Annotated in this window: 66 protein-coding genes, 1 pseudogene and 2 riboswitches (2 of these 69 running past the window's edge); of the genes and pseudogenes, 59 read left to right on the top strand and 8 right to left on the bottom strand. The window is 43.6% G+C overall.

The features are described 5' to 3' along the window. Positions 1-301: the start of an aldo/keto reductase gene (locus tag MOB98_RS18025; protein WP_268367089.1), read on the bottom strand. 620 nt of this gene lie to the left of the window's left edge; only the first 301 of its 921 coding nucleotides appear in the window; the start codon lies at positions 299-301; its stop codon lies off the left edge, out of view. A 62-nt stretch (positions 302-363) separates the two neighbouring features. Then, positions 364-486 carry a Z-ring formation inhibitor MciZ gene (gene mciZ, locus MOB98_RS18020; RefSeq protein ID WP_268367088.1) on the bottom strand — a complete coding sequence of 41 codons (123 nt, stop codon included), beginning with the start codon at positions 484-486 and terminating at the stop codon, positions 364-366. Between the two features lie 74 nt (positions 487-560). On the opposite strand from mciZ, the gene nudF reads away from it, so the two are divergent. Continuing rightward, complete coding sequence (gene nudF, locus MOB98_RS18015) at positions 561-1118, top strand: ADP-ribose pyrophosphatase (RefSeq protein WP_268367087.1); 558 nt, start codon at positions 561-563, stop codon at positions 1116-1118. Further along, positions 1115-2278: a TIGR00375 family protein gene (locus tag MOB98_RS18010; protein WP_268367086.1), complete on the top strand. Its 1164-nt coding sequence runs from the start codon at positions 1115-1117 to the stop codon at positions 2276-2278. The genes nudF and MOB98_RS18010 overlap by 4 nt, the downstream gene beginning before the upstream one ends. Before the next feature lie 8 nt (positions 2279-2286). On the opposite strand, the gene ansR is transcribed toward MOB98_RS18010, so the two are convergent. Further along, positions 2287-2637, bottom strand: a complete 351-nt coding sequence (ansR, locus tag MOB98_RS18005) for an HTH-type transcriptional regulator AnsR (RefSeq protein WP_268367085.1) — start codon at positions 2635-2637, stop codon at positions 2287-2289. A gap of 181 nt (positions 2638-2818) precedes the next feature. Here ansR and ansA point away from each other — a divergent pair, with 181 nt between their 5' ends. The 23 genes from ansA to lysA all read left to right on the top strand — a co-directional run bounded on the left by ansA (position 2819) and on the right by lysA (position 22682). Next, positions 2819-3808, top strand: a complete 990-nt coding sequence (gene ansA, locus MOB98_RS18000; protein ID WP_268289372.1) for an asparaginase — start codon at positions 2819-2821, stop codon at positions 3806-3808. A gap of 45 nt (positions 3809-3853) precedes the next feature. Beyond that, positions 3854-5281 carry an aspartate ammonia-lyase gene (gene aspA / locus MOB98_RS17995; protein WP_268289373.1) on the top strand — a complete coding sequence of 476 codons (1428 nt, stop codon included), beginning with the start codon at positions 3854-3856 and terminating at the stop codon, positions 5279-5281. A 141-nt stretch (positions 5282-5422) separates the two neighbouring features. Further along, a complete protein-coding gene (mleN, locus tag MOB98_RS17990) occupies positions 5423-6829 on the top strand; it encodes a malate-H+/Na+-lactate antiporter MleN (protein WP_268289374.1) in 1407 nt (468 codons plus the stop codon). A 17-nt stretch (positions 6830-6846) separates the two neighbouring features. After that, on the top strand, positions 6847-8166 hold the full coding sequence (locus MOB98_RS17985; protein WP_268289375.1) for an NAD-dependent malic enzyme: 1320 nt from the start codon (positions 6847-6849) through the stop codon (positions 8164-8166). A 94-nt stretch (positions 8167-8260) separates the two neighbouring features. Beyond that, positions 8261-8476 (top strand): hypothetical protein, encoded by a 216-nt coding sequence (locus tag MOB98_RS17980; RefSeq protein WP_268289376.1) that lies wholly within the window; start codon positions 8261-8263, stop codon positions 8474-8476. 100 nt (positions 8477-8576) lie between these two features. Beyond that, on the top strand, positions 8577-9221 hold the full coding sequence (spoIIM, locus tag MOB98_RS17975) for a stage II sporulation protein M (protein WP_268361769.1): 645 nt from the start codon (positions 8577-8579) through the stop codon (positions 9219-9221). A gap of 112 nt (positions 9222-9333) precedes the next feature. Next, positions 9334-9783 carry a ferric iron uptake transcriptional regulator gene (fur, locus tag MOB98_RS17970; protein WP_003223972.1) on the top strand — a complete coding sequence of 150 codons (450 nt, stop codon included), beginning with the start codon at positions 9334-9336 and terminating at the stop codon, positions 9781-9783. A gap of 124 nt (positions 9784-9907) precedes the next feature. Further along, positions 9908-10135, top strand: coding sequence for a YqzK family protein (locus tag MOB98_RS17965; protein WP_268361768.1), 228 nt, complete (start codon positions 9908-9910; stop codon positions 10133-10135). Between the two features lie 7 nt (positions 10136-10142). Continuing rightward, positions 10143-11033 carry a site-specific tyrosine recombinase XerD gene (gene xerD, locus MOB98_RS17960; protein WP_268361766.1) on the top strand — a complete coding sequence of 297 codons (891 nt, stop codon included), beginning with the start codon at positions 10143-10145 and terminating at the stop codon, positions 11031-11033. Positions 11034-11193: 160 nt separating this feature from the next. Then, positions 11194-12378 (top strand): phosphopentomutase, encoded by a 1185-nt coding sequence (deoB, locus tag MOB98_RS17955; RefSeq protein WP_268361763.1) that lies wholly within the window; start codon positions 11194-11196, stop codon positions 12376-12378. 12 nt (positions 12379-12390) lie between these two features. Further along, positions 12391-13206: a purine nucleoside phosphorylase I, inosine and guanosine-specific gene (locus tag MOB98_RS17950; RefSeq protein WP_268361761.1), complete on the top strand. Its 816-nt coding sequence runs from the start codon at positions 12391-12393 to the stop codon at positions 13204-13206. A gap of 156 nt (positions 13207-13362) precedes the next feature. After that, the gene (dacF, locus tag MOB98_RS17945; protein ID WP_268361758.1) at positions 13363-14532 is read left to right on the top strand and encodes a D-alanyl-D-alanine carboxypeptidase DacF; all 1170 of its coding nucleotides are present in this window, start codon (positions 13363-13365) and stop codon (positions 14530-14532) included. A gap of 95 nt (positions 14533-14627) precedes the next feature. Further along, on the top strand, positions 14628-14981 hold the full coding sequence (gene spoIIAA / locus MOB98_RS17940; RefSeq protein WP_003223957.1) for an anti-sigma F factor antagonist: 354 nt from the start codon (positions 14628-14630) through the stop codon (positions 14979-14981). After that, a complete protein-coding gene (spoIIAB, locus tag MOB98_RS17935; RefSeq protein WP_069149810.1) occupies positions 14978-15418 on the top strand; it encodes an anti-sigma F factor in 441 nt (146 codons plus the stop codon). Before spoIIAA ends, spoIIAB begins: the two co-directional genes overlap by 4 nt. 11 nt (positions 15419-15429) lie before the next feature. Continuing rightward, positions 15430-16197 carry an RNA polymerase sporulation sigma factor SigF gene (sigF, locus tag MOB98_RS17930; protein ID WP_268361755.1) on the top strand — a complete coding sequence of 256 codons (768 nt, stop codon included), beginning with the start codon at positions 15430-15432 and terminating at the stop codon, positions 16195-16197. Positions 16198-16323: 126 nt separating this feature from the next. Next, positions 16324-16944: a stage V sporulation protein SpoVAA gene (gene spoVAA, locus MOB98_RS17925; RefSeq protein ID WP_268361752.1), complete on the top strand. Its 621-nt coding sequence runs from the start codon at positions 16324-16326 to the stop codon at positions 16942-16944. Then, on the top strand, positions 16934-17359 hold the full coding sequence (gene spoVAB / locus MOB98_RS17920) for a stage V sporulation protein SpoVAB (protein WP_003223948.1): 426 nt from the start codon (positions 16934-16936) through the stop codon (positions 17357-17359). The genes spoVAA and spoVAB overlap by 11 nt, the downstream gene beginning before the upstream one ends. A gap of 12 nt (positions 17360-17371) precedes the next feature. Beyond that, positions 17372-17824 (top strand): stage V sporulation protein AC, encoded by a 453-nt coding sequence (gene spoVAC / locus MOB98_RS17915; protein ID WP_268361749.1) that lies wholly within the window; start codon positions 17372-17374, stop codon positions 17822-17824. Positions 17825-17836: 12 nt separating this feature from the next. Further along, positions 17837-18853, top strand: coding sequence for a stage V sporulation protein AD (gene spoVAD / locus MOB98_RS17910; RefSeq protein WP_268361746.1), 1017 nt, complete (start codon positions 17837-17839; stop codon positions 18851-18853). 1 nt (position 18854) lies between these two features. Further along, positions 18855-19205 (top strand): stage V sporulation protein AE, encoded by a 351-nt coding sequence (gene spoVAE, locus MOB98_RS17905; RefSeq protein WP_003223941.1) that lies wholly within the window; start codon positions 18855-18857, stop codon positions 19203-19205. A gap of 7 nt (positions 19206-19212) precedes the next feature. Then, complete coding sequence (spoVAEA, locus tag MOB98_RS17900; RefSeq protein ID WP_268361745.1) at positions 19213-19830, top strand: stage V sporulation protein SpoVABEA; 618 nt, start codon at positions 19213-19215, stop codon at positions 19828-19830. Further along, a complete protein-coding gene (locus MOB98_RS17895) occupies positions 19775-21256 on the top strand; it encodes a spore germination protein (protein ID WP_268361743.1) in 1482 nt (493 codons plus the stop codon). The genes spoVAEA and MOB98_RS17895 overlap by 56 nt, the downstream gene beginning before the upstream one ends. Before the next feature lie 106 nt (positions 21257-21362). Next, a complete protein-coding gene (gene lysA / locus MOB98_RS17890) occupies positions 21363-22682 on the top strand; it encodes a diaminopimelate decarboxylase (RefSeq protein ID WP_268361771.1) in 1320 nt (439 codons plus the stop codon). A gap of 28 nt (positions 22683-22710) precedes the next feature. Here the strand turns inward: lysA and MOB98_RS17885 are convergent, their stop codons facing one another. Next, entirely contained in the window at positions 22711-23583 is an 873-nt protein-coding gene (locus tag MOB98_RS17885) for a DUF1002 domain-containing protein (protein WP_268361740.1), read from the bottom strand. A gap of 256 nt (positions 23584-23839) precedes the next feature. On the opposite strand from MOB98_RS17885, the gene MOB98_RS17880 reads away from it, so the two are divergent. Further along, entirely contained in the window at positions 23840-24271 is a 432-nt protein-coding gene (locus tag MOB98_RS17880) for a peptidylprolyl isomerase (RefSeq protein ID WP_003223931.1), read from the top strand. 280 nt (positions 24272-24551) lie between these two features. Continuing rightward, on the top strand, positions 24552-24758 hold the full coding sequence (locus MOB98_RS17875) for a zinc ribbon domain-containing protein (RefSeq protein WP_003236703.1): 207 nt from the start codon (positions 24552-24554) through the stop codon (positions 24756-24758). Here the strand turns inward: MOB98_RS17875 and MOB98_RS17870 are convergent. Next, positions 24701-24851: pseudogene (locus tag MOB98_RS17870) on the bottom strand (hypothetical protein). The gene MOB98_RS17875 and the pseudogene MOB98_RS17870 overlap by 58 nt on opposite strands. Before the next feature lie 348 nt (positions 24852-25199). Between MOB98_RS17870 and sipS the strand changes: the two are divergent. The 7 genes from sipS to ribT all read left to right on the top strand — a co-directional run bounded on the left by sipS (position 25200) and on the right by ribT (position 30674). Further along, on the top strand, positions 25200-25754 hold the full coding sequence (gene sipS / locus MOB98_RS17865; RefSeq protein ID WP_268370010.1) for a signal peptidase I sipS: 555 nt from the start codon (positions 25200-25202) through the stop codon (positions 25752-25754). A 236-nt stretch (positions 25755-25990) separates the two neighbouring features. After that, positions 25991-26335 (top strand): hypothetical protein, encoded by a 345-nt coding sequence (locus MOB98_RS17860; protein WP_268359779.1) that lies wholly within the window; start codon positions 25991-25993, stop codon positions 26333-26335. A gap of 120 nt (positions 26336-26455) precedes the next feature. After that, positions 26456-26600, top strand: a riboswitch (FMN riboswitch). A gap of 135 nt (positions 26601-26735) precedes the next feature. Further along, positions 26736-27821, top strand: coding sequence for a bifunctional diaminohydroxyphosphoribosylaminopyrimidine deaminase/5-amino-6-(5-phosphoribosylamino)uracil reductase RibD (gene ribD / locus MOB98_RS17855; RefSeq protein ID WP_268359781.1), 1086 nt, complete (start codon positions 26736-26738; stop codon positions 27819-27821). A gap of 10 nt (positions 27822-27831) precedes the next feature. Then, positions 27832-28479: a riboflavin synthase subunit alpha gene (gene ribE, locus MOB98_RS17850; protein ID WP_268359782.1), complete on the top strand. Its 648-nt coding sequence runs from the start codon at positions 27832-27834 to the stop codon at positions 28477-28479. Positions 28480-28493: 14 nt separating this feature from the next. Beyond that, on the top strand, positions 28494-29690 hold the full coding sequence (locus tag MOB98_RS17845; protein ID WP_268359784.1) for a bifunctional 3,4-dihydroxy-2-butanone-4-phosphate synthase/GTP cyclohydrolase II: 1197 nt from the start codon (positions 28494-28496) through the stop codon (positions 29688-29690). Positions 29691-29722: 32 nt separating this feature from the next. Continuing rightward, a complete protein-coding gene (gene ribH / locus MOB98_RS17840) occupies positions 29723-30187 on the top strand; it encodes a 6,7-dimethyl-8-ribityllumazine synthase (protein WP_024121911.1) in 465 nt (154 codons plus the stop codon). A gap of 112 nt (positions 30188-30299) precedes the next feature. Further along, the gene (gene ribT, locus MOB98_RS17835; RefSeq protein ID WP_003223910.1) at positions 30300-30674 is read left to right on the top strand and encodes a GNAT family N-acetyltransferase RibT; all 375 of its coding nucleotides are present in this window, start codon (positions 30300-30302) and stop codon (positions 30672-30674) included. A 13-nt stretch (positions 30675-30687) separates the two neighbouring features. On the opposite strand, the gene MOB98_RS17830 is transcribed toward ribT, so the two are convergent. Continuing rightward, positions 30688-31212 carry a DUF309 domain-containing protein gene (locus MOB98_RS17830; RefSeq protein WP_268359785.1) on the bottom strand — a complete coding sequence of 175 codons (525 nt, stop codon included), beginning with the start codon at positions 31210-31212 and terminating at the stop codon, positions 30688-30690. A gap of 215 nt (positions 31213-31427) precedes the next feature. Between MOB98_RS17830 and scpA the strand changes: the two genes are divergently transcribed. The 15 genes from scpA to aroD all read left to right on the top strand — a co-directional run bounded on the left by scpA (position 31428) and on the right by aroD (position 45305). Continuing rightward, complete coding sequence (scpA, locus tag MOB98_RS17825) at positions 31428-32183, top strand: segregation/condensation protein A (protein WP_268359786.1); 756 nt, start codon at positions 31428-31430, stop codon at positions 32181-32183. After that, positions 32173-32766, top strand: coding sequence for an SMC-Scp complex subunit ScpB (scpB, locus tag MOB98_RS17820; protein ID WP_003223904.1), 594 nt, complete (start codon positions 32173-32175; stop codon positions 32764-32766). The genes scpA and scpB overlap by 11 nt, the downstream gene beginning before the upstream one ends. A 54-nt stretch (positions 32767-32820) precedes the next feature. Further along, entirely contained in the window at positions 32821-33366 is a 546-nt protein-coding gene (locus tag MOB98_RS17815; RefSeq protein ID WP_268359788.1) for a YpuI family protein, read from the top strand. Between the two features lie 116 nt (positions 33367-33482). Next, positions 33483-34631 carry a D-alanyl-D-alanine carboxypeptidase family protein gene (locus MOB98_RS17810; RefSeq protein ID WP_268359790.1) on the top strand — a complete coding sequence of 383 codons (1149 nt, stop codon included), beginning with the start codon at positions 33483-33485 and terminating at the stop codon, positions 34629-34631. Next, positions 34619-35209, top strand: a complete 591-nt coding sequence (gene spmA, locus MOB98_RS17805; RefSeq protein WP_024715204.1) for a spore maturation protein SpmA — start codon at positions 34619-34621, stop codon at positions 35207-35209. The genes MOB98_RS17810 and spmA overlap by 13 nt, the downstream gene beginning before the upstream one ends. A 4-nt stretch (positions 35210-35213) precedes the next feature. Then, positions 35214-35750 carry a spore maturation protein SpmB gene (gene spmB / locus MOB98_RS17800; RefSeq protein ID WP_003223896.1) on the top strand — a complete coding sequence of 179 codons (537 nt, stop codon included), beginning with the start codon at positions 35214-35216 and terminating at the stop codon, positions 35748-35750. Positions 35751-35841: 91 nt separating this feature from the next. Continuing rightward, positions 35842-36576 (top strand): 23S rRNA pseudouridine(2605) synthase RluB, encoded by a 735-nt coding sequence (rluB, locus tag MOB98_RS17795; RefSeq protein WP_268359791.1) that lies wholly within the window; start codon positions 35842-35844, stop codon positions 36574-36576. Positions 36577-36670: 94 nt separating this feature from the next. Beyond that, a complete protein-coding gene (resA, locus tag MOB98_RS17790; RefSeq protein WP_268359792.1) occupies positions 36671-37210 on the top strand; it encodes a thiol-disulfide oxidoreductase ResA in 540 nt (179 codons plus the stop codon). After that, a complete protein-coding gene (gene resB / locus MOB98_RS17785; protein ID WP_268359793.1) occupies positions 37207-38835 on the top strand; it encodes a cytochrome c biogenesis protein ResB in 1629 nt (542 codons plus the stop codon). Before resA ends, resB begins: the two co-directional genes overlap by 4 nt. Positions 38836-38853: 18 nt before the next feature. Then, the gene (gene resC / locus MOB98_RS17780) at positions 38854-40029 is read left to right on the top strand and encodes a cytochrome c biogenesis protein ResC (RefSeq protein ID WP_268359794.1); all 1176 of its coding nucleotides are present in this window, start codon (positions 38854-38856) and stop codon (positions 40027-40029) included. A gap of 81 nt (positions 40030-40110) precedes the next feature. Beyond that, on the top strand, positions 40111-40833 hold the full coding sequence (resD, locus tag MOB98_RS17775; RefSeq protein ID WP_268359795.1) for a DNA-binding response regulator ResD: 723 nt from the start codon (positions 40111-40113) through the stop codon (positions 40831-40833). Then, entirely contained in the window at positions 40830-42599 is a 1770-nt protein-coding gene (gene resE, locus MOB98_RS17770; RefSeq protein ID WP_268367083.1) for a sensor histidine kinase ResE, read from the top strand. The genes resD and resE overlap by 4 nt, the downstream gene beginning before the upstream one ends. A gap of 203 nt (positions 42600-42802) precedes the next feature. Further along, entirely contained in the window at positions 42803-43387 is a 585-nt protein-coding gene (gene sigX, locus MOB98_RS17765; protein WP_268362974.1) for an RNA polymerase sigma factor SigX, read from the top strand. After that, complete coding sequence (locus tag MOB98_RS17760; RefSeq protein ID WP_268362975.1) at positions 43323-44426, top strand: GerMN domain-containing protein; 1104 nt, start codon at positions 43323-43325, stop codon at positions 44424-44426. The genes sigX and MOB98_RS17760 overlap by 65 nt, the downstream gene beginning before the upstream one ends. A gap of 111 nt (positions 44427-44537) precedes the next feature. Next, a complete protein-coding gene (gene aroD / locus MOB98_RS17755; RefSeq protein ID WP_268362976.1) occupies positions 44538-45305 on the top strand; it encodes a type I 3-dehydroquinate dehydratase in 768 nt (255 codons plus the stop codon). Between the two features lie 39 nt (positions 45306-45344). Here the strand turns inward: aroD and serA are convergent, their stop codons facing one another. Further along, positions 45345-46922: a phosphoglycerate dehydrogenase gene (gene serA, locus MOB98_RS17750; protein WP_268362978.1), complete on the bottom strand. Its 1578-nt coding sequence runs from the start codon at positions 46920-46922 to the stop codon at positions 45345-45347. Positions 46923-47128: 206 nt separating this feature from the next. Then, positions 47129-47262: riboswitch (FMN riboswitch) on the top strand. 152 nt (positions 47263-47414) lie between these two features. Here serA and fmnP point away from each other — a divergent pair. After that, positions 47415-47987, top strand: coding sequence for a riboflavin transporter FmnP (gene fmnP, locus MOB98_RS17745; protein ID WP_268362979.1), 573 nt, complete (start codon positions 47415-47417; stop codon positions 47985-47987). 37 nt (positions 47988-48024) lie between these two features. Here fmnP and MOB98_RS17740 read toward each other — a convergent pair whose 3' ends face one another. Next, positions 48025-48273, bottom strand: a complete 249-nt coding sequence (locus MOB98_RS17740; RefSeq protein ID WP_003225461.1) for a ferredoxin — start codon at positions 48271-48273, stop codon at positions 48025-48027. Positions 48274-48538: 265 nt separating this feature from the next. Here MOB98_RS17740 and MOB98_RS17735 point away from each other — a divergent pair, with 265 nt between their 5' ends. The 9 genes from MOB98_RS17735 to MOB98_RS17695 form a co-directional block, all read left to right on the top strand. Further along, positions 48539-49597 carry a helix-turn-helix domain-containing protein gene (locus MOB98_RS17735; RefSeq protein ID WP_268359866.1) on the top strand — a complete coding sequence of 353 codons (1059 nt, stop codon included), beginning with the start codon at positions 48539-48541 and terminating at the stop codon, positions 49595-49597. Then, positions 49590-51080, top strand: coding sequence for a RecQ family ATP-dependent DNA helicase (locus tag MOB98_RS17730; RefSeq protein ID WP_268359834.1), 1491 nt, complete (start codon positions 49590-49592; stop codon positions 51078-51080). Before MOB98_RS17735 ends, MOB98_RS17730 begins: the two co-directional genes overlap by 8 nt. A gap of 26 nt (positions 51081-51106) precedes the next feature. After that, the gene (locus MOB98_RS17725) at positions 51107-51709 is read left to right on the top strand and encodes a CPBP family intramembrane glutamic endopeptidase (protein ID WP_268359836.1); all 603 of its coding nucleotides are present in this window, start codon (positions 51107-51109) and stop codon (positions 51707-51709) included. After that, entirely contained in the window at positions 51660-52388 is a 729-nt protein-coding gene (locus MOB98_RS17720; RefSeq protein ID WP_268359837.1) for a LysM peptidoglycan-binding domain-containing protein, read from the top strand. The genes MOB98_RS17725 and MOB98_RS17720 overlap by 50 nt, the downstream gene beginning before the upstream one ends. A gap of 66 nt (positions 52389-52454) precedes the next feature. Beyond that, positions 52455-52898, top strand: coding sequence for a YpbF family protein (locus MOB98_RS17715; RefSeq protein WP_268359838.1), 444 nt, complete (start codon positions 52455-52457; stop codon positions 52896-52898). Positions 52899-52982: 84 nt separating this feature from the next. Further along, a complete protein-coding gene (locus tag MOB98_RS17710; protein WP_268359839.1) occupies positions 52983-53762 on the top strand; it encodes a metallophosphoesterase in 780 nt (259 codons plus the stop codon). A 158-nt stretch (positions 53763-53920) separates the two neighbouring features. After that, positions 53921-54505: a genetic competence negative regulator gene (locus MOB98_RS17705; protein WP_268359841.1), complete on the top strand. Its 585-nt coding sequence runs from the start codon at positions 53921-53923 to the stop codon at positions 54503-54505. Between the two features lie 158 nt (positions 54506-54663). Beyond that, positions 54664-55938 (top strand): NAD-specific glutamate dehydrogenase, encoded by a 1275-nt coding sequence (gudB, locus tag MOB98_RS17700; protein WP_268359842.1) that lies wholly within the window; start codon positions 54664-54666, stop codon positions 55936-55938. A 110-nt stretch (positions 55939-56048) separates the two neighbouring features. Next, on the top strand, positions 56049-56644 hold the 5' portion of the coding sequence (locus tag MOB98_RS17695) for a YpdA family putative bacillithiol disulfide reductase (RefSeq protein WP_268359844.1). 379 nt of this gene lie beyond the right edge of the window; the window shows 596 of its 975 coding nt (coding positions 1-596); it begins with the start codon at positions 56049-56051; its stop codon lies beyond the right edge, outside the window.

Raw genomic sequence — 56644 nt, 5'->3', positions numbered from 1 at the left:
CGGCTTCTTTTATGTAAGCTTTTGAAGGGTCCCAATACCAGCCCTCGCTTCCGTCATCCCAGCGGTTTCCCGCTTTCGTTGCCAAAATAATATCCTGGCGCCTGTTTTGGATCGCATCACCGACGATTTCCTCGTTGCGTCCGCGGTCGTATAAATCCGCTGTGTCCAAATAGTTAATGCCAAGCTCGATGGCTTCATCCAGGATGGACAAGGCTTTGTTTTTTTCAGTTCCAAGAGACATACAGCCGAGTCCGACTTCGCTTATTTCTAAATCAGATGTACCCAGTTTGCGCTTTTTCATGTGCACACTCCTTTTTTAGGCTTTGTATTGACCGTAATATAAAGGAGCTAAAGTTTCAACTTTTACGGCTTAGAGACCCAATCCTTCACATATTCAAATGTTCGTCCGTATTCCTTTAACTTCGCCCGAATCTCCCATGCTTTTCCGACTAAGACGATACCTTTTGGCATGCGGTGCACTTTCACGAAGAAGCCCCCTTTTTCTCTAGTATGATAAAATGTATGGGGCATCATATAGAGACAGAACGGGAGATGAAGAAATGAAACCATTAGAAGAAAAAACAATTGCCAAAGAACAAATTTTTTCAGGGAAAGTCATTGATCTTTTTGTAGAGGACGTTGAACTTCCAAACGGCAAAACGAGTAAACGTGAAATTGTGAAACATCCCGGAGCTGTAGCGGTCTTGGCTCTCACAGATGAAGGGAAAATCATCATGGTGAAACAATTCCGTAAGCCGCTTGAGCGGACGATCGTTGAAATACCAGCCGGAAAGCTTGAAAAAGGGGAGGAGCCGGAGTATACGGCACTTCGGGAGCTAGAAGAGGAAACGGGGTATACAGCGAAAAAACTGACAAAAATCACTGCGTTTTATACATCGCCCGGTTTTGCTGATGAAATTGTCCATGTTTTTCTTGCTGAAGAGCTTTCTGTGCTCGAAGAAAAACGGGAGCTTGATGAGGACGAGTTTGTTGAAGTGATGGAGGTGACGCTTGAAGATGCGCTGAAGCTGGTTGAATCACGTGAGGTATACGATGCTAAAACAGCCTATGCGATTCAGTATCTTCAGCTGAAAGAAGCGCTCCAAGCACAAAAATGAAAAAAATTTACGCAGATTTGCACATTCATATCGGCCGAACCTTTACAGGAAGAGCCGTCAAAATCACAGGCGCCAAAACGTTGACGCTGGACCGGATTTTGGTTGAAGCCAGCGAACATAAAGGAATTGAACTTCTAGGTATTATCGACTGTCATTCTCCAGAGGTCATCCTAGAGCTTGAGGAAGGCTTATCATCTGGAAAGTATCACGAGCTTGACGGCGGTGGGATTCGTTACCGCAGCACGACTCTTTTGTTGGGGAGCGAGCTGGAGATTTATGATGAAGCCTGCAGCGGGCCGATTCATGTGCTCGCCTTTATGCCGACGCTGGCTGATATGAAGCAGTTTTCAAACTGGCTGTCAGCGCGGCTGAAAAATATTCACTTAAGCTCACAGCGGATATATGAAACGGGCTTCAACCTGCAAAAAAAAGTGAAGGAAATGGGCGGGCTGTTTATTCCCGCCCATATCTTTACGCCGCATAAAAGCTTATATGGAAAAGGGGTTAAATCAAGCATAACCGAAGTTTTTGAGCCCTCTATGATAGATGCGGTGGAGCTAGGATTAAGCTGTGATACAGACATGGCATCACACGTATCTGAATTAAATCAGTATACGTTTTTAACAAATTCTGATGCGCATTCGTTAGGGAAAATCGGCAGAGAATATAATGAACTATATGTACAGTCAGCTGATTTTACTGAATTTGCTCTTGCATTAAGGGGACAGGATGACAGAAAAGTTACTGCAAATTACGGCTTGGACCCGTTATTGGGGAAATATTATCAGACGGCTTGCGAAGCGTGCGGAGAACCTGCTGTGAACGGGGAAACAGCGTGTGCGAATTGCGGAAATGCCAGATTTACCAAGGGAGTCAGCGAAAGATTGCGTGAATTGAGTGATCAGGCTGAAGTTCGCGTACCGCGTCCGCGGTATGTTCACCAGATCCCGCTGCAATTTGTTCCGGGTGTCGGTCCGAAAACGCTGGACAAACTAAAAAGAGCCTTCGGAACAGAAATGGCTGTTCTTCATGAGGCTGCAGAAGAAGATTTGGCTCGCGTCGTCCCGCCAAAAACAGCGGCACTAATTGTTAAAGCAAGATCCGGAAAGCTGGAATTGAAAGCCGGAGGGGGAGGAACCTACGGTAAAATTAAACCGTGAGGTAATGATTAACTCATTTCCTCCTGTACTTTTCTCTTTGTCCGGATAAAGGTAATCAACTGGATGATTTCGTCTTCACTCAGCGGCTTGCCATCAACAGTAATGTGAAAGTCAAGGCTGCTCCACGTGGTCAATTCTATGGTCTGAGGGGCAGTCTGCTTTTGTTTCTCGCGGCCCAAAAGTTCATCGCAGGTTGTATCAAAGAGGTCAGCCAGCATGGCAAGCGCCTCAAGCGAAGGCCGGCGGTAGCCTGACTCATAGCCGGCATATGTGCTTTTTGCGATACCCAGAAGGTCAGCTGTATATTGAAGCGACCAATTTTTCTTTTTTCTCAATTCAGTTAAACGATCTAGATTCATGAACTTCCGCTCCTTTTTCACCTTGAGCTGATTATATCATATAGGTATTAGGAAGTGTACGCGAATTGAATAATAATGTCTTGCGTATTTTATTTTCCGTGTCTATAATTGCATTAAAAGTATGCGAAAAGCGAATGCCTTCTCGCAACCCATCTTTAGATACAGTGAAGAGGTGCATGGTATGAAAAAATTATTGATGTTGACAACTGGGGGAACGATTGCCTCGGTTGAAGGGGAAAATGGGCTGGCTCCCGGAGTAAAGGCTGATGAATTATTAAGTTACGTATCAAAACTTGATAACGATTACACGATGGAAACACAGTCGCTTATGAATATAGACAGCACCAATATGCAGCCTGAATACTGGGTGGAAATAGCAGAAGCCGTAAAGGAAAATTATGATGCTTATGACGGTTTTGTTATTACCCACGGTACGGATACAATGGCCTATACATCTGCCGCATTATCGTATATGCTGCAGCATGCCAAAAAGCCGATTGTCATTACTGGCTCGCAGATCCCGATCACATTCCAAAAAACGGACGCCAAAAAAAATATCACGGACGCCATTCGCTTTGCTTGTGAAGGTGTGGGCGGCGTATATGTTGTGTTTGATGGCAGAGTCATCCAAGGAACGCGTGCGATCAAATTAAGAACGAAAAGCTATGACGCATTTGAAAGCATCAATTACCCCTATATCGCTTTTATCAATGAAGACGGGATCGAATACAACAAACAAGTAACGGAACCTGAGAATGCCACTTTCACAGTTGATACTTCACTATGCACAGATGTATGTCTGCTGAAGCTGCATCCGGGCTTAAAGCCTGAAATGTTTGATGCCCTGAAAAGCATGTACAAAGGAATTGTCATTGAGAGCTACGGCAGCGGAGGCGTGCCGTTTGAAGGCAGAGACATTTTATCAAAAGTGAATGAGCTGATCGAAAGCGGCATCGTCGTCGTGATCACAACCCAATGTCTGGAAGAAGGCGAAGACATGAGCATTTACGAGGTCGGCCGCAGAGTCAATCAAGACTTAATTATCCGATCCAGAAATATGAATACAGAAGCAATCGTGCCAAAACTGATGTGGGCACTCGGCCAGTCTTCGGATCTTCCTATTGTCAAAAGAATTATGGAAACGCCGATTGCTGATGACGTTGTCCTGTAAAATATCAGAAACGATAACCATCATAGAGAAAGTAGGTTAAAGATTATGTTAAACGGCCAAAAAGAATATCGCGTGGAAAAAGACTTCCTTGGGGAAAAACAAATTGAGGCGGATGTTTATTACGGAATCCAGACGCTCCGTGCTTCTGAAAACTTCCCGATTACGGGATACAAGATCCATGAAGAAATGATTAACGCACTGGCGATTGTAAAAAAAGCTGCGGCCCTTGCCAACATGGATGTAAAACGGCTGTATGAAGGAATTGGCCAAGCTATCGTACAAGCCGCCGACGAGATTCTGGAAGGCAAATGGCACGATCAGTTTATTGTCGATCCGATTCAGGGCGGCGCCGGAACTTCTATGAACATGAATGCGAACGAGGTTATTGGAAACCGGGCGCTGGAAATCATGGGCCATAAAAAGGGAGACTACATCCATTTAAGCCCAAACACACATGTGAATATGTCACAGTCCACAAATGATGTGTTTCCGACAGCGATTCACATTTCCACACTGAAGCTTTTAGAAAAGCTGCTGAAAACAATGGAAGACATGCATCGTGTATTCAAACAAAAAGCACAGGAATTTGACTCAGTGATTAAAATGGGGCGGACACACCTTCAAGACGCTGTTCCGATTCGCCTCGGCCAGGAATTCGAAGCGTACAGCCGTGTGCTGGAGCGTGATATCAAACGAATCAAGCAGTCACGCCAGCACCTGTATGAGGTCAACATGGGTGCTACTGCTGTCGGCACAGGCCTGAACGCAGATCCTGAATATATCAAACAGGTTGTAAAGCACCTTGCTGATATCAGCGGGCTTCCTCTTGTCGGCGCTGATCATCTTGTTGATGCGACACAAAATACAGATGCCTACACAGAGGTATCAGCTGCACTAAAAGTTTGCATGATGAACATGTCAAAGATCGCAAATGACCTTCGCTTAATGGCATCAGGACCGCGCGCCGGCTTAGCAGAAATTTCTCTGCCTGCACGTCAGCCGGGATCATCTATTATGCCCGGGAAAGTCAATCCGGTAATGGCTGAGCTGATCAACCAAATTGCGTTCCAGGTTATTGGAAACGACAATACAATCTGCCTTGCTTCTGAAGCCGGACAGCTTGAATTGAACGTCATGGAGCCCGTGCTTGTCTTTAATTTGCTTCAATCCATCAGCATCATGAACAACGGCTTCCGTTCATTCACTGACTATTGCTTAAAAGGCATCGAAGCCAATGAAAAACGCTTGAAGCAATACGTTGAAAAAAGCGCAGGAGTGATTACTGCAGTCAATCCGCACCTCGGATATGAAGCAGCAGCCCGAATCGCCCGGGAAGCGATTATGACAGGCCAATCAGTCCGTGATCTTTGTCTGCAGCATGATGTGCTGACAGAAGAGGAATTGGATATTATTTTAAATCCATATGAGATGACAAAGCCAGGGATTGCTGGAAAAGAATTATTAGAAAAATAAAATTTGAACAAAATGCAGCTTATTCATCTCCGAATAGTCGGATGAATAAGCTGTTTACAACATAGGGATGAGGAAGTATAGTATACGTGTTGTACTATTTATTGAAAGCGTTTTAGCTTTTTACATGAAGGGGGACTTCTTTTGAAGGATGTAAGACTGCCAACACTATTCGAAATTATTATTGTACTAGGATCCTTTTTAGCACTTGTCATGTCGTTTACAGTCTTTTTAGACTTGCCGATACAGCTCGCGCTCTTCATTTCCTGGTTTATTGCAATGATTCTCGGTATCAGACTCGGTTATTCTTATAAAGATATGCAAAATGCCATTTTGCATGGAATATCAAACGGTCTTGAAGCCGTTCTGATTCTTGTTTCAGTCGGTGCGCTCATCGGAACGTGGATTGCCGGAGGCGTAGTGCCTACACTGATTTATTATGGATTAGAATTTATTCACCCTAGTATCTTTTTACTGGCAACGTTAATTATTTGTTCAATCATGTCTGTAGCAACAGGAACGTCATGGGGAACGGTCGGAACTGCCGGCATCGCCATGATTGCAATAGGAGAAGGTTTAGGTATTCCGCTTCCACTAGTAGCGGGGGCTATTCTTTCAGGCGCGTATTTCGGGGACAAGCTGTCTCCGCTGTCTGACAGTACAGTTTTGGCTTCTTCACTATCAAAAGTTGATGTATTGGCTCACGTGAGAGCAATGCTTTATTTATCAATACCGGCATATGTCATTACAGCTATACTCTTTACAGTTGTTGGATTTATGTACGGCGGGAAAAATATTGATCTTGATAAAGTCGAATTCTTAAAATCATCTTTGCAAAATACGTTTGACATTCATATTTGGATGCTGATCCCAGCTGTTATCGTCATAGTCTTGTTGGCGATGAAAAAGCCGTCTATGCCGGTTATCGTAATTGGCGCTTTGCTTGGCGCTGTCTGGGCTGTTGTTTTCCAAGGCATGAATCCAGCGGATGCGATTGCAACTGCGTACAACGGCTTTTCTATTAAAACAGATGTTGAATTCTTGAACGGCCTGTTAAATCGCGGTGGAATTGTCGGAATGCTCAGTTCCCTAGTCGTGATTATCTTTGGCCTTGGTTTTGGTGGGCTGCTTGAGAAGCTTGGCGTTCTAAAAGTCATTGTCTCTATGTTTGAAAAGAAATTAACATCAGCCGGCAATGTGACATTGTCTACGCTGATTGTAGCGTTTTTAGCGAACATCTTCGGCTGTGCCATGTATGTATCCCTTATTTTGACGCCGAAGATCATGGAAGACAGCTATGATCGCTTACATCTGGACAGAAGAGTGTTATCACGTAACTCAGAGGTCGGGGGAACATTGACTTCAGGCATGGTGCCTTGGTCTGATAACGGTATTTACATGGCTGGTATTTTAGGTGTTTCTACCTTCTCTTATTTGCCGTTTATGTGGCTCAGTTTTGTCGCAATAGGTCTTGCAATTATCTATGGTTATACAGGAAAATTTATATGGTATACGAAAAACAATACAGTTAAAGCCGAAAAACTAGGCTAATAGGGGAGGATCACTGAATGATAGCGAAACACATGATTCGGACACTGATGATCGAAACGCCTTCGGTTCCCGGAAATCTTGGAAGGGTGGCTACGGCAATCGGCCTTCTGGGCGGGGATATTGGTGAAGTGGAGACGGTAAAAGTCGGACCCAATTACACAATGCGGAATATTACCGTTCAAGTGGAGAATGAAGAACAGCTTCAGGAAGTGATCACGGCCGTTCAGGCTCTGGGAGAAGGGATCAGGCTTCACACCGTATCTGATGAAGTCCTGTCCGCACATGAAGGCGGAAAAATCCAAATGAAAAGCAAAATGCCAATCCGATCACTGGCAGAGCTCGGACGTGTCTATACACCAGGTGTGGCAGACGTGTGCCGCTTAATTGAAAAGGAACCTGAAAAAGCGTCTATCTATACAACGATCAGCAACTCTGTTGCGATTGTAACAGATGGAACGGCCATTCTCGGTCTCGGGAATATCGGCTCTGTCGCAGGCATGCCTGTCATGGAAGGAAAGGCTGCTCTGTTTGATCAGCTGGCGGGTATCAGCGGCATTCCGATATTGCTTGATACAAGTGATCCTGAAGAAATCATCAAAACGGTTAAGCACATTTCTCCAGGTTTTAACGGCATTCTGCTTGAGGATATCGGCTCGCCCCATTGCTTCGAAATCGAAGACCGCCTAAAAGAGGAGCTCAACATCCCTGTTATGCACGATGATCAGCATGGTACAGCCGTTGTGACGCTGGCAGCTGCCATCTCGGCATGCAGGAGTGCGGGAGTTGACCTGAAAGAAGCGAAAGTGGGGCAAATCGGTCTGGGCGCAGCAGGCGTTGCTATCTGCCGGATGTTTATGGCCTATGGCGTGAAAGCTGTTTACGGCACAGACAAATCAGAGGCAGCAATGGACCGTCTCGAACAATACGGCGGACAGGCAGTATCCAGCATCGAGGAGCTCATGGAAGTATGTGACATCGTCGTTGCTACAACAGGAGTTCCAGGGTTAATTAAACCAGCATATGTTCGTACCGGACAGGTGATTTTGGCTTTATCAAATCCGAAGCCGGAAATCGAGCCGGAGGCTGCGCTGCAGGCTGGCGCCGCATATGCAGCGGACGGACGTTCTGTGAATAATGTGCTTGGTTTCCCGGGTATTTTCAGAGGAGCGCTTAACGCGAAAAGCAAGGAGATCAATCATGATATGCTTGTCGCAGCAGCAGAGGCCATCGCAGCCTGCACAAAACAAGGCGATGTGGTCCCTCAGCCGCTCGATTCAAAAGTCCATCATGAGGTAGCAGCCGCGGTCGAGCGTGCAGCTCTTATAACCGTAAGATAAAAGCTTGAACAGCACCTGGCATGACAGGTGCTGTTTTTCATTATGTATCATTTTTGCTATAATCGCTGTGAAAATAGATAAGGGAGTGATCAGCATGGCAAAAAGCCGCGCGAAAAAGAAACGGGAGCATCTGCTTAGAAACGGCGGACGTGACGTATTATTATCAAGAGGGAATTCACCATCGTTCAGCACACATGAAAGAATGACAAAAAGCAAAAAAGAGATATTGAATATAAGAAAGCATAAGAATCCTTATTATCATATGGCATTTGATGATAAGGATTTTTTTGTGCCCCAAAAAGCCGCCTAGCATCCTTCTCTATCGTTTCTTTTTAAAAAAGAGCATGTTTTTCCGTTTCTTTCATACAATCTATTAAATCAAATCACTAGAATGGGCGGGAGGAAACGGTATGCGAAAAATCTCTTATAAAGACATGTTTCTCGGACATGTCAAAGATCATCTCTCTCTTTATATATTTGTCTCAGTCCTGTTTTTCATGGGTGTCATATTCGGAGCGATTATTGTCAACAGCATGACCATCAGCCAGAAGGAAGATTTATATTACTATTTAAGCCAATTCTTCGGACAGCTTTCGGAGGGGAAACAGGCCAGTTCATCTGATATGTTTGGGCAAAGTATCTTTCATAATGTAAAATATTTAGGGCTGATGTGGATATTAGGGATTTCTGTCATTGGGATGCCGATTATTTTTATTATGATCTTTCTGAAAGGAATCGTCGTCGGTTTTACTGTCGGATTTCTCGTCAATCAGATGGGTCTCAACGGTTTTTTCTTATCGTTTATCTCTGTTTTGCCGCAAAATGTGCTGCTTATTCCGGCTTATCTCATTATGGGCACGTGTGCGATTGCGTTTTCTTTAAAGTTAATTAGGCAGCTGTTTGTTAAACGAAGCCTGCACGATGCCCCCATTCAGTGGTTTGGGCGGTATGCTTTCGTGCTGCTGATCATTCTGTTTTTAGCGCTGATCTCCTCTCTCTTTGAAGCATATTTATCTCCTGTGTTAATGGAAAAGCTTACATCGAGACTTTTTTAAAATCATTATTAAAAGAAAATCGTTTTATTTATCAGTTTATAATAATTATAGTTGGAACTCTGCGCGTATTTTGTTATAATGAGTCATGGAATGCGGCGTAGGAGGGAAAGACATGGAAAACCGTATTGATCGAATTAAGAAGCAGTTGCACTCATCCAGCTATAAACTTACGCCTCAGCGTGAAGCAACAGTAAGAGTGCTGCTTGAAAACGAAGAAGACCATTTAAGCGCAGAAGATGTATACCTCCTCGTAAAAGAGAAATCTCCTGAGATTGGTCTTGCAACAGTATACCGTACGCTTGAATTATTAACTGAATTAAAAGTGGTTGATAAAATTAACTTTGGAGACGGAGTGTCCCGTTACGACCTGCGGAAAGAGGGAGCAGCCCACTTTCACCATCACTTGGTGTGCATGGAGTGCGGAGCCGTTGATGAAATTGAAGAAGATTTGCTTGAAGACGTGGAAGAAATCATTGAACGTGATTGGAAATTTAAGATTAAGGATCATAGATTGACGTTTCACGGCATTTGCCACCGCTGTAACGGAAAAGAAACTGAATAGACGGTGCCGAGCGCGAACCTTTTCTCCTGGGGAAAGGGTTTTTTGCTGTTTCTATGTATAAAACCTTTCTGATTTGGCATATGGTTTAAATAACTGGAACCATAGGGAAAGGATCGATTAGGACATGGGAAGATTCCTAAAAACAGCTCTCGATGCACTGAAAGTTTTCATCCTGTTTACCGGTTTTACCGCTCTGTTCTATTATGCTATGATATGGGTGAATCAAGAGTATGAAAACTATCATCGGTACGATAAACCGGAAGGCTCCGCTGTTAAAGTTGTTGAAATGGATCAGGATGAAACAGGCGGATGGTTCGACCGGTTGATCTTTTTTTACCAAAACGGGGAGTAGATCAAGAGTGAGAGATCAAATAAAGGATTTCATCCACTACGTCATGGTAGAGAGAGGGCTTTCCCAAAACACGGTGGTATCCTATGAACGTGACTTGAAAAGCTATTCTCTCTATTTAACAGAAGCCCTTCATGTTACGGATTGGAATCACGTAACCCGTATACATATTATCCAATATTTAAAGCACTTGAAGGACTCGGGGAAATCCGGCAAGACTTCGGCGCGGCATTTGGCATCCATTCGCTCTTTTCACCAGTTTCTGCTCAGGGAAAAGGTGACGGACAAGGATCCTTCCGTTCATATCGAAACACAAAAAACCGAACGGGCGCTTCCGAAGGTGCTCGCACTCCATGAGGTCGAGCGATTATTGGACACGCCAAAGCTGACAAGCCCTTTCGGCTATCGGGATAAAGCAATGCTGGAGCTGCTCTATGCGACGGGCATACGAGTCAGTGAAATGATAGAATTGAAAACAGGAGATGTTCACTTATCCATGGGCTTTGTCCGCTGTTTCGGGAAAGGAAGAAAAGAACGGATTGTGCCAATCGGGGAAGCGGCCGCTTCTGCCATTGAGGAATATATGACAAAAGCCAGGGGGAAACTGCTGAAGAACAATGTGTGTGACGCTCTCTTTTTAAATCATCACGGCAAGCAAATCAGCCGCCAGGGGTTCTGGAAAAACCTGAAGAAAATCGCACTGGAAGCGGGAATTAAAAAGGAGCTGACCCCGCATACGCTCAGGCATTCCTTTGCGACGCATCTGCTTGAGAATGGGGCTGATTTAAGAGCGGTACAGGAAATGCTCGGCCATGCGGATATATCCACCACGCAAATTTATACGCATGTGACGAAAACGAGGCTGAAGGATGTGTACAAGCAGTTTCATCCGCGAGCCTAGCCGCAGGTGGCTGCGGCTTTTTTGTTTAGAACGGCAGAAAATACTGAAGTTTCTCATTATTTCCGAATGCATTGTCAACGGGAATGAAAACGGTTTATACTTGAGTTGTCAGACCTCTTAGCGATACAATAGACGTATAGAAAAAAAGGAGGCTTTCAAAATGCCTGCATACAAATATAATCGTGTGTTTTTAATTGTAATGGACTCAGTCGGAATAGGCGAAGCGCCGGATGCCGCTGACTTTAATGACGAAGGTGCCAACACGCTCGGGCATATTGCCGAGCATATGAATGGATTACATATGCCGAATATGGCAAAACTCGGCCTTGGTCTCATTGGAGATATCAAAGGTGTAGAAAAAACAGAACACCCGCTTGCGTATTATGGAAAAATGCAAGAAGCGTCAAACGGCAAAGATACCATGACGGGACACTGGGAGATTATGGGCTTGTACATTGATAAACCGTTTAAAGTGTTCCCGGAAGGTTTTCCTGATGAACTGCTTCAGGAGCTAGAAAAGAGATCCGGACGCAAAATTATCGGAAACAAACCTGCTTCCGGTACAGCCATTTTGGATGAACTTGGCCAAGAGCACATGGAGACGGGGGCTTTAATTGTATACACATCTGCTGACTCTGTTCTGCAAATTGCCGCTCACGAAGAGATTGTGCCGCTTGAAGAGCTGTACCGCATTTGTGAAACGGCGAGAGAGCTGACGCTTGATCCCAAGTATATGGTAGGCCGCATTATTGCACGGCCTTTCGTCGGAGAGCCGGGACAATTCAAACGGACGCCAAACCGCCATGACTATGCGCTTAAGCCGTTTGACCGCACTGTCATGAATGAATTAAAAGACAGCGGCTTAGATGTGATCTCAATCGGGAAAATCTCTGATATTTATGACGGAGAAGGCATTACTTCTTCACGGAGAACGGTTTCCAATATGGACGGAATGGACAAGGTGATTGATACGCTGGGAGAAGACTTTACGGGTCTGAGCTTTGCGAACCTTGTTGATTTTGATGCTTTATTCGGACACCGCCGTGATCCGGAAGGCTATGGACGCGCGCTTGAGGAATTTGATGCGCGGCTTCCGGAAGTGTTCGAAAAAATGAAAGAAGACGATCTGTTGATTATTACTGCCGACCACGGCAATGATCCGATTCACCACGGAACCGATCATACACGTGAGTACGTGCCGATTCTCGCTTACAGCAAAAAACATAAGAAAGCGCAAATGCTGCCGCTTGCAGATACATTTGCCGATATTGGCGCAACAATCGCCGATAATTTCCAAACAAATAAACCGAAATACGGGAAAAGCTTTTTATCTTTATTACAATAGGGGGACTGTGTCTTGAAAGACAGAATTGAACGCGCAGCGGCTTATATAAAACAAAACCTGCCTGAATCTCCGAAGATCGGCCTTATTTTAGGCTCAGGTCTTGGCATTTTGGCGGACGAAATCGAAAATCCGGTCAAGCTGAAATATGAAGACATACCTGAATTCCCGGTATCCACTGTTGAAGGACATGCCGGACAGCTTGTGCTTGGCACCCTTGAAGGAGTTACCGTCATTGCGATGCAGGGCCGTTTTCATTTTTATGAAGGCTATTCAATGGAGAAAGTGACCTTCCCTGTACGCGTGATGAAAGCGCTTGGCGTGGAAGCGTTGATCGTGACGAATGCCGCTGGCGGCGTCAACACTGAATTCCGTGCGGGAGACTTGATGATCATTACCGATCATATCAACTTTATGGGAACAAACCCGTTAATTGGGCCAAACGAAGCTGATTTCGGCGCCAGATTTCCAGACATGTCATCAGCTTATGACAAAGACCTTTCCAGCCTGGCTGAAAAGATTGCGAAAGATCTTAACATTCCAATTCAAAAAGGCGTGTATACCGCTGTGACAGGACCTTCTTACGAAACACCGGCCGAAGTGCGTTTCTTGAGAACAATGGGCTCTGATGCAGTCGGCATGTCAACTGTACCGGAAGTCATTGTGGCAAATCATGCCGGAATGCGGGTCCTTGGCATTTCCTGCATCTCCAACGCAGCAGCCGGAATTTTGGATCAGCCTTTAAGCCACGATGAGGTCATGGAAGTGACAGAAAAAGTAAAAGCAGGATTCTTGCAGCTTGTGAAAGCGGTCGTCGCTCAGTACGAATAAAAAATTAAATCATAGCAAGATCAAGACAGCTGTGTCTCATGGACGCAGCTGTCTTTTTTTATGCCAAAAAAGATACGAAACATTTTCCATCAGTGGTGTATAAAACCATCCCGCTTGGAAAAAATAAAAAGGATTATGAAATGGAGGGCTTTTGAGATGAAACGTCTTTTATCCACTTTGTTGATTGGTATAATGCTACTTACATTTGCACCGTCTGCATTTGCAAAACAAGACGGAAAACGTACATCGGAGCTAGCTCATGAAGCGAAGTCTGCGGTGCTGATAGAACGTGACACAGGAAAAGTGCTTTACAACAAAAACAGCAATGAGAGACTGGCGCCTGCAAGCATGACGAAAATTATGACGATGCTTTTAATTATGGAAGCTTTAGATGAAGGCAAAATCAAAATGAGTGATAAGGTCCGTACAAGTGAGCATGCGGCTTCAATGGGCGGCTCACAGATCTTCCTCGAGCCCGGTGAGGAAATGACTGTCAAAGAAATGCTCAAAGGCATCGCAATCGCATCGGGAAATGACGCTTCCGTAGCGATGGCTGAATTTATTTCCGGCTCTGAAGAAGAATTTGTGAAGAAGATGAACAAAAAAGCTAAAGAGCTGGGCTTGAAAAACACATCCTTCAAAAACCCGACCGGATTGACCGAGGAAGGGCATTACAGCTCTGCTTATGACATGGCAATCATGGCTAAGGAATTACTGAAATACGAATCAATAACGAAATTTACCGGCACGTATGAAGATTACCTGCGCGAAAATACTGACAAAAAGTTTTGGCTGGTCAATACGAATCGGCTTATCAAGTTTTATCCTGGCGTAGACGGCGTAAAAACAGGCTATACAGGAGAAGCAAAATATTGCTTAACTGCTTCGGCTAAAAAAGGAAACATGCGGGCCATTGCGGTTGTGTTCGGGGCGAGCACACCTAAAGAAAGAAACGCGCAAGTAACAAAAATGCTTGATTTCGCTTTTAGTCAATATGAAACGCATCCTTTATATAAACGAAATGAAACAGTCGCAAAAGTACAGGTCAAAAAAGGAAAACAAAAATTTGTCGAACTTACGACATCTGAGCCGATTTCAATATTGACGAAAAAAGGCGAGGATATGAAAAACGTGAAAAAAGAAATCAAAATGAATGACAATGTCAGTGCTCCGATTCAAAAAGGCCAAGAGCTTGGCACTCTTATCCTGAAAAAGGATGGAGAAGTGCTCGCTGAAAGCCCTGTTGCTGCTAAAGAAGATATGAAGAAAGCCGGGTTCTTAACATTCTTGAAGCGAACGATGGGAGACTGGACAAAATTTAAGTAAATATGCCGAATGACCACTAGTTTTGTCACGGTGAAGGAATTCATTCCGTCGAAATCGAAACACTCATTATCCGATCATATCAAGGAGGAATGAGCATGAGCCTTGGAATTGACATGCATGTCAAAGAATCTGTGCTTTGTATTCGATTAACAGGCGAACTCGATCACCATACGGCCGAAACGTTAAAACAAAAAGTGACTCAATCATTGGAGAAGGATGATATTCGCCATATCGTGCTGAATCTGGAGGACCTTTCCTTTATGGACAGCTCAGGGCTTGGCGTTATTTTAGGAAGATACAAGCAAATTAAGCAAATTGGCGGAGAAATGGTCGTTTGCGCTATCTCTCCTGCGGTGAAACGGTTGTTTGATATGTCGGGTCTGTTTAAAATTATCCGATTTGAACAATCTGAGCAGCAGGCGCTGCTGACGCTGGGGGTGGCATCATGAAAAATGAAATGCATCTTGAGTTTTCTGCCCTCAGCCAGAATGAATCATTCGCCCGTGTGACAGTTGCTTCATTTATTGCCCAGCTAGATCCGACAATGGACGAACTGACCGAAATCAAAACAGTTGTGTCAGAGGCGGTGACGAACGCCATTATCCATGGATATGAAGAGAACAGTGACGGGAAGGTTTACATTTCAGTGACGCTGGAAGATCATGTCGTATACATGACCATTCGTGATGAAGGCTTGGGCATTACAGATCTTGAAGAAGCCCGCCAGCCCTTATTCACGACGAAGCCTGAGCTTGAGCGGTCTGGAATGGGCTTTACCATTATGGAAAATTTCATGGATGATGTCAGTATCGATTCATCGCCCGAGATGGGAACGACGATTCGCTTAACAAAGCACTTATCAAAAAGCAAAGCGCTTTGTAATTAAGGAGATTTGTTATGGATGTGGAGGTTAAGAAAAACGGCAAAAACGCTCAGCTGAAGGATCATGAAGTAAAGGAATTAATCAAACAAAGCCAAAATGGCGACCAGCAGGCAAGAGACCTCCTCATAGAAAAAAACATGCGTCTTGTTTGGTCAGTCGTACAGCGGTTTTTAAACAGAGGGTACGAGCCTGACGATCTCTTCCAGATCGGCTGCATCGGGCTGTTAAAATCTGTTGACAAATTTGATTTAACCTATGATGTGCGTTTTTCAACGTATGCAGTGCCGATGATTATCGGTGAAATTCAGCGCTTTATCCGTGATGACGGAACTGTAAAGGTGTCAAGGTCATTAAAAGAGCTTGGAAACAAAATCCGGCGCGCGAAGGACGAGCTATCAAAAACACTGGGAAGAGTGCCGACAGTGCAGGAGATCGCCGACCATTTGGAGATTGAAGCAGAAGATGTCGTACTTGCACAAGAGGCGGTAAGGGCTCCGTCTTCGATTCACGAAACCGTTTATGAGAATGACGGAGATCCGATCACCCTGCTCGATCAAATTGCTGACAACTCAGAGGAAAAATGGTTTGACAAGATTGCGCTGAAAGAAGCGATCAGCGATTTGGAGGAAAGGGAAAAATTAATCGTCTATCTCAGGTATTATAAAGACCAGACACAATCCGAGGTGGCTGAGCGGCTCGGGATTTCTCAAGTGCAGGTTTCCAGGCTTGAAAAGAAAATATTAAAACAGATCAAGATTCAAATGGATCATACAGAAAGCTAGTCTGCGATGCAGGCTGGCTTTTTTGTGTGCAAAAGCGTGGTAATTTATGGTCTTTTCGAGCGGATGAATGAGAACAAAATCGAACCACATACTACATATATAACCACCGAAAGATGGTGATCAATGATGGAACGACGTATATTTATCCGACTTCGCCACCGGGTGCTGGCCCACCCGGGTGATATCATCACGGTTGGAGATGCAGCGCAAATTGAAGGGCAGCTTCAGCTGAAAAAGAAACTTGCAGCTATGCCGCTTTATCAGGTGAGCGAAAAGGATAAAAATATCGTAATTCTGGATATCATACAAGTCCTCAAAGCCATTCATATACAAGATCCGACACTTGATGTTCAAACGGTAGGCGGAGCAGAAACCATTGTTGAAATCCAGTACCGGAAACGGCAAATATCAACGGTTCTGTTTATCGGTGTCTGGCTGCTTCTGTTTATCGGATCGTGTCTTGCTATCATGAACTTTCATGAGGATGTCAGCATGAGAGATGTTCATATCGCACTTTATGAAATCATTACCGGAGAGAGGAATGACTATCCATATTTGCTTCAAATCCCATACAGCATCGGCTTGGGACTGGGGATGATCGTGTTTTTTAACCACATATTTAAAAAGCGCCTTAACGAAGAGCCCAGCCCGCTGGAGGTTGAGATGTTTAACTATCAGCTTGACCTCGACCAATATGTGGCCATGCATGAGAATCAAGAAACAATAAAGGATCTGCATGATCGTTAGTGTATTGTTCATTATTTTTGTCGGGCTCGGCGGAGGCATCACGGTGGGGGCTGGCTTCGTTGCTTTTTTAACCGTAATGGGGATCATTCCGCGGCTGATGCAGCTCACCAAAACGATGAGATTCGTTCAGGCTTATGAAGCGGCTGTTATTCTTGGCGCGGTTTGCGGGGGATGGGAGACGCTTCATATGAACCATCTTTTTTTAACAAAATGGATTGCCGTACCGGTCGGGCTGCTGGCAGGTGTGTTTGTCGGAATGCTTGCGGCTGCCCTTACAGAGGTATTAAATGTTCTGCCGATATTAGCAAAACGCATCGGGCTCAGAAGTAAAATCATTATTCTGTTAATGGCCATCGTGATTGGGAAAATCGCGGGATCTTTATTTCACTGGCTATATTTTATTGACCATTCATAAGGAGGTTTCAAGATGACAAACATAAAAGAAAACTACAAATCAAAAGTAAAAACGTATCAGCCTAAGCCGCCTTACGTCTGGAACTGTGTCAAAGCCTTTCTGGTAGGCGGTCTGATCTGTATGATCGGGCAAGGTCTGCAGAATTTTTATATCCATTTTTTTGATTTTAATGAAAAAACAGCGGGAAATCCAACGGCGGCAACGCTGATATTAGTATCAGCCCTGCTTACTGGATTCGGCATCTATGACAGAATCGGACAGTTTGCAGGCGCCGGCTCAGCCGTACCGGTCACAGGTTTTGCCAACAGCATGGCAAGCGCGGCTCTTGAATATAAAAGCGAGGGGTTAGTGCTTGGGGTAGCGACAAACATGTTTAAACTCGCGGGTAATGTCATCGTTTTCGGTGTTGTGGCTGCTTACATCGTCGGAATGATTCGGTTTGCTTTTGAGAAACTGATGTCATAGGAGGAAATGAAAATGAAATTAACAGGAAAGCAAACCTGGGTATTCGAAAATCCCTTATTTGTCAATTCAGCTGGAACAGCAGCAGGGCCAAAGGAAAAAGACGGCCCGCTTGGCTCTTTATATGATAAAACCTATGACGAAATGCACTGTAATCAAAAAAGCTGGGAAATGGCTGAACGGCAGCTGATGGAAGATGCTGTGAATACAGCGCTTCAAAAAAATAATCTGACAATAGATGATATTGATTTATTGCTGGCAGGCGATTTGCTAAACCAAAACGTAACGGCCAACTATGTGGCAAGACACTTAAAAATTCCGTTCCTTTGTATGTTTGGCGCCTGTTCAACATCTATGGAAACGGTGGCTGTCGCATCAGCTTTAGTGGACGGTGGGTTTGCCAAGAGGGCAATCGCTGCCACCAGCAGTCATAATGCCACAGCGGAAAGACAGTTTCGCTATCCGACGGAATACGGTGGTCAAAAACCGGACACTGCCACCTCCACGGTAACCGGAAGCGGAGCTGTTGTCATCAGTCAGACACCAAGTGATATCCAAATCACAAGCGCGACTGTCGGAAAGGTTTCTGACTTAGGAATTACAGATCCGTTTGATATGGGATCAGCCATGGCTCCGGCTGCAGCTGATACGATTAAGCAGCATTTTAAAGACCTGAACCGGACAGCGGATGACTATGATCTTATCCTGACAGGTGACCTTTCCGGCGTCGGATCTCCCATCGTGAAAGACATTTTAAAAGAAGACGGTTATCCGGTTGGCACAAAGCATGATGATTGCGGGCTTTTGGTTTATACACCAGATCAGCAGGTCTTTGCCGGAGGGAGCGGCTGTGCTTGTTCAGCAATTGTCACCTACTCTCACATTTTTAAGCAGCTGAGAGAAGGAAAGTTAAACCGTGTATTTGTCGTGGCGACCGGGGCGCTGTTAAGCCCGACAATGATTCAGCAAAAAGAAACCATCCCGACTATTGCCCACGGGGTTGTATTTGAGCGTGCAGGAGGTGCATCTTAACATGGATTACCTTTTGGCTTTTGTATGCGGCGGGGCCATTTGTATTGTCGGCCAGCTGCTGTTAGACATATTTAAATTAACGCCAGCCCACGTCATGACATCCTTTGTCGTTATCGGGGCGATTTTAGATGGATTTGGCATTTACGATAAATTTATTGAATTTGCCGGAGGGGGCGCCACCGTTCCGATTGTCAGCTTTGGCCACAGTCTTCTGCATGGTGCCATGCATCAGGCGCACATACACGGATTTATTGGAATCGGCATGGGGATTTTTGAGCTGACCTCTGCTGGTATCTCAGCCGCCATTCTCTTCGCCTTTCTCGTAGCTGTTATTTTCAAACCGAAAGGATAATGCCGACATGACGACAAAGCGAAAGGTCATACTGGTAACAGACGGGGACGTATATGCCGCTAAAACAATTGAATATGCCGCAAGCCAAGTGGGGGGGCGATGTATTTCGCAATCAAAGGGCAACCCCTCCATCCGCAGCGGTGCAGAGCTTGTTAAGCTGATCACCTCAGCACCATATGATCCCGTATTTGTCATGTTTGACGACTCAGGCCTACAAGGAGAGGGTCCGGGAGAAACCGCTCTGACCTATGTTGCCACCCATCCGTCAATTGAAGTGCTCGGTGTGATTGCGGTTGCTTCAAAAACCCACCAGGCTGAATGGACCAGAGTTGACGTAAGCATTGACCGCAATGGAGAAATAACAGAATATGGCGTCGATAAAGTCGGAGAACGGGAATTTGATGAACACAGAATGAACGGGGACACTGTCTATTGCCTTGATAAACTTGATCTGCCGCTTATTGTCGGTATCGGAGATATTGGCAAAATGGGCAGAAAAGACGATATCTCAAGAGGGTCGCCCATCACCATGAAAGCGGTCGAGTTTATTTTAGAAAGGAGCGGGTATCATGCCGGACCAAACGAAAGACCAAATCCGGGTTTATCGGAATCCAGCCAAAAATGAAGCGTACTTCAAAAATCGTGTTGGGATGGGAGCGAGCTATGATGTGGGTGTTCGCAAGCTCACCATTTTGGACAAAGAAATCCAGCTTTACTATCTGAATGGATTATGTGATACAGCGTACATTATTCATTTAATGAGAGAGCTTGTCGCCATTAATAATCGGAAAGAAGATTCTGATAAGCTGATCGATATCGTCGAAAACAGGCTGCTTAACGCCCAGGTTGAAAAAGTAAAAACGCTGGATGAAACCACTGATCAGGTGCTCTCCGGACTGGTTGCAGTCATTGTGGAAGATGCAGGCTTCGCGTTTATTATTGATGTTAGAAGCTATCCGGGCAGAAATCCGGAAGAACCTGATACGGAAAAGGTGGTCAGGGGAGCCAGAGACGGATTTGTTGAAAATATCGTCGTCAATACAGCCCTTCTCAGAAGGCGGATCAGAGACGAACGTCTTCGCATCAAGATGACAAAGGTCGGCGAGCGGTCAAAAACGGATCTGAGCATTTGTTATATAGAAGATATTGCAGATCCAGATCTGGTTGACATCGTGGAGAAAGAAGTTGCTGCGATTGACGTCGACGGATTAACAATGGCAGACAAAACAGTCGAGGAATTCATTATTAAACAAGGCTATAACCCATATCCGCTTGTCCGCTATACTGAAAGACCCGATGTCGCGGCCAATCATGTGCTTGAGGGTCATGTCATCATCATGGTTGATACATCGCCGAGTGTAATTATCACCCCGACGACTTTGTTCCACCATGTCCAGCATGCTGAAGAATATAGGCAGGCTCCTACAGTCGGTACTTTTTTAAGATGGGTAAGATTTTTCGGAATCATTGCATCCACTATATTTCTCCCGATCTGGTTTCTCTTTGTGCTGCAGCCTGACCTGCTGCCCGAGAATATGAAATTTATCGGTTTAAATAAGAATACGCATATCCCGATCATCCTGCAGATATTCTTAGCAGACTTAGGGATCGAATTTCTCAGGATGGCTGCGATTCATACCCCGACAGCTTTATCGACGGCAATGGGTATTATTGCCGCAGTGCTGATCGGTCAAATTGCAATTGAAGTCGGCCTGTTTTCGCCAGAGGTAATTCTATACGTCTCACTTGCGGCAATTGGAACTTTCGCGACCCCTAGTTATGAATTAAGCTTGGCAAACAAAATGGGCCGTCTTGCTCTCATGATACTCGTTGCCATATTTCACATAAAAGGGCTCGTTATTGGATTCACAGTACTAATTATTGCCATGGCCAGCATCAAATCTCTCCAGACACCGTACTTATGGCCGCTAATTCCCTTTAACGGCAAGGCGCTGTGGCAGGTACTGATCCGCACAGCAAAACCTGGTGCAAAAGTAAGACCCAGTATCGTTCACCCAAGAAATCGCTTAAGACAACCTACCAATTCATAATCGCATTGAAACTGACTGAAGAGTATGATAATGTATGTCTTAATTATGAAGGGGCAGTCTATAAAACTGTCCTTTTCACCCATAAGCGGAGAAAGAGGGAATGACATTGTTCTTACATGGCACAAGCAGACAAAATCAACATGGGCATTTAGAAATCGGAGGTGTGGACGCTCTTTATTTAGCGCAAAAATATGGAACACCTCTTTACGTATATGATGTGGCTTTAATACGTGAGCGTGCTAAAAGCTTTAAGCAGGCATTTATTACTGCAGGCCTGAAAGCACAGGTGGCATATGCGAGCAAAGCGTTCTCATCAGTTGCAATGATTCAGCTCGCTGAGGAAGAGGGACTATCTTTAGATGTCGTGTCCGGGGGAGAGCTTTATACCGCTGTTGCTGCAGGCTTTCCAGCAGAACGCATTCACTTTCATGGGAATAACAAGAGCAGGGAAGAACTGCGGATGGCACTTGAGCATCGCATCGGCTGCATTGTGGTGGATAATTTCTATGAAATTTCGCTATTGGAAGACCTATGTGAAGAAACGGGGCACTCCATCGATGTTCTTTTGCGGATCACGCCTGGAGTAGAAGCACATACGCATGACTACATTACAACGGGTCAGGAAGATTCAAAGTTTGGATTCGACCTGCACAACGGACAAACTGAACGGGCGATTGAGCAAGTCTTACAATCAGGACATATTCAGCTGCTCGGTGTCCATTGTCATATCGGTTCGCAAATTTTTGATACGGCCGGTTTTGTGTTAGCTGCGGAAAAAATCTTTAAAAAACTGGACGAGTGGAGAGAATCATACTCATTTGTATCCAAGGTTTTGAATCTAGGAGGAGGTTTCGGCATCCGTTATACGGAAGACGATGAACCGCTTCACGCCACTGAATACGTGGAAAAAATTATCGAAGCTGTGAAAGAAAATGCTGCCCGATACGGTTTTGACATTCCGGAAATTTGGATCGAGCCGGGCCGTTCTCTCGTGGGAGACGCAGGCACAACCCTTTATACGGTTGGCTCTCAAAAAGAAGTGCCGGGTGTTCGTCAGTATGTGGCTGTAGACGGAGGCATGAATGACAATATTCGTCCTGCACTCTACCAGGCTAAATATGAAGCTGCGACAGCCAATCGTATCGGTGAAGCACATGACCAAACGGTATCGATTGCCGGAAAGTGCTGTGAAAGCGGTGATATGCTGATTTGGGATATTGACCTGCCAGAAGTAAAAGAAGGTGATCTTCTTGCCGTTTTTTGTACAGGCGCTTATGGATACAGCATGGCCAACAATTACAATCGAATCCCAAGACCTGCCGTTGTATTTGTAGAAAATGGCGAGGACCATTTAGTCGTAAAGAGAGAAACATACGAGGATATCGTGAAACTTGACCTGCCCTTTAAAACGAGTGTGAAGCAATAAAAAAGCGCCGATTTTTCGGCGCTTTTTCTTATTTGAATATAGAAACAATCGCATTCCAGATAGATACGAAGAAATCAATGACTTTTTGGATAAAACTCTTGCCCTCATCTGATTCTATGAATTTCGTAATCTTATCTTTCGCTTTATCAAGCTGGTCACCGACCTGTCCCCAGTCGATATCAACATTTTTCATTTTATTGAATAAGGAGACAAGCTGGTCCTTTTGGCTGTCTGTAAGTGTGACATTCAAATCAGAAGCTGCGTCGTCCACTTGTTTTTCAATATCAGCTTTATTGTCAGGCACACCGTTTTTAGCAAACTCTTCTTTGATTTTTGCAATCAGCGCAGCCGCATTTTCATTACCGATTTTGTCTCCAAGCTCAGATGTTGTGACAAGCTCTTGGTTGGCTACCTGTTTCACATCTTCCGAGATCGCTTCGTCAGAAGAGACTTCATACGCCTTAATCAATCCAGTTAAAGCCGCAGTCCCGGATACTTCAAACGGTGCTGTAACATACACCTTCGCATCTTTCACACCGGCTGTCATCAGGGCGTTTAGGTACATTTCATCTGTAATGCCGCTGATATTATGTGTTTCAACATTCAGTCCAGAGCCTTTTTTGGCAATGGTGATTGACGATGAAGAGATGGCTCTTGATCCGATTTGAGCGCTCGGTATATATTTTCCTAAATATTCATGTTCTTCCTTATTGGTCACGGTTACCGTTGTGGCATTGTCAGGGACATTCATCTCATCAAGCACTTTTTGTTTATCAGATTCTGATAAATCAGCACCCAGAGTTACAATGACATCTCCAACTGCGGCATCCGCGAGACTGACTTTCGGAACCGTCAGCAGCAAAAATGCCGCTGCCAGCATTCCAATCCATAATTTTTTCAAAGCAGTTTGACCTCCTTCAATTTCACAAACAGCTGGATAGAGCTGCTTTGCGAGGACCTGAATCATGATGAAAATACAGTTCCGTTAGGTTAGACGGAGATAAAGAGATTCAGGTTTCATTTTTATTTTTTGTAAAGCCGGCAGATTCGTTTTCCCCTGAAAGGTGTGGTATAATAGCCGCGACAAGGAGAGACGGGCTATAACCTATCATACATAATCTCCTTTGAAAATTAAAATAAAGAAAGTAGGCATACAATTGAAAACAGGTTACTTTTTATTAGAAGACGGCAACAAAATTGAATTTGAACTTTACCCAGAAGCTGCGCCGGGCACTGTCGCAAACTTTGAAAAGCTTGCGAATGAAGGCTTTTACGACGGGCTTACTTTCCACCGAGTGATTCCAGGCTTTGTCAGCCAAGGCGGATGCCCGCACGGAACTGGCACAGGCGGTCCGGGATACACAATCAAATGTGAAACAGAAGGAAACCCGCATACACATGAAGCGGGCGCACTTTCTATGGCACACGCTGGAAAAGACACAGGCGGCAGCCAATTTTTCATCGTTCATGAGCCGCAGCCTCATTTAAATGGTGTTCACACTGTATTCGGTAAAGTAACAAGCGGATTAGAATTCGCAAAAAACATGTCTAACGGCGATGTCATGAAAGAAGTCCGTGTAGAAGGCTAATTGGCAGACGAAAAGCTTCCTCGTATCCGAGGGAGCTTTTTTATTTGTAAAAAATGTTCACAAAGAAAACCGCCTGAGGACCAGAGACGGTAAACAGACAACTAAAGCAGTAAGAATATACAATTGCTAGAATGACAAGTGTATGATTATCTTTTATATTATGTCGCAAAAAGGATACAGTCAGTAAAATTAAGAAAACTTTAAAGTGATATGGTTCATCGGCGATGGTATTTTATAGTAAAATAAATCAAACGTGATGTATAAAAAGGAGCTTGGCGTTATGAATAATAAAGGCTGTATAAAATGCGGAAGCACTGAGGCCGGCCAAAAAGAAATAGCCACAACCGGTACGGGATTATCAAAGTTGTTTGACGTTCAGAATAACCGTTTTCTCGTGGTTTACTGCAAGAATTGCGGATATTCGGAGTTTTATAATAAAGAATCTTCAACTGCCGGCAATATATTGGATTTATTTTTTGGTGGCTGATTCATGTTTTCGAGCTTCAATCATTTTAAAAATATGATGAAGGCAAAACGGGATGCCGGATTTGTCACCTGTGAAATAGGCTGCCGCCAACATTCCGGTAAATTCAGCAGACTGCCCGTAACCTTATGATTGATATATGATCTGAAGATTGAACATACGAATACTCTCTTTCTTCTAAACTTATCGCTTCTGAATTATGTAATACTTTTCGGAACACCCCTCTGTATAATACGGATGCTGATGTTCACTAAGTAACGGGAGTAAGATTCTCAAGCGGTATTTGATGTAGGACTGGTTGTGATCACTAAGAAAAAAGTAGGCATGATTTGGGTGGAGGATGAGGATGAGTAGATTGTAAAATCACTGCAATGGTCCTAATGGGATTTCGTTTCGATTCGTGATAACATAAATGGAAGATCGTTGTTTATTGGAGGAAATCAGTTGAAATCAGAAAATGTTTCGAAGAAAAAATCAATATTAGAATGGGCAAAGGCAATTGTAATTGCAGTCATACTCGCTTTGCTCATCCGCCATTTTATTTTTGCGCCGTATGTCGTAGATGGTGACTCTATGTATCCTACACTTCATAACCGGGAAAGGGTCTTTGTCAATATGACAGTCAAATACATCGGCGAGTTTGACAGAGGAGACATCGTCGTATTAAACGGGGATGATGTTCACTATGTCAAACGTATTATCGGCCTGCCTGGAGATACAGTTGAAATGAAAAACGACCAGCTCTATATCAATGGGAAAAAGATGGCCGAGCCTTATTTGGCAGCTAATAAAAAGAGGGCGAAGCAGGATGGCTTTGACCGTTTGACTGATGATTTCGGCCCGGTGAAAGTGCCGGATGACAAGTATTTTGTGATGGGTGATAACCGTCGGAACTCAATGGACAGCCGAAACGGGCTTGGCCTATTCACGAAAAAACAAATTGCGGGTACGTCAAAGTTTGTTTTCTTCCCATTTAACGAAATGCGAAAAACGAATTAGGATCGAGCAGCTTCCTGAACAGGAGGCTGCTTTTTTATATCTTTTTTACGTTCATCCCCCAAAACCAGAACATAAATTCGTATATCTATAGAAAAGAAATTTTTGCAGAAATGTGAAACATATTCCCGTTATGCATCGTTATATTAATAATTTACGAGACTTGACGGTTTTTTATTCATGAAAAAAAGGAATAACTCATATGAATGAATAGATTCATATTGGCTGGAGGTTTAAAAATGGGAAGAATAAAAACCAAGATTACCATTCTGTTAGTGCTTTTGCTTTTACTTGCAGGCGGTTATATGTACATAAATGGTCTTGAGCTGAAGGATGTTCCGACAGCAATTGGACAAACCTTGTCCTCGGAAGAAGAAGAATACACCATCGAGGAATATAAAGTAACGAAAATTGACGGTGCTGAGTATCATGGAGAAGCAGAAAACGGAACGAAAATCATCTTCAACGGAAAAAAATTAAATCAGGATTTGTCTGATATAAAAGAAGGCGACAAGATTAAAGCATACTTCAGCAAATCAAAGCGGATCGACGGGTTAATCAAGGTTGCCAAAGTGAATGATTAACAAAACATCACCTTTCGGATTGAGGGGTGATGTTTTGTTTTTCTCAAATTGTAAGTTTATTTCATTGCGTCCTTCAAAAAGGATCGCTATAATAGCCATTAAGGACAAATGAATAAAGATTGTATCCTTCGGGGCAGGGTGGAAATCCCGACCGGCGGTAGTAAAGCGAATGCGCTTTAGAGCCCGTGACCCGTGTGCATAAGCACGCGGTGGATTCAGTTTAAGCTGAAGCCGACAGTGAAAGTCTGGATGGGAGAAGGATGATGATGATGAGCCGCTATGCAAAAAGTTCAAAAATGCATAGTGTTATTTCCTATTGCGTAAAATACCTAAAGCCCCGGATTTTTCATAAATTCGGGGCTTTTTTGACGGTAAATCACAAAAGAGGGGAGGGAAACAAATGGAAGAGTATTATATGAAGCTTGCACTAGATCTTGCGAAGCAGGGCGAAGGACAGACCGAATCCAATCCGCTCGTCGGCGCTGTTGTGGTAAAGGACGGACAAATTGTCGGAATGGGCGCCCATTTAAAATATGGTGAAGCTCATGCGGAAGTTCATGCCATCCATATGGCCGGATCCCATGCGAAGGGTGCTGATATTTACGTGACACTCGAACCGTGCAGCCATTACGGAAAAACACCGCCATGCGCAGAACTGATTATCAACTCTGGCATCAAAAGAGTGTTTGTGGCAATGAGAGATCCTAACCCGCTTGTGGCTGGAAGAGGCATCAGCATGATGGAGGAGGCCGGTATTGAGGTAAAGGAAGGCATCCTGGCAGACCAGGCGGAGAAGCTGAATGAAAAATTTCTGCATTTCATGAGGACAGGCCTCCCTTACGTCACACTAAAAGCTGCTGCAAGTCTTGACGGAAAGACAGCTACCAGCACAGGCGACAGCAAATGGATCACGTCAGAGGCTGCACGACAGGATGCTCAGCAGTACAGGAAAACACACCAAAGCATTTTAGTCGGAGTTGGCACGGTGATAGCTGACAATCCAAGCTTAACCTGCAGGCTGCCGAATGTGACAAAACAGCCGGTTCGCGTAATACTTGATACCGCACTCTCGATTCCTGAGGACGCTCAAGTGATTTGCGATCAAGCAGCGCCGACATGGATTTTTACAACGGCACGAGCAGACGAGGAAAAGAAAAAACGGCTATCAGCTTACGGTGTGAACATATTTACGCTTGAAACTGAAAGCATTCAAGTTCCCGATGTTCTGAAAATCCTTGCGGAAGAAGGCATCATGTCGGTGTATGTGGAAGGCGGCTCAGCCGTTCACGGAAGCTTTGTCAATGAAGGCTGTTTTCAAGAAATCATCTTCTATTTTGCCCCTAAATTAATCGGAGGAACGCATGCTCCCAGCTTAATCTCCGGTGAAGGTTTTCAATCAATGAAAGATGTCCCCTTATTACAATTCACTGATATAACCCAAATCGGCCGTGATATCAAACTGACGGCAAAACCGATAAACGAGTAGGATGGTGACCATGTTTACAGGAATTATTGAAGAAACAGGCACAATCGAATCCATGAAAAAAGCAGGGCATTCAATGGCCTTAACAATCAAATGCTCAAAGATTTTAGAGGATGTTCATTTAGGCGACAGCATTGCGGTGAACGGCATTTGTCTGACTGTCACTGATTTTACAAAAAATCAATTCACAGTGGATGTTATGCCTGAAACTGTCAAAGCTACGTCACTGAATGATTTATCAAAAGGAAGCAAAGTAAATCTGGAAAGAGCGATGGCGGCAAACGGCCGTTTCGGAGGCCATTTCGTCTCAGGCCATGTCGACGGAACGGCAGAAATTATACGAATTGAAGAAAAAAGCAACGCAGTTTACTATGATTTAAAAATGGACCCGTCATTAACAAAAACATTGGTCTTAAAGGGATCGATTACCGTGGACGGCGTGAGCTTAACAATATTCGGCCTGACAGAAGATACAGTGACGATTTCTTTAATACCGCATACCATCAGCGAAACGGTTTTTTCAGAAAAAACGATCGGCTCTAAAGTGAATATCGAATGCGATATGATCGGAAAATATATGTATCGATTTTTGCATAAAGCCAATGAAAATAAGTCCCAACAAACCATTACAAAAGCCTTCTTAAGCGAAAACGGCTTTTAGAGAGGAAGATTTGTATGTTTCATCCGATAGAAGAAGCACTAGACGCTTTAAAAAAAGGCGAAGTCATCATCGTTGTAGATGACGAAGACAGAGAAAATGAAGGAGACTTTGTGGCGCTTGCCGAGCATGCAACTCCAGAAGTCATTAACTTTATGGCAACACACGGAAGAGGACTGATTTGCACGCCGCTCAGTGAGGAGATCGCAGACAAGCTTGATCTTCACCCTATGGTTGAGCATAATACAGATTCTCACCATACTGCCTTTACGGTAAGCATTGACCATCGTAAAACGAAAACGGGTATTAGCGCTCAAGAAAGATCTTTTACCGTTCAAGCATTGCTGGACAGCAAATCTGTGCCGTCTGATTTTCAGCGTCCGGGACACATTTTTCCGCTGATTGCGAAAAAAGGAGGTGTCCTGAAAAGAGCGGGCCATACAGAAGCTGCTGTTGATCTTGCCGAAGCCTGCGGATCTCAAGGAGCCGGCGTCATTTGTGAAATTATGAATGAAGACGGAACGATGGCGAGAGTGCCTGAGCTCATTGAAATTGCGAAAAAACATCAATTAAAAATGATCACCATTAAAGATTTGATTCAATACCGCTATAATCTAACAACACTTGTCGAGCGTGAAGTGGATATAACGCTTCCTACTGATTTTGGCACATTCAAGGTTTATGGATACACAAATGAGGTAGACGGAAAAGAGCATGTTGCATTCGTGATGGGAGATGTGCCATTTGGAGAAGAACCGGTATTGGTCCGGGTGCATTCAGAATGTCTCACGGGTGACGTGTTCGGGTCTCATCGCTGTGACTGCGGCCCTCAGCTGCACGCCGCGCTGACGCAAATTGCCGCAGAATGCCGGGGAGTGCTCTTGTACTTGCGCCAAGAAGGCCGAGGCATCGGTTTGATCAATAAATTAAAAGCTTATAAGCTTCAGGAACAAGGCTATGATACCGTAGAAGCCAACGAAGCGCTCGGATTCTTGCCGGACCTTCGCAACTATGGCATCGGTGCACAAATTTTACGCGACCTCGGTGTGCGGAATATGAAGCTTTTGACGAATAATCCGCGGAAAATCGCCGGCCTTGAAGGCTATGGACTCAGCATATCAGAAAGAGTGCCGCTTCAAATGGAGGCGAAAGAGCACAATAAAAAATATTTGCAAACCAAAATGAACAAGCTAGGTCATTTACTTCATTTCTAATCACAAATATCACAAAAAAGGATGGGAATCATATGAATATCATACAAGGAAATTTAGTTGGTACAGGTCTTAAAATCGGAATCGTAGTTGGAAGATTTAATGATTTTATTACAAGCAAGCTGCTGAGCGGTGCAGAAGATGCGTTGCTCAGACACGGCGTAGACACAAATGATATCGATGTGGCTTGGGTTCCAGGCGCATTTGAAATTCCGTTTGCAGCGAAAAAAATGGCGGAAACCAAAAAATATGACGCCGTTATCACATTGGGCACTGTCATCAGAGGCGCGACAACACATTACGATTATGTCTGCAATGAAGCTGCAAAAGGCATCGCGCAAGCTGCAAACACTACAGGCGTACCTGTCATCTTTGGAATTGTCACAACTGAAAACATCGAACAGGCAATTGAGCGTGCCGGCACAAAAGCGGGCAACAAAGGTGTAGATTGTGCTGTTTCTGCCATAGAAATGGCAAATTTAAACCGTTCATTTGAATAATTTGCTGAAAACAGTTTAAAAATATGGCGAAAATGATATAATGTGAGAAAACGGATCACCTATTCGTATCCGTTAATAGCAGACTGGACATTTTGGATATAGAGGGGTTTTTATGTTAATTCGTTATAAAAAATCGTTTGAAAAGATTGCGATGGGGCTTCTTTCGTTCATGCCAAATGAAAAAGACCTTAAGCAGCTTCAGCAGACAATTAAGGACTACGAAACGGATACAGACCGCCAGCTCTTTCTTTGGAAAGAGGACGAGGATATCGTCGGAGCAATCGGAGTCGAAAAAAAGGATTCTGAAGTTGAAATCCGGCATATCAGTGTGAATCCTTCTCATCGCCATCAAGGAATCGGAAAACAGATGATGGATGCTCTAAAGCATCTATTCAAAACGCAGGTACTGGTTCCGAATGAATTAACGCAGAGCTTTTTCGAACGTTGTCAAGGTCAGCAGGATCAAGACATTTCATACAATAATTAAGCAGAGGCTGTAATCAGCCTCTGCTTTTTTTTCTGCGTTCCATTTCTTTTTCACGCTCAAGAATGACATCAGTTCGATCCCGCAAACGGTGTTTATGGATAAGAAATGTGTCAGTGAGTGTACTGGGCTGACCCCATGTGTATTTTTTTTTCTTGCATTCAATGCGGCATGCTTCCTGGAGCTTCTCATCTTTGATCGGCAGCATGATGCTTTTATAGGAAGAGCCCGTTTCGATTTGTTCGTAAACCGACTGCATAAGATTGAGTAAACGGCTATGATCAAGCCCCAAGCCTTCGACGGCTTGTTTCTCCGCTTCGAGAATCCGCATGCTGTTGGCCATCAGTCTTTTTGCCCCGGCTATGTTCCGCCTTCTATGATGATACAGGGCAACCGCAAGCTGAATAAAGCCGACCCAATACATTTTTCGTTTGTTTGGAGGATCTTCCTTCCAATATTCTTCTAATATTTCATGGCATTCAAAATAATCCCTTGTTGCGTGAAATTCAACAAGGTAATCAATATAAGCTTTCGGGTACAAGATGTTTCCTCCTTTAATGTGCCTTTAGTGTAACACAGGAAGCATAAAAGAAAAAAACTGCCCAGCTTGATTGTTCCTTTGTTGTTTTGAATATTCTGCACAAACTGCTTCAAAACAGGAAATGAAATAGTATTGGACGAGAGCTTTTTAGTGGCTTATACTAAAGGGTAGCCAGTTTATCCGGCAATGAAGTGATATTTGAAAATGGTGAGATGATGGAAGAATATCAAGTGAAAATTGATACGTTTGAGGGCCCATTGGACCTGCTGCTTCATTTAATCAATCGTCTTGAAATTGACATATATGATATACCTGTGGCAAAGATCACTGAACAATATTTATTATATGTACATACGATGCGTGTGCTTGAGCTCGATATGGCCAGCGAGTATTTGGTCATGGCTGCCACACTGCTCAGCATTAAAAGCAGAATGCTGCTCCCGAAACAAGAAGAGGAGCTTTTTGAAGATGAATTGCTTGAAGAAGAAGATCCGCGGGAAGAGCTGATTGAAAAGCTGATTGAGTATAGAAAATATAAAGATGCGGCGAAGGATTTAAAAGAACGGGAAGAAGAAAGGCAAAAATCGTTCACGAAACCGCCGAGTGATTTGAGCGAATATGCAAAAGAAATCAAACAGTCTGAGCAAAAGCTCTCTGTCACGGTCTATGATATGATCGGAGCTTTTCAAAAAGTGCTGAAACGCAAAAAAATAACAAGACCGATGGAAACAACAATCACAAGACAGGAAATACCGATCGAAGACAGAATGAACGAAATCGTGCACAGCCTGAAATCAAGAGGAACGAGAATCAACTTTATGGATCTGTTTCCGTATGAGCAAAAAGAACATTTGGTAGTGACCTTTCTAGCCGTTCTCGAGCTGATGAAAAATCAGCTGGTTCTCATTGAACAGGAGCACAATTTCTCAGATATTTACATTACGGGGAGTGAATCCATTCATGGGGCTTGATATCGTGAATTGGAAAGCTATAGTGGAAGCCCTTCTTTATGCGGCAGGCGATGAAGGGCTTACAAAAAAGCAGCTGTTAACAGTGCTCGAAATCGAAGAGCCTGAACTGAACACCATCATGGCGGATGTGGCAGACGAATACCGCGGTGATACAAGGGGCATTGAACTTATTGAATATGCAGATACGTACATGCTCTCTACCAAAAAAGACTTTGCGCCGTACCTGAAAAAATTGATAGAAGTGCCGTCAAAGGGCCTTTCTCAAGCATCTTTGGAGGTGCTGGCCATTGTTTCATATAAACAGCCGATTACAAGAGCAGAGATTGAAGAAATCAGAGGCGTGAAATCAGAGCGGATTTTACACAGCCTCGTTGCAAAGGCGCTATTGTGTGAAGTCGGGCGGGCTGACGGTCCGGGACGGGCGATTTTATACGGCACAACGCCGACATTTCTTGAACAATTTGGTTTGAAAACGCTGGACGAGCTTCCGCCGCTGCCTGAAAATGCGGAAGAAGACGTTCTTCAAGAAGAAGCAGATTTATTTTTTGAAAACTTTAACCAAACCTTCGAAGATATAAAATAGAAGTTTAATGAATCGCGCTTTTTCATCATCATAAGATATAGGGAAGAAGCTATCATGAAAGAAGCAAAATGTGAGAGACAAAGACATGAGGGGAAGATACCAAACGAAATGGGACATTCGATTGTTCGAGTCCAGACTCAACAAACAGGCGAATTCTTATCAATGGTTGTCAATACCGTTAACGATTACCTAAATCAAACAACACTGGAGTCCTTGCAGGCTGAATTGCCTATAGAGAAAGGATACTGCTGTGATGTGCTGAGCACTCTGAGAAGAATGACAGTATTTTGTGAAGGAGGCGCAGATGCGTGCCGCCGTCTCCTGATGCAGGAGCCTTTTCAGGAAGCCAGAGCGGAAAAAACACTTTACAATGTGTATCACCAATGCATTGAAGAGTTCTTTATGCCGAAAAAAGACACGTGGTGTGAAAATAGCCGGGCGTCTTATACCGGGGGCAGCGCAATTGAGTTTTACCATGCTGTTCCTGCATCGCTTGAGCAGTTATTATTGCCGCTGAGCGCAGCCTTTCTAAAAATGAGAGAAGAGCTGGCTCATTACGAAGCGTCTGGATCAAGCATGGCGCCAATCAGACAACCTTAACTCTCCCTTTTTCAGGGAGAGTTTTTTTATGTTTGTCCGCCGATAGATAATTGTTATTCATAACTGATGGACATGCGCATAAACTTGTACAAACCACCACAAGGACGTGAGCAAACATGCGCATTTTCAAAAAAACAGTCTTCATGGTCATGATTTCATTTCTATTTGCAAATGTAAATGTGAACACAGCACATGCGGCTATAGATGTTAGTGCAAAAAGCGCAATCGTGATCGACGGAGCGTCAGGCAGAGTGTTATTTGCCAAGGATGAGCATGAAAAAAGGCGGATTGCAAGCATCACAAAAATTATGACCGCCGTCCTCGCCATCGAATCCGGCAAAATGGATCAAACGGTGACGGTTTCGGCAAATGCTGTCAGAACAGAAGGCTCCGCCATTTATTTAACAGAAGGGCAAAAAGTAAAATTAAAAGATCTTGTGTATGGCCTGATGCTGAGATCAGGAAACGACGCTGCTGTTGCAATTGCCGAGCATGTCGGGGGCAGCCTTGATGGATTTGTTTATATGATGAATCAAAAAGCCGAGCAGCTTGGCATGGAGAATACCCGTTTTCAAAACCCGCACGGATTGGACGACCATGAAAATCATTATTCAACAGCCTATGACATGGCCATCTTAACCAAATATGCTATGAAGCTAAAAGACTATCAAAAAATTTCCGGCACAAAAATGTACAAAGCAGAAACGATGGAAAGCGTCTGGAAAAACAAAAATAAACTGCTGACCATGCTTTATCCATACAGCACAGGAGGAAAAACAGGCTATACAAAACTTGCGAAACGGACACTGGTCTCAACAGCCTCCAAGGACGGCATTGACCTGATAGCCGTCACCATAAATGACCCTGACGATTGGGATGATCATATGAAAATGTTTAACTATGTATTTGATCATTATCAAACCTATTTGGTCGCGAAAAAAGGGGACATTCCAAAGCTGAAAGGGACTTTTTATGAATCGAAGGCATTTATCAAACGAGACATCACCTATTTGCTAACCGAAAAGGAAAAAGAAGATGTCAAAATTAAAACCACGCTGCTTAAGCCGAAAAAAGCATGGGAAAAAGATGCCTCGAAAATTCCTGACATCGTTGGGCACATGACGATCATGTTTAACGAGGAAACCATCGCAAAAGTGCCGATCTATTATGAAAACGAACGACATCAAAAACCGAAAAAACATTTTTTTGAAACGTTTCAATCCATCTTTTTTCATGCGGCTGGCGGGGCAAAATGGTCAATATAATTTGGGTCTGCTTAACTGTGATCGGACTTGTTTTTGCGATGTGCAACGGAACACTGCAAGATGTAAATGAAGCCGTGTTTAAGGGGGCGAAGGAAGCCGTTACAATCTCATTTGGGTTGATGAGCGTGCTTGTTTTCTGGCTTGGTTTAATGAAAATAGCCGAGCAGTCAGGGCTTTTGGATATTTTCAGCCGGATGTGCAGGCCTTTTATATCTAAACTGTTTCCTGATATACCGCCGGATCATCCGGCGATGGGCTATATTTTATCTAATCTTATGGCGAATTTCTTCGGCCTCGGAAATGCAGCAACTCCGCTTGGCATTAAAGCAATGGAACAAATGAAAAAGCTGAATGGAAACCGATCGGAAGCAAGCCGGTCGATGATTACTTTTTTAGCTGTCAATACTTCCTGCATCACGCTCATTCCGACAACAGTGATTGCTGTTCGAATGGCCTATTCCTCCAAAACGCCGACAGATATCGTAGGACCAAGTATTTTGGCGACTCTCATTTCTGGAATCGGCGCCATTATCATAGACCGGTATTTTTATTACCGCCGCAAAAAGAAGGGAAGGTGAGCGGATGGAAATCATCAATTGGCTGTCTTTAGCCATGATTCCGATCATTATTGCCGGCATTCTTCTTTATGGAACAATCAAAAAGGTTCCCACATATGAATCGTTTGTCGAAGGCGGAAAAGAAGGGATAGAAATCGCTTTTTCGATCATCCCCTATTTAGTCGGAATGCTTGTCGCCATTACTGTTTTCAGATCATCTGGCGCGCTTGATTTTATAATGGACCTTTTAAAACCGGTTTTCTCTGCTATCGGCATCCCGGCTGAGGTAGTGCCGCTTGCGCTGATCCGCCCGATCTCCGGTACGGCCGCACTCGGCATGACGACAGATTTAATTGCAGTATATGGGCCGGATTCCTTTATCGGCAGGCTGGCTTCCGTCATGCAGGGATCAACAGATACCACGCTTTACGTGCTGACTGTGTATTTCGGAGCTGTCGGCATTAAAAAAATGGGTGATGCATTAAAGGTGGGACTTCTTGCTGATTTAATCGGCGTAGTTGCATCGATCATCATTGTTACGTTATTATTTGGAAGCGCCTGAAAATGGCGTTTTTTTAGATTTGAGATAGGGAATTTGAAAAAGCTTGTTTGTTAAGAGTGAAAAAAGTAAGATTATACTTGAGGTGAAAGACATGGAAAGACTGCAAAAAGTAATTGCTCATGCCGGAGTTGCATCTCGCAGAAAGGCAGAAGAGCTGATAAAAGAAGGAAAAGTAAAGGTGAACGGCAAAGTAGTAACAGAGCTTGGTGTTAAGGTCACCGGTTCTGATCAGATTGAGGTAAACGGGTTAAAGGTTGAACGCGAAGAGCCGGTTTACTTTCTCTTATATAAACCAAGAGGCGTTATTTCTGCAGCCCAAGATGACAAAGGGCGAAAAGTCGTGACGGACTTTTTTAAAGAAGTCCCGCAGCGCATTTACCCGATTGGGCGTCTGGATTATGATACGAGCGGTCTTTTGCTTTTAACCAATGACGGTGAGTTTGCCAATAAGCTGATGCACCCGAAGTATGAAATCAACAAAACATACGTGGCGAAGGTAAAAGGCATCCCGTCTAAAGAGCTGCTCCGAAAGCTGGAACGCGGAATTATGCTGGAAGAAGGCAAAACAGCGCCAGCTAAAGCGAAACTGCTGTCGTTGGATAAGAAAAAGCAAACAAGCATTATTCAGCTGACCATCCATGAAGGACGCAACAGACAGGTGCGCCGCATGTTCGAAGCGATCGGGCATGAGGTAATCAAGCTGAAGCGTGAAGAATACGCGTTCTTAAATCTGAGAGGCCTGCATACGGGAGATGCCAGAGAGCTTACGCCGCATGAAGTAAAAAGACTCAGAGCGCTGGCGGATCACGGTAAAAACGCTTTCTAAATTTCACATAACCTTCAAAAAGTAAGAAATGTGAAATGAACGTACAATGATATAATTGAATGGATCTGCAATAGGGGGAAGGGGGCAGTGGACAATGAAGAAAAAAAGGCGTTTATTCATTCGGACCGGCATCCTTCTCGTTTTAATCTGCGCACTTGGCTATACCATTTACAACGCTGTATTTGCCGGCAAAGAAAGTATATCCGAAGGGTCCGAGGCACCGAATTTTGTCCTTGAAGATACGAATGGGGAACGTATCAAGCTGAGTGACTTAAAAGGAAAAGGTGTTTTTTTGAATTTCTGGGGTACATGGTGTGAACCGTGCAAGAAAGAATTTCCTTATATGGCAAACCAATATAAGCATTTTAAAGACCAAGGCGTTGAAGTTGTCGCGGTCAATGTTGGGGAGTCAAAGATAGCAGTACATAATTTTATGAAATCTTACGGAGTCAATTTCCCGGTTGTTCTGGATACAGATCGTCAAGTGCTTGATGCCTATGACGTATCTCCGCTTCCGACAACCTTTTTGATTAATCCGGAAGGAAAAGTTGTCAAGGTGGTGACCGGCACTATGACAGAAAGCATGATCCATGATTATATGAATCTGATAAAACCCGGAGAGACTTCGGAATGAAGCAAGTCAAATGTGAATGCGGACATGTAAACCCGGTCGGAACCGTTCTATGTGAGTCGTGCGGAAGAGCTCTCCAGGAAACTCAGCCTCCGCTTGCTGATATGAGATATGACGGAAGCGCTAGGCGTTCACAAACCTATAACAAAACAATCATCGATAAAATTTGGAATTTCTTTTCTTCGGTTAAGGTGGGAATATGGCTGATTGTCATAACCCTCGCCGCATCAGCATTCGGCACCATTTTCCCCCAGGAAGCCTATTTGCCTCCGGGCGCACAGGCTGATACCTATTATAAAGAGCAGTACGGCACATTCGGCCAGCTCTATTATTTACTCGGGTTCCATCACTTATATGGCTCTTGGTGGTATTTGCTGCTCATTGCCTCGATCGGCATTTCACTTGTGATTTGCAGCCTCGATCGAGTCATTCCGTTGTACAGAGCGTTAAAAAACCAAGGTGTCAGAAGGAGTCCTGCTTTTTTAAGAAGGCAGCGCTTGTATAGTGAAACGAATACCGTGCTAGACGAGGGAGCAAAAGAGAAGATTGTTGGCCTCTTAAAGAAAAAGCATTATAGAATCAGAGAAAAAGAGGGCAGCATTCTTGCCGAAAAAGGGCGTTTTTCCCGCTGGGGCCCGTATGTCAACCACATTGGATTAATTATCTTTCTGTTCGGTGCGATGCTGAGATTTGTGCCTGGGATGTACGTCGATGAAACGCTTTGGGTCAGAGAAGGCGAAACCGCAGCAATTCCGGGAACAGACGGAAAATATTATTTGAAAAACAATCAATTCAGTGTAGAGACCTATAACAGCAAAACGGAAAAAAAGGTATTCGCAGATGCCATTGACAGAGTCGGGGACGGAAGAGTGGCAAAAAACTTTCAAACCGATGCCGTCCTCTACAAGAGAGAAGGAAAAATTGTTTATGGCGAGAAACCGAAGCTGAAAAAAGTAACAGAAGAGGACATCCGTGTCAATCAGCCGCTGCGTTTCGATTCTTTTTCCGTTTACCAGGTGGATTATAAAGAGAATCAGCTTGATCAAATGGTGTTTCAGCTAATAGACAAAAAAACACAAAAATCCTTTGGGAGCTTAAAGATCAACCTCTTGGATCCAGATTCGGTTTATGATCTTGGCAACGGTTACAAAGTGGAAATCGCCAGCTACCTTCCAGACTTCTATTTTAATCAGGACGGAGAGCCGAGCACAAAAACAAAGATCCCTAACAATCCGGCTTTTGTTTTTAATATCATAACGCCGGACAAACCGAAGGGTGAAAAAAGCTTTGTCGCCATCCAAGAAACAATCGAAGGATCAGACAGCAATAAATATAAACTGAAATTTGACCATGTCGAAACGAAAAACATTACCGGACTTACTGTCAGAAAGGATCTGACACTTTGGGTGCTTGCCGTCGGCGGAGCCATTTTTATGATCGGTGTCATTCAAGGCATGTACTGGCAGCACCGAAGAATCTGGCTTCATCCACAGGACGGGGCAGTCATGGTGGCTGGGCATACCAATAAAAACTGGTATGGCCTTAAGAAGGATTTAGCTTTTGTGCTAGCTGATTCCGGACTGACTGAACCGGCGGACCAAAAAGAATTAATCAAAACACAGAAATAGGCGAAAGGGAGTGATGTCATGGCAGAGCTGAGCGGAAATTTTCTTTATGCGGCCTTTCTTGTGTATTTAATCGCTGTCCCGATTTTCGGCGGGGCCATACGCGGAAACAAAGGTGAAAAGGGCAAGCCAAACCAATGGGCCAACATAGGAATCACTCTTTCTATTATCGGTTTTCTCTGTCACCTGGGATATTTCATCACAAGGTGGGCTGCCAGCGGCCATGCGCCGGTCAGCAATATGTTTGAATTCACCACTGCCTTTGGCATGATGCTAGTTTTGGCGTTTATTATTCTATATTTTATCTATAAATTGCCTTCATTAGGCCTGTTTACGCTGTCAATCGCGTTATTGCTGATTGCTTACGCCAGCATGTTTCCAACGGATATCTCACCCTTAATTCCGTCACTGCAGAGCAATTGGCTGTATATTCACGTAACAACGGCCGCGCTTGGGCAGGCTATACTTGCCATCAGCTTTGTCGCAGGCGTCATCTTTCTGTTGAAGCATGTAGACCAGACAAAATCAAGCAAAAAAACCTTTTGGCTTGAAGCGATTATGTTTATTCTGGTCACAACCGTCGCCTTTATTGCCATCACATCAGCATTTCGTATTGCAGGCTATGAAGCGGAGTTTAACTGGGTGGATAAAAATAAAGAAAAAAGCGTGATGGTGTACGAAATGCCTGCGCTTGTCGGCCCGCATCAAGGAGAGCTTTTGACCGAGGGGAGAATGGAGCCGCTTCTTGAGCTTCCTGCTCTTTTCTCAGGCAGAAAGGTGAATACTGTCATTTGGTCATTTGGAGCGGGACTTGTTTTGTACGGCGCGCTTCGCCTGATCATCAGAAAAAGAATCAGCGCTCTGCTGCACCCGCTGGTAAAAAACGTAAACCTTGATCTGGTGGATGAGGTTGGGTACAGGGCCGTATCAATCGGATTTCCGATCTTTACGCTCGGTGCGCTGATCTTTGCGATGATTTGGGCTCAGCTCGCGTGGACGAGATTTTGGGGCTGGGACCCGAAGGAAGTATGGGCGCTGATCACGTTTTTGTTCTATGCCGCTTACTTGCATTTAAGACTGTCAAGAGGCTGGCACGGTGAGAAGTCAGCATGGCTGGCCGTAATCGGTTTTGCTATTATTATGTTTAATTTAATATTCGTAAATCTGGTGCTTGCCGGACTTCATTCTTATGCATAGCCCTTAGGAAGCGACACAGTTCTCAAACTTTCTCACGATTTGATAAAATGAGAGTAACAGAAGGAAAGCAGGGGGAAAACGATGGACCAAACGAACGAAACCAAAATATTAGTAGTTGATGACGAAGCCAGAATTCGCCGCCTTTTAAGAATGTATCTTGAACGTGAAAACTATGTCATAGACGAAGCTGAAAACGGTGATGAAGCCATTGCCAAAGGGCTTGAAACGAATTATGACTTAATTTTACTTGACCTGATGATGCCGGGGACAGACGGAATTGAAGTGTGCCGGCAAGTTCGGGAAAAAAAAGCGACACCAATTATTATGCTGACCGCAAAAGGAGAAGAAGCAAACCGCGTGCAGGGATTTGAAGCGGGAACAGATGATTATATCGTCAAGCCGTTCAGCCCGAGAGAAGTCGTGCTGCGTGTAAAGGCCCTTTTGAGAAGAGCATCCCAAACCTCTTATTTCAATGCCAATACACCGACGAAAAATGTGCTCGTGTTTTCACATCTGTCCATTGACCATGATGCTCACCGCGTAACGGCTGACGGGACAGAAGTAAGCCTGACGCCAAAAGAGTATGAGCTTCTCTATTTCTTAGCGAAAACGCCTGACAAAGTGTATGATCGGGAAAAGCTTCTGAAGGAAGTGTGGCAATATGAATTTTTTGGTGATTTGCGGACAGTAGACACTCACGTCAAACGTCTGAGAGAGAAGCTGAACAAGGTATCTCCGGAAGCTGCGAAAAAAATTGTCACCGTATGGGGTGTAGGCTATAAATTTGAGGTCGGCGCTGAATGAAATTTTGGAAAAGCGTAGTAGGCAAGCTGTGGTTTACGATCCTTTCACTTGTTTTAATCGTATTATTCATTTTGACGGTTCTTTTACTGGAGTTTATTGAAAATTACCATGTCGAAGAAGCAGAGAATGATTTAACACAGCTTGCGAATAAAGTTGCTGTCATCTTGGAAAATCACGAGGACCAGGCACTGGCAAGGTCAATCACTTGGGAGCTTGCTGATAACTTAACAAGCATTGCCATCATTCAGGATGAGAAAAAACACTGGTATTCTCCGAATGATAAAAATCGCCTGTCGTCCATTACGGTTGAGCAAATACAGCAAGATAAAGACTTAAATAAAGCTCTCCAAGACCATAAAAAAGTAAGCAAACGAACGGGTCTGAGCGATACAGATTCGGATAATGAACGACTGATTGTAGGTGTCCCGTATGAAAAAGACGGAAAGAAAGGCATGGTCTTTTTATCCCAGTCTTTGCTTGCCGTTAAAGATACGACAAAACATACGACCCGCTATATTTTTCTTGCCGCGGGGATTGCGATTGTATTGACCACATTTTTCGCTTTCTTTTTATCAAGCAGGGTCACGTATCCGCTTCGAAAAATGAGAGAAGGTGCCCAGGACTTGGCAAAGGGCAAGTTCGATACAAAAATCCCGATTTTAACCCAGGATGAAATCGGTGAACTGGCAACTGCTTTTAATCAAATGGGCCGGCAGCTTAACTTTCATATTAATGCACTCAATCAAGAAAAAGAACAGCTTTCTAACATTTTGAGCAGTATGGCTGACGGGGTTATTACCATTAATATTGACGGTACGATTCTTGTGACAAACCCGCCGGCTGAACGGTTCCTTCAGGCTTGGTATTATGAGCAGAACATGAATATCAAAGAAGGCGATAACCTTCCGCCTGAAGCAAAAGAGCTGTTCCAAAATGCTGTCAGCACTGAAAAAGAACAAATGATTGAGATGACGCTGCAAGGCAGATCATGGGTGCTTTTGATGTCACCGCTTTATGCGGAATCGCATGTCAGAGGAGCTGTTGCTGTGCTTCGCGATATGACTGAAGAACGCCGCCTTGATAAGCTGCGTGAGGACTTTATCGCAAATGTCAGCCATGAGTTAAGAACACCGATCTCCATGCTTCAGGGATATAGTGAAGCGATTGTCGATGACATTGCAAGCTCCGAAGAAGACCGGAAAGAAATTGCCCAAATCATTTATGACGAATCGCTCCGAATGGGCCGGCTAGTCAATGATCTGCTTGATTTAGCCCGAATGGAATCGGGCCATACAGGCTTGCATTATGAAAAAATCAATGTTAATGAATTTTTAGAGAAGATCATCCGGAAATTTTCCGGTGTTGCGAAAGAAAAAAATATTGCATTGCATCAAGACATTTCTCTTACAGAAGAGGAATTTATGTTTGATGAAGACAAAATGGAGCAGGTATTTACCAATTTGATTGATAATGCGCTGCGGCATACTGCATCCGGCGGCAGTGTTTCCATTGCAGTCCATTCTGTGAAGGATGGATTGAAAATTGATATCAAAGATTCTGGATCCGGTATACCGGAAGAAGATCTGCCGTTTATCTTTGAGCGGTTCTATAAGGCAGACAAAGCGCGGACAAGAGGCAGAGCAGGGACCGGGCTTGGGCTGGCTATTGTTAAAAATATCGTGGAAGCCCATAATGGGTCGATTACGGTGCACAGCCGAATAGATAAAGGAACGACTTTTACATTTTATATTCCGACAAAATCATAAAATCGAGTCTGAATTTGCCGAAGAATCTTGTTCCATAAGAAACACCCGCTAATCGAGCGGGTGTTTTTTTAAACTCTCATATTAATAAAATTTAAGGATATGTTAATATAAATTCCCTTCCAAATTCCAGTTTCTCGTAATATAGTTGTAATGTAACTTTTCAAGCTATTCATACGACAAAAAAGTGAACGGAGGGGTTTCAAATGGAAGAAACCTTTCAATTATTATATGATACGTATCATCAAGATTTGTACCAATTTTTATTTTATATGGTAAAGGATAAAAGCCAGGCAGAGGATCTTCTTCAGGAGGTTTATATCCGGGTATTAAATTCTTACCATACGTTTGAAGGAAGAAGCAGCGAAAAAACATGGCTTTTGTCGATCGCACGCCATGTTGCGATCGACTGGTTCCGTAAACAGCAGACGATCAGACAGCGTATTCTCGGCACATTTGATTGGGATACACAGGATGTCAGAGATCAGCAATTGCTTCCGGATGAACTCGCGGTTCAACATGAGAATGTCAGGGAAATTTATGCTGCGCTTGATCAATGTACGATTGATCAAAGAGCTGTGATTATCTTGCGGTTTATTCAGGGATATTCAATACAGGAAACAGCCAAGGCTCTGCGCTTCTCGGAAAGCAAAGTAAAAACGACCCAACATAGAGGGCTCAAAGTACTTCGGAAACATATGGAGCTTTTGAGGGAGGAGCTAATGGATGATGAAGTCAGATTGGAACGAAGAACAGATAAAGGAGTTGTTAAGTCAACTTCCGGCAGTTAAAGACTATCGTTCGCCTCAGGATATTTACAGACGGCTAGCGATGGAAAAAAGCAACAAAAAGCCCGCTGTTAGGTGGATTGGCCCCGCATGTGCCACTGCAATTGCGGTTTATATCGCCTTCATTATTTCTCCTCAATTCTTTGATCAGGCACAGCCTCAACAAAAAGAAGCGTCCCAAGAGAACGCTGTTGCGAAAACTGAGACAGCAGACAGCCCAAAAGCTGCATCAGCCCTGGATCAGACATCGTATGTTGTTCCTGAAAAGGAACAGAACCATTACATTACTGTAGCGATTGCTGATGCCGAAACATCCGCAATTATCCCCGTCAGCATCCAAAAAACAAATGCAGACCAAACGATCCAGGACATGCTGTCTGTAAGTAGTGAATTAGATATCTTGGATCATGCCATTACGATTCCATCCTTCATAGATGAACTAGAGATAAAGGAAAAACCAAAGCAGAAGGAATTAAGTATACAGGTCCATCAGCCAGTTACGGCTTTTTCTTTAAAAGATGATACACTGTTAAAAAAATTGCTGAAAGAATCCTTAAAATGGAGCCCATATGAAAAAATAAAATTTTTATCGGAGCAAAATGACAGTGGCGTTCGTATTGGTTCATATGGCACTTTTACGGAAATTTCGATTCCCAAACAGTCAAGAAGAGCTTACTACTTGTACAAAAATGAACAAGGGAACTTTCTCATTCCGTCAGAAAAAACATTTGATACGGTCAAAGAAGCGATTAAAGAAATGGAATCGAGCAATCAGGAACATACAACACCTCTTATTCAAGCAGGTACTGTCCATTCTGTAACGAAGAAACAAAAGCACTTATATGTCCGCTTCTCAAAGGAATCAGAAGTTGAGAATTCTATTGCCAGTATTTTAATGATTGAGGGTCTTCTGTTAACAGCAAAAGAGTTTGGCTTCACAGAAGTGACTTTTACCGAAACCAGAACAAAAAAAATAGGCAGATATGACGTATCAGATGCTATTCCGGTACCGGCTGCTCCAAATCCGATTTTCTTAAACTAAAATGGGTCCTTTGAGGCTCTTTTTTAGTTTGTTTTCATATAATTAAAATTTTCAAAAAAAAGTTGAGCGTGTATAATAAAACAAGGTAACGATTGAAAGGATTTGAGATGAGTGAGCGTGTTAACAATCAAAGGAGTTTCCATCGGTGAAGGGATGCCGAAAATCATCGTTCCGCTAATGGGAAAGACGGAAAAACAAATTCTGAATGAAGCAGAGGCAGTAAAATTACTGAATCCTGATATTGTGGAGTGGCGAGTCGACGTATTTGAAAAAGCTAATGACAGAGAAGCCGTCACACAGTTGATTTCTAAACTGCGGAAATCATTAGCGGACAAGCTGTTTCTATTTACATTCAGAACCCATAAAGAAGGCGGGAGCATGGAAATAGACGAAAGCACCTATCTTGCTTTGCTGAAAGCGGCAGTCCAAACAAAAGACATTGATCTTATTGACATTGAATTATTTTCAGGAGATGCAAATGTGAAAGCGTTAGTATCCTTAGCGGAAGAGAACAATGTCTATGTGGTGATGTCAAATCATGATTTTGAGAAAACGCCTTCGAAAGGTGAGATTCTTTCGAGACTTCGGAAAATGCAGGATTTAGGGGCGCATATTCCAAAAATAGCTGTTATGCCGAAGAATACAGGTGATCTCATAACGCTGCTTGATGCGACGTATACAATGAAAACAAAATATGCAGACCGTCCAATCATTACAATGTCAATGGCTGCAACAGGGCTGATCAGCAGGCTGAGTGGTGAGGTTTTTGGATCAGCTTGTACTTTTGGCGCGGGAGAAGAGGCGTCAGCACCTGGTCAAATACCAGTTTCGGAGCTGAGGAGTGTATTAGACATTTTGCACAAAAACACACGAGAATAAAATAAAAAACTCAAGCTGCTATAGCTTGAGTTTTTTGATTTATGGAAGATCAATGAGTTTTACAGACACAATATCAGGAACTTCTGTTAGTTCCTTCACAATTTTGTCTTCAAGATGTCTGTCAAAGGAAAGCATCATGATGGCTTCTCCGCCTTTTTCTTTACGGCCAACCTGCATAGTTGCAATGTTAATATCGTTATCTCCGAGTATGCGTCCGACTCGGCCGATGACACCTGTTGTGTCCTGATGCTGGATATATACAAGGTGACCCGTCGGGTAAAAATCAATATTAAATCCGTTGATCTCGACAATACGCTCTCCGAAGTGAGGAATATACGTAGCCGTTACAGTAAAGGTGCTGCGGTCTCCTGTCACTTTTACGCTGATGCAGTTATCGTACCCAGATTCAGAAGAGGAAATTTTTTCACTGAAGCTGATGCCGCGTTCTTTTGCGACACCTCCAGCATTGACTTCGTTAACAGTTGAGTCAACGCGCGGTTTTAAAAAGCCTGACAGAAGGGCTTTTGTAATGAACGATGTTTCAAGCTTAGCAATTGTGCCTTCATATTGAATGGCAACATCCTGTACCGGCTCTTTCATGCATTGGGATACGAGGCTGCCAATTTTACCTGCGATTTGATGGTAAGGCTTGATCTTAGCGAATTCATCTTTTGTCATGGCAGGCAGGTTGATGGCTGACATCACAGGAAGACCTTTTGCGAACTGCAGTACTTCTTCTGACACTTGAGCCGCAACATTCAGCTGCGCTTCTTTAGTTGATGCTCCTAAGTGAGGCGTGGCAATGACTAATGGGTGATCAACGAGTTTATTGTCAACTGGCGGTTCAACTTCAAACACGTCAAGGGCCGCTCCGGCAACATGCCCGTTTTCCAAAGCTTCGAGAAGTGCTGCTTCATCGATAATACCGCCTCGCGCACAGTTAATTAAGCGAACACCTTTTTTCGTTTTTGCAATCGTTTCTTTATTTAACAAGCCTTTTGTTTCTTTTGTTAAAGGTGTGTGAACGGTAATGATATCCGCGCTTTTAAGCACTTCCTCAAATGTCCGGCTGTTCACGCCGATTTTTTTCGCTCTTTCTTCAGTTAAGAATGGATCAAAAACATGAACAGTCATACCGAATGCTCTTGCACGCTGCGCAATTTCGCTTCCGATTCGGCCTAATCCTACAATCCCAAGCGTTTTTCCATAAAGCTCTGAACCAACGTAAGCTGTGCGGTTCCACTCTCTGGATTTCACTGAGATATTAGCCTGAGGTATATGTCTCATTAAAGAAGAGATCATCGCAAATGTATGCTCAGCTGTCGAAATGGTGTTGCCGTTTGGAGCGTTAATCACGATGACCCCGTGTTTAGTCGCCTCGTCAATATCGATATTGTCTACACCGACACCGGCTCTTCCGACGATTTTTAAGGAAGTCATTTTGTTGAAAAGGTCTTCTGTTACTTTTGTCGCGCTTCGCACCAAAAGAGCATCAAAAGTATGTAATTCATCCTCTGCATCTGCTACGTTTTTTTGAACGATTTCAATAAAGTCTGATTCAATAAGTGGCTGTAAGCCGTCGTTGCTCATTTTGTCTGAGACCAATACTCGAAACATCGTTAGATTTCCTCCTAAAATGTCAAACTAAATATCTGATAATTTAACATATTCTCAATAGAGTGTCAATGTGTATTGCCGCAGTAAAGGATAAAAGGAAGGCTTGTCAATCAATATTCATATAGCTTTCAACGATTATATATAATTTGAAGCAATTCCCTATACAGTCAACCAGTTATCGTTTATAATGAAACTAAATTCATATGATCAATCTTCGGGGCAGGGTGAAATTCCCTACCGGCGGTGATGAGCCGATGGCTCTAAGCCCGCGAGCTGTTTTTCAGCAGGATTCGGTGAGATTCCGGAGCCGACAGTATAGTCTGGATGGGAGAAGATGGAGGTTCATAAGCGTTTTGAAATTGGATTTTCAAACGTTTCTTTGCCTAGCCTAATTTTCGAAACCCCGCTTTCATACATGAAGCGGTTTTTTTATTGGCAGGAAAAGAACCTTTCCGTTTTCGAGTAAGATGTGATCGAAAAGGAGAGAGTGCAGTGAAGGTAAAAAAGTTAGTTGTGATTAGTATGTTGAGCAGCATTGCATTTGTTTTGATGCTGTTAAATTTCCCGTTTCCGGGTCTTCCGGATTATTTAAAAATTGATTTTAGCGATGTGCCAGCTATCATTGCCATTCTCATTTACGGACCATTGGCGGGTATTGCTGTAGAAGCGATAAAAAACGTTCTTCAATATATCATACAGGGAAGCATGGCGGGAGTTCCTGTTGGGCAAATTGCCAATTTTATAGCAGGGACACTCTTTATATTGCCGACTGCTTTCTTATTTAAAAAGCTGAACTCAGCAAAGGGCTTGGCTGTCAGTCTGCTTTTGGGAACTGCAGCGATGACCATTTTGATGAGCATTTTAAATTATGTTCTGATTCTGCCGGCTTACACATGGTTTTTACATTCACCGGCATTATCCGACAGCGCGCTGAAAACAGCGGTCGTTGCTGGTATCCTGCCGTTTAATATCATAAAAGGGATTGTGATTACGATTGTATTCACACTTATTTTCATCAAGCTTAAGCCATGGATTGAACAGCAGCGAAGCGCGCATATCCATTAAATAAAAAAGCTCCCGCAGGGGAGCTTTTTTGTTGCTTCTATTCAAATTTAAGCGGGTCGCCTTCAAATGGCTCATCCGCCACTTTGATGGAATCAGTAGGGCATCCTTCAAATGCATCAATCATATCTTCTTCCAGTACCTCAGGAACTTCGACAACGCCTTTGTTTTCATCAAGCGTTACGAACGCGATGCCTTCATCATCGTAATCGTAAATGTCTGGTGCAGCAGCTCCGCAAGCGCCGCATGCAATACATGTATCTTTGTCTACGATTGTGTACTTTGCCATGAATAAAACCTCCCAGATTGTTCTTGGTGGAACAAATGGATCAATCTTTATATTTAATCAATTTAACACCTATTCCTCTTACTTATTGTAATGATGTTGCTGCCACATTTCAACAGAAAAATGATTGAGAATGCTTATCACATAAGGGGTTATCTACATAACATCCCCCTTAATGATGACTTTAAACGTCGATTTCTGTTTAAAATCTGTTAAAATAAAAGGAGCAAATCAACGATTTTTGTCAGGAAGAATGTGGGTGGATAGGTTGTCATTAAATTACTTCGATATTATGGTTCTCGATTGCCTTTGCAAAATAAACGGAGAACGGTCAGGAAGTGCTGTTTTTCACCTATTCAAAGGCAAAAGATCGTCACAAACCATTCAAGATGCCGGCTTATTTCAGACGGCAAAATACTTTGGGATGGTTCAGCAATGTTCGAGAAGCGATATTTCAGCGTCACTCACCAAGCTTGAACAGCATTCATATGTCGAACCAATGTCTGAAACAGATACATACAAGGTGACAGCCAGCGGCGAAACTGCATTGAGACATGCTCTCAGTGAACGCCCCTGGCCGGCTCACTGCCACGGCGCTTATTACCAGCAGGCTGCCGGCGTACTTTGGAAAAGGCTTTCGCTGCTTGTGCAGGTCTTATCTCATAAACAGCGAGGGAGCAGGCAGTATATCCCTGTCACCAAGGATTATAAGACACTTCACTGGGTAAAGAAATACCTGTCCCGGCATACGGATCATATAGAGATGGCAAACAGCCTTTTTGCCATGCTGGAGGAGAATTTGCATAAGATTGATGACAAAGCAGCGCAAATTTTTGTCTACTCCTTAACCTCGCATGATAGGATCGGTTATACGAGCAGGCAGCTTGCTGACACGCTGAAAGAAGATGAATGGTATGTTTATGTCATGTTTTGGGCTTCCGTACATTATTTTATTCATTCTCTTCCGGAGTGTGAACATTCTCTGTTAAGGGACCTCCTATCTGATGTGCATTTAGAGAATGCCCTGACAGAGTCAACGAGGAAAACATGGCAGATGGTGAAACAAGGGATCCCGATACAGCGAATTGCCGAAATCAGAAAGCTGAAAACAGCAACCATTGAAGACCATATTGTCGAGATTTCTCTCCATGAGCCTGCGTTTATGATTGATGACTATGTATCAGCGGAAGACCAGCTTCGCATTGCTGCGTTTGCTAAACGAATGCGGACGAACAAAATCAAACAAATTCGCGATGGGCTGGAGCAGCGGTTCAGCTATTTTCAAATCAGACTGGCATTGACAAAGCAGGTGCAGCAATATGACTAAATTACAGCAAACGTTATATCAGTTTTTTGGTTTTACTTCATTTAAAAAGGGGCAGGAGGACATTATTAGCAGCATACTCAGCGGGAAGGATACCATTGCGATGCTTCCGACTGGCGGAGGGAAATCGCTTTGCTACCAGCTGCCTGGCTATATGCTTGACGGTATGGTATTAATCGTTTCTCCATTGCTTTCTTTAATGGAGGATCAGGTACAGCAGCTTAAAGCAAGGGGCGAAAAGCGTGCGGCCGCTTTGAACAGCATGCTTAGCTGGCAGGAAAGACAATTCGTGTTAGAGCACATTCATCGCTATAAATTTTTATACTTGTCTCCTGAGGCTTTGCAGTCCCCATATGTATTGGAAAAATTGAGAAACGTCCCGATCAGCCTATTCGTAATTGATGAAGCTCATTGTATATCTGAATGGGGGCACGATTTCAGGCCTGACTATTCAAAGCTCGGACAGCTGAGAAAACAACTTGGGCATCCGACGGTTCTGGCATTGACTGCTACAGCTACAAAGGATACGCTGCAGGATGTCATGAACCTGCTGGAGCTGCAGCATGCCGAACGGCATCTAAACTCAGTCAATCGCCCAAACATCGCGCTCAGGGTTGAAAATGCGGCGGACACTGCCGAAAAAATAGATAGGGTCATTCAGCTGGTTGAAAACCTGCAAGGTCCGGGAATTGTTTATTGTCCGACACGAAAATGGGCTGAGGAATTAGCGGGTGAAATCAAAAGCAAAACGAGCAGCAGAGCCGACTTTTACCATGGCGGTATGGAGTCTGGGGACAGGATTTTAATTCAGCAGCAGTTTATTCATAACCAGCTTGATGTCATATGTTGTACGAATGCGTTTGGAATGGGTGTCGATAAGCCTGATATTAGATATGTAATTCATTTTCATCTCCCGCAGACGGCTGAAGCTTTTATGCAGGAAATCGGCAGAGCGGGACGTGACGGAAAGCCGAGTGTCAGCATTTTACTGCGTGCGCCAGGGGATTTTGATTTGCAGGAGCAGATTATCCAGATGGAGAGTGTCACAACTGAAGAAATCGCCGATGTGATCCGTGTGCTGGAGCAGACGGAGGAGCGGGATGAAAGAAGGCTGCGTGACTTATTAATGGAGTATGGTATCGGAGAGACACAAGCACGTATGATGATTCATCTCTTTATGCAGGGGTTAACATCAATTGAATTAATGAAGCGGGAAATTTCATATCGCATGGAGCTGAAGCTGGAAAAAATGCGCCGCGTATCTTTTCTGCTTCAGCGTGACGGCTGTTTAAGGAAGTCACTGTTAGCCTATTTTGATGAATCATACGAGCCTGATGAGGGAAACCTCCCGTGCTGTTCACATTGCGGTTTCGATCTATCCTTGTATGAACATAAAGGAGAACGGAGTAAAATGGCGCCGTTAGACAGCTGGAGTTCGGAGTTACACCGGATATTCAGGTTGCAGACTGTAGGTGAGCTGAACTGAAACAGCAAAAGGATCTCATACAGCATATGTCTGATCGTGATATGCTGAAGCAGTTATATTTGACGCAGCTTTTGATCATCATCGCTTCAGCAGTAACGGGCTTATTCTTTTTTGCGGACGTAAGAGACGTACTAAAGCTCTGGGATATTCACGATATGCGAATTATTTGGTATGGTATTTCTATTGCAGTTATTGTTATTTTAGCCGATATGGCCGTGATGAAATGGTGCCCGCCTCATTTATATGATGACGGCGGAATCAATAAAAAAATATTCAGTAAGAGGTCAATCCCTCATATTATATTTTTAACGCTTCTGATTGCTTTCGCGGAAGAAATGTTATTCAGAGGAGTGCTGCAGACTCATATCGGTCTATGGGCGGCCAGCGTTGTATTTGCCGTTCTGCATTTTCGGTATTTGTCTAAATGGCTGTTATTTTTCATGGTGACAGCAATCAGCTTTTTGCTCGGTCTGATGTATGAATGGACCGGCAACTTATTCGTGCCGGTGACGGCGCATTTTATCATCGATGCCGTGTTTGCCTGTCAGATTCGTTTTGAACATGTGAGGAGGGATAAACATGACGAACATGTCGAGAGTAGAGAGAAGAAAAGCCCAGAATCTTTATGAAGATCAAAACGCCGCATTGGCGGATGATTATGTCGATGATGATGGAGAAAGCCTTCCGACAAGACAATCTGTAAAAAATAAAAGAGAACAGAAAAAAAAGCAAGGCAAAACAAAAACGCCATTATTCACAGTACTCGCTGTTATATTTGTTTTTGTGCCGGTTATCGTTTTAGTCACCTTATTTTATCTAAAAAGCCATCCGGATAATCATGACGATTATGAGGATGTTTTTATCGACAGCAGTCAAAGCAAATACGAGATTGTACCAAAATCAGAGGATAAAAAAGACACCGCAGACACCAAAGAGACCGCACTGCAGCAAGAGTCAAAAAAAAAGTCTGAGAATACAAAGGCAAAAGAGCCGACAAAAACAACTGATAAGAAACAGCCTGCTGTAGCGGAAAAAGAAGACTCGACAAATAAGGAGGAAGCAACCACTGCGGCTGCTTCCTCTTCCCAACAAACAGCAGCACCGCAAGAACAGCAGCCGGCTGAACCAGTTCAAGCTGAGCCGAAACGCGTTGTCAAGCATACCGTCCAAAAGAAAGAAACGCTATACCGCATTTCTATGAAATATTATAAAAGCCGGTCGGGAGAAGAAAAAATTCGCGCATATAATCATCTGAATGGAAATGATGTTTACACCGGACAAGTTTTGGACATCCCCCTTGATGGATGAATAGGGCATTTTTTTTGTGTTCCGTTCATATATTGTAGCAATGAAAATGGACAAGGTGTGAAGCGTATGGAATCCTTATGGAATCAGCTGGATCAGTTTACAGACGCGCCGACCAAACAGATGCTCAAAGCGCTGGTGAAACGAAAACAAAAATTCGAAAATTATGCAGCACAATGCCGCAGATGGCGATGGACTTCGCTTATTTGCCTGGGCTTATTATGTCTGATGATCATGATCAAAAGCCCGGCGCCCCAACTCGTTCTTCAAGAAGTGCTTAGCCATACCTTTTATTTATTTTGGCTGATGGCAACCGCTTTTGCATACTGCACTTCATATTATTTTAAGAAAAAGGAAGATAAAGCTGAGGGCGATTTCCATAAGCTGAGATGTGAAATTATTCAGAAAAGCACTGATCTGTGGCCGCAGCCGGAAAAATGGAAGGCGAGAGAGTCTGTTTTTTACATGATGAAGCACAAATATGACATTAATCTGTATTTTGAAAGTAAATAAAATGGGGCGTTTTCTCAAACGATAGAAACGTCTTTTTTTATTGTCCGTCTTATTGATAAGTTCTAAAAAGAATGGAGAGTTTTTATGAAGCTATCAGTGAAAATTGCCGGTGTGATAACTGTGGCAGCAGCGGCAATGACGGCAAAAATGTACTCAGTGGCAAAAGGCAACCATCTGAAAACGCATACGTTGCATTTGCCAAAAATGAAGGGCAAGCCGCCCCTTACAATCTTTTTTATTTCGGACATTCATAAACGTCTCATTGATGAGACTCTTTTAGAAAAAGCACGAAGCCATGCCCCTCAATTGGTTATAATTGGCGGTGATTTAGCTGAGGGAGGAGTGCCCAGCACAAGAATCGAGGAAAACATCAAAAGGCTCACGGATTTTGGGGTTCCTGTCGTGTTTGTTTGGGGAAATAATGATTATGAAGTCAGACAGCATAAGCTGTATTCCATATTCAAAGCGTACGGCGTTATCAGCCTGAGGAATGAGTCAGTTCCGTTTTCGTACAATGGCCATACGATCGCGATAGCTGGAGTTGATGATATCAGGATGGAGATGGATCATTATGAGGAAGCCATCAAAGAACTCGATAACAGCCGGCTGAATATTCTGGTTTGTCATAACCCGGAGATCCACGAGCAAATCAACGAAGCTGACGGAATTGATGTGATATTCAGCGGACATACCCATGGCGGCCAGATCAGATTTGGAAAATTCGGCCCGTATGAACTCGGAAAAACAGGCATTGTGAAAAATGCGGCGTATTTGATCAGCAACGGATATGGCACCACAAAAGTGCCTCTTCGTTTAGGGGCTGAGCCGGAAACACATATTGTGACTCTATGTGCGCCAGAATAACTTTTCAAATGCGAAAACCCATAAAGGAATAAAAACTGCATTGTGCTTGTCTTACTAGTGAACTCAGTGTAAACTGATAACAATTAAGAACCTATGACTCATCATCTCATATAATGTGTTATATGATTTGTGTGCAAGTAGAGGCAGGAGGGAACGTTATGCGGCTTGAGCGTCTGAATTATAATAAGATCAAAATCTTTTTAACCCTCGATGATTTGACAGACCGGGGACTGACAAAAGAAGACCTCTGGAAGGACTCATTTAAAGTCCACCAGTTATTTAAAGATATGATGAATGAAGCTAATACAGAGCTCGGCTTTGAAGCGAATGGACCGATTGCAGTGGAAGTGTATTCTCTCCAAGCACAAGGGATGGTTGTGATCGTAACAAAGAATCAAGACACCGATTCAGAAGACGATGAGTATGATGATGATTACATCGAAATGCAAGTCAAGCTTGATGAAAGTGCAGACATCATTTATCAATTCCATTCCTTTGAAGATATCATTCAGCTTTCAGAAAGCTTACAGCGAATCGGTATCACAGGGGGAACTGTCTACCACTATGACGGACATTACTTTTTAAGCCTTGAAGACCTGGGCTCACATACGGCTGAGGGGATTGTGTCGGTTCTCGCTGAATACGGCAATCCGACAACTTTAACGATTTATCGCCTGCAAGAGTACGGCAAGCTTATTATGGACGGTAATGCCGTTGAAACGATACAGACTCATTTTTCATAAGAACGCATCGGAAAAAACTGCTGATTTTACAGCAGTTTTTTTCATTAAAAAACATGGAAAAACATAACGTTTATTCTATGCACAGGTGATATGAAGGTGTATACTATTCTCTGAAAGGGAGCATGTGAGAAACAGAAGATTCTAGGAGGTTAACTCAAATGGCAGCCGATCGAAACACCGGTCATACAGAAGAGGACAAACTTGATGTATTAAAATCAACCCAAACCGTAATACATAAGGCTCTGGAGAAATTAGGATATCCCGAAGAGGTATACGAACTGTTAAAGGAGCCGATGAGATTATTAACGGTAAAAATACCTGTTCGAATGGACGACGGTTCAGTAAAGATTTTTACAGGCTATCGTGCGCAGCACAATGACTCTGTCGGTCCGACGAAAGGCGGGATACGTTTTCACCCGAACGTAACAGAAAAAGAGGTGAAGGCGCTTTCTATTTGGATGAGTTTAAAATGCGGCATAATTGATCTTCCATATGGCGGTGGTAAAGGCGGAATTGTTTGTGATCCAAGGGATATGTCGTTTAGAGAGCTGGAGCGTCTGAGCAGAGGGTATGTCAGAGCAATCAGCCAAATTGTCGGCCCGACCAAAGACGTGCCGGCGCCGGATGTATTTACAAACTCACAAATCATGGCATGGATGATGGATGAGTATTCAAGAATTGATGAATTTAATTCGCCTGGATTTATTACAGGCAAGCCGCTTGTGCTTGGCGGATCTCATGGGAGAGAATCTGCGACTGCAAAAGGTGTAACCATCTGTATTAAAGAAGCGGCTAAGAAAAAAGGCATCGATATTAAAGGTGCGCGTGTCGTGGTCCAAGGCTTTGGAAATGCCGGAAGCTATTTGGCGAAATTTATGCACGATGCGGGAGCAAAGGTTGTCGGCATCTCAGATGCGTATGGCGGGCTTTATGATCCGGAGGGCCTTGATGTCGATTATTTACTCGACCGACGTGACAGCTTCGGTACTGTAACAAAGCTTTTCAACGATACTATTACGAACCAAGAGCTGCTGGAGCTGGATTGTGATATCCTCGTTCCTGCTGCGATTGAAAATCAAATTACAGAAGAAAATGCCCATAATATCCGGGCTAAAATAGTCGTCGAAGCAGCAAACGGTCCAACAACACTTGAAGGAACAAAAATTCTTTCAGACCGGGACATTCTGCTTGTGCCAGACGTGCTGGCAAGTGCCGGCGGCGTAACGGTTTCTTATTTTGAATGGGTTCAGAATAACCAAGGCTTCTACTGGAGTGAAGAAGAGGTAGAAGAAAAATTAGAAAAAATGATGGTCAAATCATTTAACAATATTTATGAGATGGCTAATAACCGAAGAATTGACATGAGACTCGCCGCTTATATGGTCGGCGTACGCAAAATGGCTGAAGCTTCGCGTTTTAGAGGCTGGATATAAGTTGATGATTTGCATAAAAATAAAAAATCTCCTATGATAAAATGGGAGATTTTTTTTATTCGGAAATAGAAAAATATGAAGTGAAATGCCAATCGCAGGAGTTGACGGAAATGATTCAAGAAAAAGCAATTATTATAGGCGGAGGACCTTGTGGACTATCTGCTGCCATCCACCTAAAACAAATTGGCATTGATGCCCTCGTCATCGAAAAAGGCAATGTCGTTAACAGCATTTACAATTATCCGACGCATCAAACCTTTTTCAGCTCAAGTGAAAAGCTTGAAATCGGAGACGTAGCATTTATTACGGAAAACAGAAAGCCAGTCAGAATTCAGGCTTTGTCGTATTACCGGGAGGTCGTCAAACGGAAAAACATCCGTGTAAATGCGTTTGAAATGGTGCATAAAGTGACGAAGGCAGAAAACAATACATTCGTTATAGAGACATCAAAAGGGACTTATACGACGCCTTATTGCATTATTGCCACAGGCTATTATGATCATCCAAACTATATGAACGTACCCGGTGAGGATTTGCCGAAAGTATTCCATTATTTTAAAGAAGGCCATCCGTACTTTGATAAAGATGTCGTCGTCATCGGCGGGAAAAATTCAAGCGTAGATGCTGCACTCGAACTCGTGAAATCTGGAGCGCGAGTCACAGTTTTATACAGGGGCAATGAGTATTCGCCAAGCATTAAGCCATG

Origin of the sequence: Bacillus sp. N13C7 (assembly GCF_026790065.1) — a bacterium.
Classification (GTDB): Bacteria; Bacillota; Bacilli; order Bacillales; family Bacillaceae; genus Bacillus.
Note: the sequence above shows the minus strand (reverse complement) of the source record. Positions and strands in the feature narration are given on the sequence as shown.

Excerpts from the sequence above, each read along its gene's own strand:
- nudF (WP_268367087.1), top strand. The coding sequence starts at position 561 with ATGAAACCATTAGAAGAAAAAACAATTGCCAAAGAACAAATTTTTTCA.
- MOB98_RS18010 (WP_268367086.1), top strand. The coding sequence starts at position 1,115 with ATGAAAAAAATTTACGCAGATTTGCACATTCATATCGGCCGAACCTTT.
- ansR (WP_268367085.1), bottom strand. The coding sequence starts at position 2,637 with ATGAATCTAGATCGTTTAACTGAATTGAGAAAAAAGAAAAATTGGTCG.
- ansA (WP_268289372.1), top strand. The coding sequence starts at position 2,819 with ATGAAAAAATTATTGATGTTGACAACTGGGGGAACGATTGCCTCGGTT.
- aspA (WP_268289373.1), top strand. The coding sequence starts at position 3,854 with ATGTTAAACGGCCAAAAAGAATATCGCGTGGAAAAAGACTTCCTTGGG.
- MOB98_RS17985 (WP_268289375.1), top strand. The coding sequence starts at position 6,847 with ATGATAGCGAAACACATGATTCGGACACTGATGATCGAAACGCCTTCG.
- MOB98_RS17980 (WP_268289376.1), top strand. The coding sequence starts at position 8,261 with ATGGCAAAAAGCCGCGCGAAAAAGAAACGGGAGCATCTGCTTAGAAAC.
- spoIIM (WP_268361769.1), top strand. The coding sequence starts at position 8,577 with ATGCGAAAAATCTCTTATAAAGACATGTTTCTCGGACATGTCAAAGAT.
- fur (WP_003223972.1), top strand. The coding sequence starts at position 9,334 with ATGGAAAACCGTATTGATCGAATTAAGAAGCAGTTGCACTCATCCAGC.
- MOB98_RS17965 (WP_268361768.1), top strand. The coding sequence starts at position 9,908 with ATGGGAAGATTCCTAAAAACAGCTCTCGATGCACTGAAAGTTTTCATC.
- deoB (WP_268361763.1), top strand. The coding sequence starts at position 11,194 with ATGCCTGCATACAAATATAATCGTGTGTTTTTAATTGTAATGGACTCA.
- dacF (WP_268361758.1), top strand. The coding sequence starts at position 13,363 with ATGAAACGTCTTTTATCCACTTTGTTGATTGGTATAATGCTACTTACA.
- spoIIAA (WP_003223957.1), top strand. The coding sequence starts at position 14,628 with ATGAGCCTTGGAATTGACATGCATGTCAAAGAATCTGTGCTTTGTATT.
- spoIIAB (WP_069149810.1), top strand. The coding sequence starts at position 14,978 with ATGAAAAATGAAATGCATCTTGAGTTTTCTGCCCTCAGCCAGAATGAA.
- sigF (WP_268361755.1), top strand. The coding sequence starts at position 15,430 with ATGGATGTGGAGGTTAAGAAAAACGGCAAAAACGCTCAGCTGAAGGAT.
- spoVAA (WP_268361752.1), top strand. The coding sequence starts at position 16,324 with ATGGAACGACGTATATTTATCCGACTTCGCCACCGGGTGCTGGCCCAC.
- spoVAB (WP_003223948.1), top strand. The coding sequence starts at position 16,934 with ATGATCGTTAGTGTATTGTTCATTATTTTTGTCGGGCTCGGCGGAGGC.
- spoVAC (WP_268361749.1), top strand. The coding sequence starts at position 17,372 with ATGACAAACATAAAAGAAAACTACAAATCAAAAGTAAAAACGTATCAG.
- spoVAD (WP_268361746.1), top strand. The coding sequence starts at position 17,837 with ATGAAATTAACAGGAAAGCAAACCTGGGTATTCGAAAATCCCTTATTT.
- spoVAE (WP_003223941.1), top strand. The coding sequence starts at position 18,855 with ATGGATTACCTTTTGGCTTTTGTATGCGGCGGGGCCATTTGTATTGTC.
- spoVAEA (WP_268361745.1), top strand. The coding sequence starts at position 19,213 with ATGACGACAAAGCGAAAGGTCATACTGGTAACAGACGGGGACGTATAT.
- MOB98_RS17895 (WP_268361743.1), top strand. The coding sequence starts at position 19,775 with ATGCCGGACCAAACGAAAGACCAAATCCGGGTTTATCGGAATCCAGCC.
- MOB98_RS17875 (WP_003236703.1), top strand. The coding sequence starts at position 24,552 with ATGAATAATAAAGGCTGTATAAAATGCGGAAGCACTGAGGCCGGCCAA.
- MOB98_RS17860 (WP_268359779.1), top strand. The coding sequence starts at position 25,991 with ATGGGAAGAATAAAAACCAAGATTACCATTCTGTTAGTGCTTTTGCTT.
- ribD (WP_268359781.1), top strand. The coding sequence starts at position 26,736 with ATGGAAGAGTATTATATGAAGCTTGCACTAGATCTTGCGAAGCAGGGC.
- ribE (WP_268359782.1), top strand. The coding sequence starts at position 27,832 with ATGTTTACAGGAATTATTGAAGAAACAGGCACAATCGAATCCATGAAA.
- MOB98_RS17845 (WP_268359784.1), top strand. The coding sequence starts at position 28,494 with ATGTTTCATCCGATAGAAGAAGCACTAGACGCTTTAAAAAAAGGCGAA.
- ribH (WP_024121911.1), top strand. The coding sequence starts at position 29,723 with ATGAATATCATACAAGGAAATTTAGTTGGTACAGGTCTTAAAATCGGA.
- ribT (WP_003223910.1), top strand. The coding sequence starts at position 30,300 with ATGTTAATTCGTTATAAAAAATCGTTTGAAAAGATTGCGATGGGGCTT.
- scpA (WP_268359786.1), top strand. The coding sequence starts at position 31,428 with ATGGAAGAATATCAAGTGAAAATTGATACGTTTGAGGGCCCATTGGAC.
- scpB (WP_003223904.1), top strand. The coding sequence starts at position 32,173 with ATGGGGCTTGATATCGTGAATTGGAAAGCTATAGTGGAAGCCCTTCTT.
- MOB98_RS17815 (WP_268359788.1), top strand. The coding sequence starts at position 32,821 with ATGAAAGAAGCAAAATGTGAGAGACAAAGACATGAGGGGAAGATACCA.
- MOB98_RS17810 (WP_268359790.1), top strand. The coding sequence starts at position 33,483 with ATGCGCATTTTCAAAAAAACAGTCTTCATGGTCATGATTTCATTTCTA.
- spmA (WP_024715204.1), top strand. The coding sequence starts at position 34,619 with ATGGTCAATATAATTTGGGTCTGCTTAACTGTGATCGGACTTGTTTTT.
- spmB (WP_003223896.1), top strand. The coding sequence starts at position 35,214 with ATGGAAATCATCAATTGGCTGTCTTTAGCCATGATTCCGATCATTATT.
- rluB (WP_268359791.1), top strand. The coding sequence starts at position 35,842 with ATGGAAAGACTGCAAAAAGTAATTGCTCATGCCGGAGTTGCATCTCGC.
- resA (WP_268359792.1), top strand. The coding sequence starts at position 36,671 with ATGAAGAAAAAAAGGCGTTTATTCATTCGGACCGGCATCCTTCTCGTT.
- resB (WP_268359793.1), top strand. The coding sequence starts at position 37,207 with ATGAAGCAAGTCAAATGTGAATGCGGACATGTAAACCCGGTCGGAACC.
- resC (WP_268359794.1), top strand. The coding sequence starts at position 38,854 with ATGGCAGAGCTGAGCGGAAATTTTCTTTATGCGGCCTTTCTTGTGTAT.
- resD (WP_268359795.1), top strand. The coding sequence starts at position 40,111 with ATGGACCAAACGAACGAAACCAAAATATTAGTAGTTGATGACGAAGCC.
- resE (WP_268367083.1), top strand. The coding sequence starts at position 40,830 with ATGAAATTTTGGAAAAGCGTAGTAGGCAAGCTGTGGTTTACGATCCTT.
- sigX (WP_268362974.1), top strand. The coding sequence starts at position 42,803 with ATGGAAGAAACCTTTCAATTATTATATGATACGTATCATCAAGATTTG.
- MOB98_RS17760 (WP_268362975.1), top strand. The coding sequence starts at position 43,323 with ATGATGAAGTCAGATTGGAACGAAGAACAGATAAAGGAGTTGTTAAGT.
- serA (WP_268362978.1), bottom strand. The coding sequence starts at position 46,922 with ATGTTTCGAGTATTGGTCTCAGACAAAATGAGCAACGACGGCTTACAG.
- MOB98_RS17740 (WP_003225461.1), bottom strand. The coding sequence starts at position 48,273 with ATGGCAAAGTACACAATCGTAGACAAAGATACATGTATTGCATGCGGC.
- MOB98_RS17730 (WP_268359834.1), top strand. The coding sequence starts at position 49,590 with ATGACTAAATTACAGCAAACGTTATATCAGTTTTTTGGTTTTACTTCA.
- MOB98_RS17725 (WP_268359836.1), top strand. The coding sequence starts at position 51,107 with ATGTCTGATCGTGATATGCTGAAGCAGTTATATTTGACGCAGCTTTTG.
- MOB98_RS17720 (WP_268359837.1), top strand. The coding sequence starts at position 51,660 with ATGACGAACATGTCGAGAGTAGAGAGAAGAAAAGCCCAGAATCTTTAT.
- MOB98_RS17715 (WP_268359838.1), top strand. The coding sequence starts at position 52,455 with ATGGAATCCTTATGGAATCAGCTGGATCAGTTTACAGACGCGCCGACC.
- MOB98_RS17710 (WP_268359839.1), top strand. The coding sequence starts at position 52,983 with ATGAAGCTATCAGTGAAAATTGCCGGTGTGATAACTGTGGCAGCAGCG.
- MOB98_RS17705 (WP_268359841.1), top strand. The coding sequence starts at position 53,921 with ATGCGGCTTGAGCGTCTGAATTATAATAAGATCAAAATCTTTTTAACC.
- gudB (WP_268359842.1), top strand. The coding sequence starts at position 54,664 with ATGGCAGCCGATCGAAACACCGGTCATACAGAAGAGGACAAACTTGAT.